Source organism: Rahnella inusitata (assembly GCF_003263515.1).
GTDB classification, from domain to species: Bacteria; Pseudomonadota; Gammaproteobacteria; order Enterobacterales; family Enterobacteriaceae; genus Rahnella; species Rahnella inusitata.
In genome coordinates this window covers 1-57671 of the sequence record NZ_JYDE01000002.1, presented here as the reverse complement: position 1 = coordinate 57671, position 57671 = coordinate 1, and the positions used below count along the sequence as shown (strand labels likewise).

The following is a 57671-nucleotide window of genomic DNA, read 5'->3' as shown; positions in this document are numbered from 1 at the left end:
GGGCTCATCAATGAAGCTTTTGATAAGGTTAATGCCCGCTGGCATGGTGCCGACTATCGCAATTCGTCGTATGTTGTATCCCATCTTACGTAAAAGACCGGATCCGACTCTGATACCTGTACGGCATAAAAAAATTCCCGCTAAAACCACAAAATACCATTGAACAAAAATATTGAAACCCAAATAAAAATCACTCAATAGTGTGATTAATCCCAACGTAACAACTAAACTGAGTGTCCAGTTTTTAGAGATCAAAATCAGCTCAGCCGATATCTTAATCCCACGCCAGGAACGGTAGAAATCTGTGATCCCACCTATCATTTGGAATGCCCCAAGAACAACCAAAGCAGTGAGCACATGCTTATAGTTAAATGGAAGTTTATTAAAAAAAATCACCACATAGAGGCTGAAGAATATTATTGATATATCAGAGAATCGCTGAACCATCGAAATCAATGATGCGTTGATGTTAGAGCGTTTGCGATGATGTGGAGTTTTCATTCTGTCTTCACTCTTCTTAGGTTTCGTTGTAACAATCAGATTTAGATAAAACATTCCACGTTCAGTCATCGCTCTTAGTCAACAAAACCATCCCTCTGTAAAAGCGCCATCTTCATAGGTGGAATTTTTATATCCCATTTATAGTTAGCAATACGTTCAACATTCCAAATTAATAAAATTTTAATTCTGTTGCTCACATGCTTGAAAAACATCTGAACAACCCCTTCTTCAAAGTATCAGTTATTCCAACCTGTAAGGCTCTCGCTATACGCGCATGACAACCTGGTACAGCCGAGACTCATTGGGTTGTTTTCAGCTACGCTACCGCCCCTGGTTTACGGCCACCAATTTGCCAAAAAAGAGTGCAATTATCCGGGCAGCAGGATCCCCTCACCTTGGGCATTCAGATGATGGCGATTCTTGCTTTAATGAATTAAAAAATTGATGCCTATTGATATTTACAGTGTCAGAAAAAAGACTGGATGAATTCCTCCTGACTGTAGGCAGACCATAATATGCCTTGCATCCCCTGGATCTGACTGCCTTTCAAATATTCCAGGTGGCGGGCGCTTTCAATGCCGCCAATAATAACGCCCTGACTGTATGGCTGAAGGTGCTCAATAATTTGTCGAAAAGATAAGGTTCCCTGGTGTTGCCAAAAAAAATGCTGACTTATTTTTATATGTTCAAACTTCTCATTCATGACCAGTGTAAGGCTGGTATTGCCTTCCCCAAAATGGTCAAGCCACAAGGGGCCATGCTCTGACAGCGCGTGCAGAACCGGGCGGTCCTGTTCGGGACTGAACTCGGGGAAAAACGCATCCAGCGTGAGTCTTATATAATTGTGCTGCTGTAACACGTTGCGCATCGCTGCGTTATTCACGATATGGCTGGCAATCTCGTAGTCGATTCGTATTGAAAGTAAAAAATTATTGTGGGTAAAGATATCGGCATTAATACAGGCCAGCGTCACCGCGTCGAAGAAGTTTTTGATTCTTTCTTCGGCAGATAAATGAAATGTCTGGCTCCCCGCGTCGTGCGGATGTTGTTTATTGGCAGCCTGATGCGCTGACTTTTTTACCAGTTCAAAACCCAGTATCCCGCCAGATACTGTCACTATCGGTTCAAAGAGATAACTGGAATCACTTCTTTTGACCGTACGCATCCCTTACCCCATGGCAAAAATAATACAAAGAGACATTATCCAAACCAGCAATAGGTGCCTGGTCTGTTAAAATTCAATCAGGTTATTCTGTTACCTACAGCATGCTTATGCAGAAAGAACAAAGCCGAACTGCTGCTGGCATCAACACCTATCTTTCTTAGAGAATTACACTTATGTACGCTGACCGTTTTAACGCTCAGTTTTAGTATGTTTGAAATACTGGTCACAGAAAGACCGGACATCATCATGACTAAAACCTTTTCTTCCATTTTTGTGATTTTATAATCAAACGACTCCTTGTTACTGGTCATGTTCTGAAGCTGAATGAACTGCTGTATTGCACTGACTATCTCTGACAGCCCTTTTTTCTTTTTAAGAAATTTGAATTGTTTTTTAAGCAGTAACCCCAGCATCAGCATGTCTACTTCTGAAGAAATTATAAGTATTCGTTCCGGATCCAGCACATTAATATTTTCGTTTAAAAACTCATAACACTTGTGAAAGCCGCCTCCCGATGGATCAATAATCAGATAATCTTTTGTATACAAGTTCACCTCATCGTCACGGTTAAAAAAAATGACACCGTTAACGTAAGGCAGTTTCTTGGAGATTATTTCTTTTATCGCCAATTTAGTAAACTGGCACTCACTCCAGATTATTACCCGAGGCATTGGGCCGCCTAATAGTGTGGTTTTTAAAAACGCTCAGACACTTCTCTAACAGAGCGGGAAGAATAGAGCACTTTCATAACGCTTAAAAAAACGAAATTATTCATCATTGCTCACCTCGTATTTATCCCTTCCCAGTGACTTCCAGTAGAATAATACGCAGCCAAAACTCTTCAAATCGTTTATCTCGCTCACTATTACACCCAACAATAGGTTTCACCGATCGATTTACGCTTTCTTATCGTTATTTACCCCACTCAGCACTAGGCGTTGTCTTAGTAATCATTCGTATTCTCAGTCGAATTGTGAGCCATGTAACGCTTTTGCATTAATAAGACTTGAAATCTAAGACCTTTCTTAATCGCAATTCACAAGGTCAGAATAATTTTACTAACACGCGATTTGGACTGTATTTTTTGATTAGTACAGGATAATGAACTTTTTTAGTCGGAATTTTAGTTTAAGTTTTTACGCAAATTAATCACAAAATTATCGATACTGGGTAACATTCTTAAAAAAGTATTTAGAATCAGAATTCATTAGCCTTTTAATGCTGTTTATGAGCACAGATGTGACATTTTTAAACAGCGGATGTTTAATAAGAGCATTCTCATTAAGCAGAGATCAGCTATTTTCGCCATTATTTCATGGCATCAGGCGAAATAAGTCGTTTCATCTGACAGTGAAAGACTAAGAGTATTCTTAAGATAAAAATTCATTTAGGGAGGAGGGTTCTGCTGTTTATTAGAATTTTCAGGATATTATAATCAAATGAATATTCTCACAGAGATAAAACCGGGGTGGCGGATTATTGAAGGGGAAAGAGAGATTACCGGGCGGGGAAAATTGGCCTGAGCCATCCTGCTGACAGTCAATAACGTGGTCAGAAGCCTGGTCACGTTATTGACTCATTGACGCCGGCGTTTACTGCCGCAATGAGAGAGGGTTCAGACGTCACTTTGCGTAATACGCGTCAGGTGGATCACCAGATACAGCAGCTCATCGTTGGACATCTCCATCTCCAGCAGATTTTTAATATAATCGCGGATCAGCAGAGCGCATCGGTAAGCGTGCGGATACTCTTTAATGACCTGTGAAAAGATAAAATCATCCTTCGAGACAACCTGCTGCTTTTCCACCATTCTTTGAATAAAGAACTGCATATGAACCAGAAAACGGGCGTAATTGAGCGACTCCGTGTCGAGCGTGTGACGAAAGTGATATTGGATAATATTGAAAATATCCTTCAGCATTTTCACCGCCAGCAGGGTGTGCTCCATGTTTTGCACATCGGTCTGACCGTTAACCAGATGAAAGGCAATATTCCCCGCCTCTTCCTGCGGGAGCTGGATATTCAGGCGCTGGTTGATGTACACCAGCGCCTGTGTGGCCACGCTAAACTCATGCGGATAAAAGCGTTTTACCTCGAACAGCAGCCGGTTCTGGATCGTGATGCCCTTGTGATAACGCTCAATGGCAAAACTGATGTGATCGACCAGCGTGAAAAAAATCTGCTCGTTGATCCGCCCCTTCAGCCCGGCGTTTGCCAGGCTTAAGATCATCTGCACAATCTCAATATGCGCTTCCGGCGTATCTTCAATCAGACGAAGATATTCACGGCCTTTCTGATTATCTTGTACTGCATAGATTTTCTCGATGCTGGCCGGGTCGAGAACGTCACCCACTTTGCTGCCAAAGCCAATACCCTTGCCCATAACGATAACTTCGTTGTTATCGTTATCCGTTGATAGCACCAGGCTATTATTGAGTACCTTAACGACCTTCATCTTCTCAGCCATAATCCTCTGTGTTAATCGCGCTGCACGCCGTTTGAGGCAATGACTCGCTGATACCAGCCAAAGCTGTTTTTTCTGATACGCCGCAGATCCATCAGGTCTTTTTCACCCCGGTTAACGTAGATAAACCCGTAGCGTTTGGCGTAACCCTGATGGGTGCTGACCACATCGATGGCCGCCCACGGACAATACCCGATAAGCGCCACGCCGTCGTTAATCGCCAGTTGCATCTGCTCAATGTGCTGACGCATAAACGTCATGCGGTAATCATCATTCACCGATCCGTCCGGCAACAAGGTGTCCGGTGCGCCAATGCCATTCTCCGTGATCAGAATGGGCAGATGGTAGCGTTCGCAGACCTTGCGTAAGGTCAGCCGCAGGCCCACCGGATCAATCACCCAGCCGTACGGCGTTTTATCCACAAACGGATTGTCAGCCGCGCGATAAACGCCCGGCTCACCGAGCATAATTTGCTGGTCGCCCGCCCGCGCGCTGATATCAGACGCATCGCCACGGCTGGCGGCAATGGTCGCGGTGGAATAGTAATTGATGGCGACGTAATCCGGTTTCCCCTGCAACAGTATGGCGGCATCTTCCGGCGCCATCACCGGCGTCAGGCCGCGATCTTCAAGATAACGCCACGCCAGCGCGTTGTAACGGCCATGCACCGCGACATCCAGAAAACTCCAGCCGCGCAGGGTTTCCCAGTTATGGGCGGCGATGGCATCCAGCGGATGGCAGGTTTCCTGATACATCGAGGTGGTGTTGATCGCCGGGCCGATTTTCGCGGCGGGGCACCGCTGATGACACAGCGCCATGACTCTGGCCTGCGCCACCATCATGTGATGATTTTGCTGGTACAACACCTGCTTCGTGGGTAACTCCCCGCCCTCCGGCAACCCGATCGCGCCCGGATGCAGAATCAGCGTATTTTGTTCATTAATGGTCAGCCAGTATTTTATTTTGCTGCCAAACGCCGTGAACAGCACGTCGGCATATTGCACAAAGGCTTCAATCGTCGCCCGGTTCGCCCATCCGCCCTGCTGTTCGAGCACATATGGAAGGTCAAAGTGATAGAGCGTGACCACCGGTTCAATGCCGTGATGGCGTAACTCGTCGATCAGTTGCTGATAAAACGCCAGCCCGGCCTGATTAACCTCGCCGGTGCCCTGCGGCAGAATGCGCGTCCAGGCCACCGAGAAGCGGTAGGCCTTCAGCCCAAGCTCAGCGAACAGCGCAACGTCTTCACGAAAACGATGGTAATGATCGCTGGCGACGGTGAAATCTGCCGTGTCAGCCGGATGCACCAGCATATCGACCACCGACGGACTTTTGCCGTCCTCGTTCCATGCGCCTTCCACCTGATAAGCCGACGTTGATGCGCCCCACAGAAAATCTTCCGGAAACCCCTGCAGCTTCTGATAAATCATGCGGTCTCCTTCGCGGTATTCAGCGTGATGATGGTTTCTCCGAAACTGACGTCACCTGGCTGGCGACACATCAGCTGCGGATAGGCTTCACTGTTCACCACCAGAACCGGCATGATGATCTCGTATCCCAGCGCGGTGATGGCAGGAATATCAAAGCGCACCAGCTCATCGCCCGTTTTCACCCGGTCCCCGACCTGAAGGGCGGAAGTAAAATGCTTACCGCCCAGACTGACGGTATCAATACCGATGTGCATCAGGATCTCGACGCCGTTATCACCACGAATACCGACCGCATGGCGGGAGGGAAGGAAAGTCACCACTTCGCCATCAACCGGCGCGCGCAAAAGCCCCTCACGCGGGATAATCGCGATGCCCTGCCCCAGAAGCCCTTGTGAGAACACATCATCACTGACCTGATCCAGCGCCACGGCTTCACCGGCCAGCGGGCTGAGGATCTGCTGCGGATCGCCGGTAAGGCGTGCCGTATCCTGCGGTTCAGTCACCTCTTCCACCGGATCATCGAAGCCTAGAATCCAGGTCAGCGCAAAGGTCACCACGATGGCGATGGCACAGGTAATCAGGGCATGAACGATGTTCATCGGGTTTTCACCGATGAACGCCGGCAACGCGGCAAGGCCCGGAGAAACGAACGCGTAGCGCACCAGCCCGCTCAGCCCGGCATAAATACCGGCACATCCGCCGCCGATCATCGCGGCGATAAGCGGCCTGCGCAGTTTTAACGTCACGCCGTATAACGAAGGTTCGGTGATCCCGAGCAGCGCGGTAAACCCGGCCGAAGAAGCTAACTGACGCAGGTTTTTGTTTTTCGTGCGAAACGCCACACACAGCGTTGCCGCGCCCTGAGCGATGTTGGAAGCCAGCATGCCGGGGCCGTTGATCATCTCAAAACCATTTTTGCTGAGCTGGCCGGTCGCAATTGGCGTCATGGCCCATGCCGTGCCGGTGATCACCAGGAATGGCTGCAACCCGCCCATCAGCATCGGGATAAGCCAGCTGGCTTTGCCATCAATCATGGCCGCGCCGCTGGCAACCACGTCGTTGAGGAAAATGCCGAACGGCCCGACCACCACCAGCGCCAGCGGTGCCGTCACCAGTAAAATGATCATCGGCTTGGTGAAGAATTTAATCATGGTCGGCGAGACTTTCTCGGCGAAGCGTTCGATATACGACATCAGCCAGACGGTGAAAATAATCGGCAATACTGAACCGGCATAATCGGCGAGACGTACCGGAATGCCGATGAAATCGATCGCCGTTCCCGCGGCCATCATCTGCGCCAGATTCGGATGTAACAGCGCCCCGGCGATGGTCATGGCGAGGATCGGGTTACATTCAAATTTGATCGACGCGCCGTAGGCCAGCAGCACCGGCAGAAAGAAAAACGCCGCGTCAGAGATGGTGTCGAGCAGATGATAGGTCGGGCTGGCGGCGCTCATGACGCCGGTGAGTTTCAAAATAGCCAGCAGAGCCTTGATCATCCCCGCACCAGTGATGGCCGGAATAACCGGCGTAAAGGTGGTGGAAATCACGCTGATGATCTGCGAAATGATCCCGCCTTTGGCTTTCTGTTTTTGCTGTCCGCCCGCCTGCTCGCTGAGATCCCCGATCTCTTTTTGCATTGCGCGAAAGGTTTGCTGCACGTTGTTACCCACCACGATCTGGAACTGGCCGCCGCGCTGAACCACGCTGATCACCCCCGGCAACGCTTCGATAGCTTGCGCATTCACCTTCGCGTCATCATTGAATTCCATCCGTAAACGCGTGGCGCAATGCGTCAGTTTACTGACGTTCTGCCTGCCGCCGACGTGCGTTAAAATTTCACTGCCCAGCTGTGTGTAATCCATAGGTTTTCCCCGGTGAAAAAAGACAAAAAAAAAGACCAAAATGAAAATGCACCTCCCCTAAGGAGAAGTGCATTCTTATTTTGGTCTTGCCTGCCTGAGCAGTGACACGCCTCAATAAAAATGCGTTGGCAACCGGCCTTAACCCGTTGCGTGGTGGAGTATCGCCATACCGCTATCCGGTCAGCAACCGCATAAATGACTTTTTGGGAGGAATATCACGAACTCTTTAAAACAGATCTCTTAACTCTGCTCCGACACCAGCACCGCCATAGTGTCCGGTTCCAGCGCGCGGAAGATATGTTCCAGGTCTGCCGGATAGGAAATATAGTCACCCGCGTTCAGCTCAACCGGCGATTCGACCAGCCCGACCAGCGCGCGGCCCTGGGTGATAATGATGTGCTCGACCGACCCCTGCGAATGCGGGCTGGAGACGCGATCAGCGCCCGGCTGGGTAGTCAGCAGATAAATGTCCCGACGTGCGCCCGGCGGACAGGTGGCGAGCAGCACCGCTTTGTAATCCGCCAGTTCCGCGACCACCGCCGGGCCCTCGCCGCGGCGGATCACCTGCATTTTATTTTGCTCAGGCTCCATCAGCCGGGCGAAAGGAATATCCAGCGCGACGCACAGCGCCCATAGCGTTTCCAGACTCGGATTGCCGTTGCCTGCTTCCAGCTGCGAAAGCGTGGATTTCGCAATCCCTGCCCGACGGGCAACTTCCGCCAGTGACAGTCCGGTCCGCTGGCGTTCGCGCACCAGACCTTTTGAAATAACGCTGATAGGTTGTGACATTGCGGTACCTTATCTTCTATAACGAACGATCGTTCGACTTGAAGAACGATTCAGATGCGTTCATTATAATGATTATTCGTTCGTTATGGGATTAAATTATGCGTCAGAAACTCTTTTCTCCGCTCGGAAATGATGTGGTGAAAGCCATCTTTCTGGTCTGTCTGGCCGACGGTCTGGTCGGTATCTCTTATGGTTCTCTGGCGGTTGCCGGGGGCTTCCCGCTGTGGGTGCCTCTCACGCTCTCTTTGCTGGTACTCGCCGGTGCCTCGGAGTTTTTGTTTATCGCCATTGTCGGTGGAGGCGGCAGCCCGTTCGCAGCGGCGGCTGCCGGATTGCTGGTGAATGCGCGACATTTGCCTTTTGGCATTGCGGTGAAAGATCTGGTCGGCCAAAAGCCCCTGAGCTGGCTCGGCTGCCATATCATGAATGATGAAAGTGTGGTGTTCGGGATTTCCCAGCCTACGCATGAAAAGCGCAAAACGGCGTACTGGCTGTGTGGTGTGGGTATCGCGCTGTTCTGGCCGGTCAGTGTCATCGCAGGCGCGTTTATCGGGCAATTTATTCCTGATATTAAAGCCATCGGGCTGGACGCGGTTTTCCCCGCCATTCTGCTGGCGCTGATATTCCCGGCGCTTAAAAATCGCAGAACGCTGATCCCGGCTACGACCGGTGCGCTTATCTCGGTAGCGGCGGTGCCGTTCGTTCCCGCCGGTATGCCGGTACTGTTTTCACTGCTGGGATTACTGACCTGGAGAAATAGAAAATGACGCAGCAAACGCTCTGGGTTGCCGGTATTACCGTGCTGGCCGTTGGCACTTTCCTGATGCGCGTGGCCGGTTACCGTCTGGGCTCGCGCCTGAATTTATCCCCTGCGACGCAGACGATGCTATCAGATTCAGCCACGACGTTATTACTGGCGGTTGCCGCCACAACCGCACTGTTTGAAGGTGCGCAGTTTGCCGGATTCGCCCGCGTGACCGGCGTCGGCGTAGCGCTGTTTTTAGCATGGCGCAAGGCGCCGCTTATCGTGATAATTATCGCTGCAGCGGTGGTGACGGCGGTCATGCGATTGGCGGGAATTGCGTAACGTGTGAAAAAAAATGGCTCCCTGCGGAGCCATTTTTACGTTATTGAGAATCAGCCTTACGCCACATCTTCATACTGCGGTACAGGATTGCGGAAACTTTTGGTGACGCAGGCCAGATAGATAAAACCCACCGCGCCCCAGATAAGCCCCAGGATCATTGAGCTTTCTTCCAGATTTACCCACAATGCGCCCACCGTTAGCGCGCCGCACATCGGCAGGAACAGATACTGGAAGTGATCCATAAAGGTCTTGTTGCGCTTCTCACGGATCCAGAACTGCGAAATCACCGACAGGTTAACGAAGGTAAACGCCACCAGCGCACCGAAGTTGATCAGCGCCGTTGCCGTGACCAGATCAAAGTTAATCGCCATCAGCGCAACCGCGCCGACCAGAATCACGTTAAAGGACGGCGTACGCCATTTCGGATGAATATAGCCGAAGAAGCGTTTCGGGAAGACGCCGTCGCGGCCCATGACGTACATCAGACGGGAAACGCCCGCGTGTGCCGCCATGCCGGAGGCCAGAACGGTGATGCTGGAGAAAACCAGCGCGCCGAACTGGAACGCCCTGCCCGCGACCTGCAACATGATCTCAGGCTGTGACGCGTCCGGATCTTTAAAGCTGGAGATGTCCGGGAAATAAAGTTGCAGGAAATAGGTCGCGGTGATGAAAATCGCGCCGCCAATTAACGCCGTCAGGAAAATCGCCCGTGGAATAACCCGCCCGGCGTCTTTGGTTTCTTCCGAAAGATTGCTGATACCGTCAAAACCGGTGAATGAAAAACACAAAATCGTCGCGCCGGTAATCAACGGCACGGTATGCGTATTCTCACCCCAGAACGGTTGGGTGCTGGTCAGCGTGCCATAACCGGTGCCGTGATTAACGCCGTAAATCACCATGCCGGTGATGACCGTTATCAGGATAATCTGCAACACCACGACCAGCGTATTAATGTTGGCAACGGTTTTGATACTGCGCAGATTCGACAGGGTCATAAAGCCGACCAGCACCACGACAAATATCCACGACGGCACCGAAGGCACCAGTGCTTCAAAATAGATTTTTGCCAGCAGGATGTTGATCATCGGCGCAAATAAATAGTCGAGCAAAGACGACCAGCCGACCATAAATCCGACCACCGGATGAATAGATTTTTGTGCGTAGGTATAGGCCGATCCCGCCGAAGGATAGCGACGCACCAGCTTGCCGTAGCTCAGCGCAGTAAAGAGCACAGCAATCAGGGCGAAAGCATAAGCCGTCGGCACATGGCCGTCGGTCAAACCAGAGACAATACCGAACGTATCGAACAGGGTCATAGGTTGCATATAGGCCAGGCCTATCATCACAACCGGAACCAGCGTAAGTGTTTTACGCAGCTCCACGCGGGAAGTGCTACCTGAGATGACGTTATCTGACATGATTTTTAATTCCCATGACGGAGAACGCCACATAAAGAGAGTGATGCACCATTTATGTTTCCTTGCGACATGACTGTCGGTATTTGAAAGTAAGTATCTATCCGGTACGAAGCCCGGCCTCTGGTTTTTTGAATGTATTCTTGTAAGAAGAATGTGTTCTTGAATGACGTCTAAACGGGTTATCCCCGTTTTGCGGGGCGCATATTTTGCCCTATTAATGACCGAAATGACAAGCCGTAGAAGGCCAAACGCAGGCAATAAATAAAATACGCAGCCAAATCTGGCACGTATTGCCAAACCCGGTTCTCTGAGGGTTTATTAAATGTATTTGGGATGTAAAACAAAAGGGACTGGCGGGTTATTAGTTTTATAAAGCGGCGACAATGGCGATCAAAAAATAACGATTAAGCCTGTTAATTAACATGTCCGCTTCACAAAAAATTCCGCCAGCACGTGACCGGACAGGCATGGGCAAAATCTTAAAATTCTGGTTCGTGTGCTCTTTTGCACGTTCAGAGTTTACAAAAACCGGTCATGTAGCAAGAATGAAAAGGATGAGATCGAAAATGAGAAATATCTGCTTTCCCGCCGCAATCCATTCAGGGGTGTTACGTGTCTCTTTCAATTTCTGAATGGACGATGGCTAACGATATTGAGTGCTCGCATCTGACCGCGAGTAACTCCTCATTCCCGCGTCACACCCACGATGAATACGTGATCAGCGCCAATCTGACCGGTACGGAAGAGATCTGGCTGCACGGTAAAACCGAGCTGGTTCGCGCCGGGCAAATCACGATTTATAACCCTGCCACGGTGCAATCCTCACTGTTTGGCGATGAGAAAGTCGAATTCCTCAGCGTGCATATTCCCCAGTCGTTGCTGCGACAGGTCTCGGTTGATCACAATCTGCGATCCGATCACTGCGCGCCGGTGCTGACCGAGGGCGTGCTCAGTAATCCGGCGCTGTTTTCCGCGCTGCGCCATTACAAACGCACCCTGAACGATGACGATCAGGAGCAAAACTTATTGTGGTTGCTGGGCGCGTTGCTGGAAGAACCGGCGAAAGAGCAGGAGCAGTCGCTGCGGCCTGTCACGCTGGCGCTGGATTTTATGCGCGATCACCTGACCCGCAAGATCCACCTCGACACGCTGGCGCAGGTCAGCGGGCTGAGTAAATTCCATTTTGTGCGGCTGTTCCGTCAGCACATCGGTATGCCGCCGTTGCAGTACCACATGCAGTTACGGCTGCTGGAAGCCCGCAATCAGCTGCGTAAAAACAACAATGCGCTGGACGTGGCCATCAGCCTCGGTTTTTACGATCAAAGCCACTTCATTAATACCTTCCGCAAAATGATGGGGATCACTCCCCATCTGTATTCGCAGTCGCTGAATGCCTGCGGTATACGCGGCCAGGCAAACTACTGACACCTATACCAAAATAAATTCGCGATAGCCGGAGATAACCACGTAAATGGCGAAATAGGAGAAGATCGCCGCCGAGGCAACGTAAGAATATCTCAGCATTTTAGTGCCCAGCATTTTCCCGCCCCAGCTGCCGACGCAGCACAACACCACCGTCCAGAATACGCCGGCAATAAAAAAGCCGGTCAGGAACCACGAGGCATTCGCCGTACCGCCCTGCCCCATACGGGAAATCAGCGCGCCACCGACCGCCGCAAACCACAGGATCGCCGTCGGTGAGGACATCGCCAGCACCACGCCGCGCCCGAAATTACGCAGTACCGAACGTGGCTGGCCGTTATCGCTGGCAGACATATTCTCTGCCGGTGCCAGCGCCGCCCGGATCATCTTGTAGGTAAACCACATCAGCATCAGGGAACCGCCTACCCACAACACCCAGCGCACGCTCTGGTATTGCAGCAAAATCGTCATGCCCGCCAGCGCCAGCACCGCGTAGATAAGATCACCAATACAGGTGCCGATCCCCAGCCAGAAACCGTGGAAATAACCACGCTGCATCGCCAGCGTGATCATCGCAATATTGGCAATCCCGATGTCCAGACACAGCGACAGACTGAGCAAAAATCCATTTGAAAACGGCATCATAGCGGGAATCTCTTGATCAGCTGGTTGTACTCGATCACGTCATTAGTGGTGCCCAGGCGCGCCATCAGGATCCCGACATCTTCAGGATTGGTGTGCGGGCAATGCTGTTGCATAAAGGCTTTGGCGCGTTCTGCATCGCCGCCCAGCAGCTCTTCGCACATCAGCCGCGTCAGGCTGGCCATCTGCGTAAAGAACAGCTCAGGGTGGAAAACGATGGTCTCTGCCGACAGCTCAATGCAGCCGTGTTCACGCAAATAATTAAACTGGATCCAGGCCGCTCCGGCGTCGGGATACCTCGATGGCCCCCGACGCAGATAGCGCAGGATCTCGAGGAAATAGATCCGCGCCAGCACGTTTCGGTCGAGCTGCAATCCGTCGGCGACCTGCGGCGTCAGGCACATCAGTAAGCCGAACTGATCGGCCAGCGCTTCCTGCACCATCATCGATCCCCAACGATCAATCTTGCTGAGCTTTGGAAATACGTTTTCATTACGCACCAGCGAATGCCCGAGATCGTGCCCGCGGAACCAGGCGATCAAATAACGCTGACAAACGCGACTTTCCGGCAATTCGTCTTCCGCCCAGCCAAGGCGTGAGGCTTCGGTACGCGAAAACATCTCGAAGAGTTGCAGGTAGGTATTGGCGAAAACCACGGTGCGCCTGACCGGGGAATACTTCAGCCCCTCATCTTCAGGGAAGAAATAGGCAAAGTGTTTCGGGTAGCTGTTGGCTTCTCCTGCAATGCCGAACAGGTTGATTATCTTGTACGCACAGCCCGGCAGCGCCAGCAGGTCGGCTGCGATTTCTTTTTGCAGAAACAGCAGGCTTTCCGGAAACAGGCTGTCCATCACATCGGAGATTTCCTGCAACATCGGCGCGGGTTCACCAAACCATGACGAGTAATAGCTTTGTTTCGATTTTCCCACCCACGTCGAGGTCTTGCCGATGCCCAGCACCAGCTGCTGCTCATCAAGACCGGCAATTTGCGGCAGCACGGTTTTGCCACAGGAATCATCCGCCAGAATTTCGGCGCGCAGGAACAGGCCGCGACGGGTATCCGGATCGTCAAACAGCGGCGCTAAGCGGAAACACTGGATCGCCATTTCTTCGCGCAGCGTATCGAGCAAACGACTTTCGCAGGCGGCTTCCAGCTGATTGATGGCCTCGGTCAGACGCAGGCAATAGTGAATGGTTTGCACCGCTTTAGGATTGATATTTTCCGGGACATCCAGATCCATCATAGAAACCTGGTATGCCGTCGCAGACGGCCAGAATGACGTAGTAAACATAATTTCAAATCCTGAGTGCGGGTAAAGAGGTGAACTCACTACATCACTCCCGCCACATCGGGTATTGGAAGAAATTGCGCACCCGCTAAGAAGTGCCAAGCCTGCGATCAACGACTACAGTTGAGTCATCCGTTCCCTCTTTGCTAAGCGCTTAACACCATGAGCTTTTCTCTCAAACATTATTTACAGGTGCGCTCCCGGTTGCTGATATCTATTCTGGCCGGGGTGGCCTGCTTTTTTCTTCTGCCCACCCATCTCGGGCTGTTACAGCGCCTGCTGATCGGCTGGAACGCGCTGGCGTGGCTGTATCTGTTTTTCCTGTGGTTTCGCATGCTGCGCACCGAGGCGAAAAATATTCCGCACATCGCCAAAACGCAGGATGAAAGCGCCACCCTGGTGCTGAGCATGGTGACGATCACCTGTCTGGTGAGCATTCTGGCGATCCTGATGGAACTCGGTTCACTCAAGGACCTGAGCGGTACGCCGCGCGCCCTGCATATTTTGTTGACCGCCACGACGCTGATCGCCTCCTGGGCGCTTCTGCCGACGTCGTTTGCCATGCACTACGCCCATCACCATTATCTGCGCCGCAGCAAAGACGTGACGCCGATGATTTTCCCAGAAAAGCCTGAGCAGCCTGGCTACTGGGATTTTCTGTATTTCTCCTTCACTATCGCCGTCGCCTCACAGACCGCCGATGTGGAAACCGGCACCACCGATATGCGCCAGATTGCGCTGTTGCAGTCGGTGATTTCGTTCGTTTTTAATCTGGCGATTTTGGGGCTGTCGATTAACGTTGGTGCGGGATTGTTAAACTAGGCGCGCAAAGTAATTCACTGTTATCCGTGGAATTTCCCGCACAGAATCCTATAAGCCATAAAACAGCGATTTTAGACTTCTATACGTCTAAAACTTAGTGTAGGTTTTTACAATATTCCCCCATTTTGGTTACGTTTAAGGAAAGATTTGCTTATGCGCACTTCGTTTGTTGCCCTGACACTCCTTGCCATCACGCTGTTTTCTGCCAGCACGCTTGCAGGCACCACGCTGGATCGCGTGACCAAAACCGGCGTCCTGCGCAATGCCATCGTTAACGATTATCCGCCATTTGGTTTTATCGATGACAACAACCAGCTGGCCGGTTTTGACGTCGACGTGGCGAAAGCCGTTGCACAGCGCATGGGCGTGAAACTCGAACTGATCGCGCCGGGCTGGGAAACCATCGTCGGTGGTAAATGGCAGGGGCGCTGGGATAGCTGTATCTGTTCGATGACGCCAAACACCGAACGCGCCAAAGTGCTGGATTTCCCGACGCCGTATTACAATTCCCCGGCGGTGCTGGTGGTGAATAAGAAAGATGACCGCATCAAATCCGCCGCTGATCTGAGCAACAAAAAGATTGGCGTCGGTATCGGTTCGACTTACGAAACTTATCTGCAAAAAACGCTGGTGATCCCCGGCAGCAAACCGATCGTCTTCCCGTTTGATAACGTGCAGGTCATTCCAAGCGATGAAGAAGTGGCGTTCCAAAATCTGGCGCTCGGGCCGGGCGTACGTCTTGATGGCGTGGTCTCGGATTTAGCCACCGCCAATGCGCGTATCAAACGTGCGCCGGTCTTCAAAATCGTCACTGAGCTTTACGCCGAACCGAACTGGGTCGCAACCGACAAAGGCGACGCCGAGTGGGATAAGAAAGTCGCTGACACCATTAAATCGTTGCGCGACGACGGGACGCTGGCCAAAATTTCCCAGCACTGGCTGGGCGAAGACATTACCCACGAGGTGCCGTAATGCCACAAATGCCGGACAGCCAGCCGAAGGTTGAAACGCCTGAACGCTGGCATCGCGCGCACGCGTTTACCTTTAAAACCGGGCTGACGTGGCTGATTTTGCTCAGTCTGCTGATCGGCACCTTCAGCAAGATGGGGCTGGACTGGAGCCTCATCAGCCAGAAATTGCCGTTCCTGCTCGGCCTTCGCCTGTCGCCGGACGGATTTATTCAGGGCGCGGCGCTGACCATTATGATCACCGCCTGCTCGATGTTTTTTTGCCTGCTGATCGGCCTGATTACCGCACTCGGGCGGATGTCGAATAACGCCCTGGCGTTCGGCTGCGCGACGTTTTACGCCTCGCTGTTTCGCGGCACGCCACTGCTGGTGCAGGTGTTAATCATCTATCTGGCGCTGCCGCAGTTCGGGATTGTGCTCGGTGCGCTCAGCTCCGGCATTATTGCGCTGTCGATGAACTATGGCGCATATCTGGCAGAAACCATCCGCAGCGGCGTGCTCTCGGTGCCGCGCGGCCAGCAGGAAGCGGCGCTGGCACTCGGCGTCTCGCGCTGGACGGTGGCCGTCCACGTCACCGCCCCGCAGGCGCTGCGCATCATTATTCCGCCCGCCGGTTCGATGTTTATTTCAATGCTGAAAGACTCCTCGCTGGTCTCGCTGATGGGGCTGTGGGAGCTCAACTTTCTGGCGCAATCGTATGGCCGCAGCACCTACCGCTACATGGAAATGCTGGCCACCGCCGCCGCGATTTACTGGATTATGTCGATTATCTTAGAGCTGTTGCAAAGTCGCCTTGAGCGCCGTTTTGCACAGGGTCATCGCCGCTAATTTCGCCACTTTTATTACGGATACGCCATGTCTTTTCCTGAAGATTTTCGTTTAATCAGCTATCTCTCACGGCTGGAACACGCCGTCCGTTTTCCGCTTTCCTCTTCCTACCCTGAATCGATGAGCATCGATACGCTGTTTGAACTGGCGGGAAAAGAACATCGCGCGCCGTTTATGCAAACGATGCTGGATTACCCGCCGCTGCGCGGTACGCCGGAATTGCTCGAAGCCATCGCCGCCACTTACCGGCAGGTCACGCCCCGGCAGGTCATCAGCTTTGCCGGAGCCGACGAAGCCATTTACGCCAGTTTCCAGATGCTGCTCGAACCTGGCGATCACGCGGTCGTCATCACGCCAAATTATCAGTCGCTGGAAAGCGTGCCGATGTCGCGCTGTGACGTGACCGGCGTGGCGCTGGATGAGAATAATGACTGGGCGCTGGATACGGCAAAAGTCCGCGCTGCGCTGCGGGCAAATACCAAGGTGCTGGTGATTAACTTCCCGCACAACCCGACTGGCGCGCTGATTTCGCGGGAGCAGCTGAACGAACTGATTGAGATATGTCGCGAACGCGGGATCTGGATTTTCTCCGACGAAGTGTATCGCCTGACCGAATTCGATCCGGCGGATCGCCTGCCGCAGCTGGCGGACGTTTACGAGCGCGGCATTTCGCTCAACGTCACCTCAAAAGCCTACGGACTGCCGGGCCTGCGCATCGGCTGGGTGGCCTGTCAGGACGACGTGTGGATGCAAAAGCTCGAACGCATGAAGCAGTATCTGTCGATCTGCAATTCCATGCCCGGCGAGTTTCTGACCACCCTTGCGCTCAACGCCCGCGCGCCGATCCTCGAACGGGTGATGGAGCGCTCGCGCAGCCAGCTCGCGGCGCTAACCGCGTTTCTGGCGCGCTATCCGGACAGGTTCAGTCTCGCCGTGCCGAAGGCCGGTGTACTGGCGTTCCCGCGTTATACCGGTCCGGAAGGCGCAGAAGTCTTCGCCACGAGGCTGGTGGAGGAAGCGGGCGTTATGGTCATTCCCTCCGTCACCTACGCCTCAGAGCTGAACCCGGTATCAGAAGATTTTCTGCGCATCGGTTTTGGCCGTGCCAATCTGGATCAGGCGCTGGCGGAAATGGGCAAATGGCTGGATAAACAGTGATCAGCACAGAACCTGTTTTTCCGTCAGAAAATCGATAAACACCCGCACCTTCGGCAGCATGTGGCGGCTGCTCGGCCAGACGACTGAGAACTTGCCGCCCTCTTTCAGGTGCGGCTCCAGCACAGAGATCAGTTCGCCGGAGGCCACATAGTTACGCACAATAAACTCCGGCACATACGCCAGCCCCAGCCCCTGCAACGCTGCCTGTAAAATGGATTCCAGATTATTGCTGCTGAGCGCCAGCGGCAGTTCCGGCGGGCTCGGGCTGTTGGTCGCCCATTCCTGCCACTGGCCGGTGCCCGGAAAACGGTACCGCAGGCAGGCGTGATGTTGCAGGTGTTGCGGTATCTGCGGTGCGGCATGTTGCGCGAAGTACAGCGGACTGCCGACAATCGCAAAGCGAAACGGCCCCAGCCGGCGTGACATCATCTGCGAACTGCTCAGCTCACCGCTGCGGATAGCGATATCAAATCCTTCATCGATCACGTCCACCATCCGGTCGCTGAAATCCAGATCCAGCTCAACCTGGGGATAACGCTGGCGGAATTCCGGCAGATGCGGCAGCAGGATCCGGTAACCGATGGCCGGTGCCGTGATGCGTAATTTGCCACGCGGGACGGCGGAGATCCGCACCAACTCCTGCTCGGCCTCTTCCAGTTGCGCCACAATATTCTGGCAACGCTCGAAAAACAGCTGGCCTTCATCGGTCAGGCTGATGCGCCGCGTGCTGCGGTTGAACAGCCGCACGCTGAGCTTTTCCTCCAGCCGCGCCACGCTTTTCCCCACCGCCGATGCCGAAATCCCCATCCGCTCCGCCGCTCCGGCGAAACTTTCATTTTGCGCCGCACGCACAAATGCCAGTAATCCGTTGAGATTATCCATTTACCCTTCTTCCTTATTCGAGCGTTTTAGTCCTGAATCATCGGACTTTCAGCCTGTTTCCGCCAGATTGCCGACATTTTATCATCAACGATATATACCACTACGGGACAAACTTATGAATACATCCTCAACGCAAACGGCAGGCAGTCTCAGGGTTCTGGTGACGGTTTGCATCGCGGCGGTGATCCTGCCGCTAAATTTTGTCAGCGGCGCGGTGGCGACGCCGGCCATTGCCCGCGAACTCGGCGGAAGCGCGCAGGCGCTAAGCTGGGTCACGAATTCCTTCATGCTGACGTTTGGCTGTTTCCTGATGGCCGCCGGTGCGCTGGCCGATGAGATTGGCCGCAAAAAAGTCTTTATCAGCGGGGTTTCACTGTTTGCACTGCTTTCCCTGTTGCAGGCGTTCAGTAGCAGTCTGCTGTGGATTGATTTGCTGCGCGCCGCACAGGGCGTCGCCGCTGCCGCCGCGCTGGCCGGAGGTGCCGCCGCACTGGCGCAGGAATTTGACGGCGCTGCCCGCACCCGCGCGTTCAGCCTGATGGGCAGCAGTTTTGGCGTCGGGCTGGCGTTCGGGCCGTTTCTCGCCGGGGCGCTGATTGCCCATTTCGGCTGGCGCTCGGTGTTCTTTTCCGCGACGGTGATTGCCGTGCTGGCGCTTATTACCGGTGCGTCCAAAATGCGCGAGACGCGTAATTCGCAGGCGTCCGGTATCGACTGGCCGGGTACGGTGTCGTTTACCGCCATGCTGGCGCTGCTGACCTGGGCGCTGATGGCCATTCCGCAATACGGTCTTCGAAGCCCGCAGGTGCTGGCGCTGCTGGTCGGCGCTGTGCTGCTGCTGGGCATTTTTGTGTGGGTCGAGCTTCGCGTGAGGCAGCCGATGCTGGATTTATCGCTGTTCCGCTACGTGCGTTTTATCGGCGTACAGGCGCTGCCGCTGGCGACCGGATTCTGCTTTGTCGTGCTGCTGGTGATTCTGCCAATGCTGTTTATCGGCGTGAAAGGACTGAGCGAGGAACGCGCCGGGCTGATGATGATGGCGCTTTCCGTACCGATGCTGGTGGTTCCGCTGCTGGCAGCATGGCTGACGCGCTGGATTTCCGCTGGCGTACTGTGTACGTCCGGGCTGGTGATTGCCGCCGCCGGGCTGGGCTGGCTGAGTCAGGCGATTCTGGCGCAAAACGTGACGGCGATGGTTGCGCCGATGCTGATCATTGGTATCGGCACCGGTCTGCCGTGGGGGCTGATGGATGGCTTATCGGTCAGCGTGGTTCCGAAAGAACGTGCGGGGATGGCGACCGGGATTTTCAGCACCACCCGCGTGGCCGGTGAAGGGATTTCGCTGGCGATTGTCGGTGCGATCCTTGCTTCAATGAGCCACAGCGCGCTGGCGGCGCATTTCACCTCAGGCGACCTCAGTCTGGCGGCGCAGCGGCTGGCAACCGGGAATCTGACGGTAGCTCAGCAACTGATCCCGCAGGCCAGCACGGCGCAGCTTCAGCAGTTATATACCGCGGCACTGCATCCGTTACTGCTCTGTCTGATGGCGATCACACTGTTTTCAGCGCTGATGGTATTGCTGGCGCTGAAAGGCAATCAGCAGGAAAGCGAGGCCGCGCCTGCCGGTCAGAACGATCTGTCGCCGTAATCGGCTTCCAGCACCGGACGCAGACGGGTATAAATTTCTTCAATCTCCGCCGGTATTTCCACGTTCGCAATAAAGCCCGCACCGCGCGGGCCGTATCCGCCAGGTGCATTGCGCAGACGCGGGATTTCACCCAGCAGCAGAGAGGCAAAACGCGGCAGCGACCACAGATGTTGATTATCACAACCGGCAAACCGCAGCCCGTCGCCGCTGCGCTCAAGCTGCGGAGTAAACACCGGCCAGCTGGTGAAAGTGATGTCAGGCCGGTCGCGCCAGACGTGACGGAAACTGGCGTCGGTACGCAGTTGCATCAGCGGATCCTGCGTCAGCAAGATATGCGTATGGACATCGCCCGCCTGCCCGAGCACACGTCGCGCCTGCACGGCATTGTCGCCACAGTTGGTGGAGCCGGTTTCCAGCAGCATTTGCTCAGGCAGCAGGCCGAAACACTGCACACCGATATCTCCCAGCACGTCGGCTTCGCTGCGGCCAGCCGTCGCAATGTGCTGATAACGCGGGTGCTGTTGCACGGCGTGATACAACAGTTCAGTCGAATGACCGATACCACCGGCGATCAGCAAACGTGAAACTTTGCCCTGTTGCAGCGCCTGAAATGCTGCTTCAGCGGTGGGTAAAATGGCGTTTCCCAGCAGGATCAGCAGCGTTGGTTCGCCCGTCGGGCCATTTCCCGAGGTCTGGTCCAGAGAGAGAAATCGCGCCAGCCGGTTCATATCGTCGATCACTGCGTCAGAAAACATCACCACCTCCGTCTGATAAAGATGACTATCATAAACCTATAACACTACTCAAAAAATGGTTAAAAAACCTCACCGGTCAGATGAGGAGCACTAATCATTAATGATAAAAATGTCATTTTATCGGGATAAAAACTTATTAATTTTGTTTTTATGGTGTTTTTATCCTTATTCGACAAAATCACGTAAAGATCTCCTTAAGGTAAATTTATTAACTTATATTTAACCTTAACGGTCGATTTCATCATGTTGTTTGGGTCAGGGATCTTTTCCAGGTTTGTGAAAAACACGAATCCCGCCTGTTTTGTCGCCGGTAATTGTTTTTTTTAGCTGTTTTGATTACTTCATGACCACCAGAGGATTTCCACATGCCGTTGCGAAAGCGATGGCATGCATGCACACCAGTGTAAGCAGGTATTGGGAGTCATCATGGGCGAAAAAAATTCTTTATTACTGGCTATTCTGGCCGCGGCAACGTTAACACTGACCGCAGGCGCACAGGCAGCCGGGACATTAACAGGGCAAGTGGGCGTTCAGCTGACTATCAGCACCGGTTGTACCGTCGGTAACGGCACCGCCACCGGCGGGACTAACCAGTGGGGTACGTTGAACTTTGGTAATTACGCCGATTTAACCAGCGTAATCAACGGAACAGTGCTCGGCGCCAACGGCACCAGCGCGGTGACCGTCACATGCAGTACCGGTTTGAGCCCGACCCTCTCACTCAACGGCGGCCTCGCCGCAGCCGGCGGTTTACGTACCATGACCTCCAGTGGCAACAGCATCCCTTACCGTCTTTATTCCGACACAGCGCGTACTACCGAAATCGCGATCAATACGCCGATCACTCTCGGTACGGGCACCACTGCGCAAAATATTCCGATTTATGGTCGCGTACTGCCTGCTGACCAGACCAGCACCACGCCAGCTGCGGGAACTTACAACGATACGGTCGTCGCCACCCTTGCCTGGTAATTCGCTGACACGTCAGGGCTGAGATGTCCTGAACGGTTGGAAAAAGGGTCAGTCAAGGAAGGAATGGTCATGGACATCAAAGTACCGTTGTTGTCAGCCCTGATTGTGCTGCTATGTCAGGCGGCTATCCCGTCTGCGTATTCTGCGACGCTTGGGATAACCGCAACGCTGTTGCCTGCCTGTACGGCGGGCACAACGGTGGGCAGCAACACGACGTTCGGTACGCTCAACTTTGGTAACTACGCCACCCTGTCCAATGCTATCAACGTCACCAGCGCCCAGCTGGCGGGGTCGATTCGTGTTAACTGCGTCAGCGGGCTGAGCTACAAAATCCTGATGGACGGTGGTACTGCGGGCAGCGTGACCGCCCGCAAGATGGCAAACACGACCAACAGCGCATTAACGGTGGCGTATAACCTCTATACCAGCGCGCCACGCACCACTATTTGGGACAACGTTACCGGCCTCAGCGGCACGGGTTCCGGCACCGATCAATGGTATCCGGTGTATGGCCGGGTGCCGATGCAAACGACACCCGCCGCCGGTGTGTATACGGACACGGTCAATGTTACCGTCAGCTGGTAGCGGGGGCCGAAAAATGTCTGAATGCGCCCTCTTCCTGCTGGCTTCGTGGTCAATCCTCTTTTCCCCTGCCTTGCTGGCAGCCGCCGCCACAAGCAGCTTTACCGTCAACGCCACCATCACCAATGGCTGCGCGTTTGGCACATCCCTTAGCAGCCCGGTCACCAGCCTCGGCACCATTAATTTTGGCTCCTTTGCCTCCGTTCCTGCCAACGTCGATGTGGTCAGCACCTCCGGCGCGGGTTCCGTTGTCGTGACCTGCACCCCCGGCGCGACGGTGGCGATTGCCATGGATTACGGCACCCACGGCGGTTCGGCGACACAGCGTTACATGGCCAACAGCGGTGCGACCGCCACGCTGGCTTATCAGCTTTATCAGGACTCAGCGCATACCAGGGTGTGGGGAACGGCTGCGCTGGCGATGACCGTCAGCAGCTTTCCGGCCACAACGCAAACTTACCCGGTCTATGCCCGGTTGTTTTCCTTCACGACGTCACCCACTGCGGGCACTTACACCGACACGGTGACCGTGACATTAACTTATTGAATCATCAGGATGTGAACCATGACTGTCACTTTTTTACGCGTTATAACCCGTCTGATTATGGTGTGTGCGCTGTGCGTGAGCGGACAGGCTTTTGCCGCCAGTTCGGTGCTGGTCTGGCCGGTGTATCAGATAATCGAGGCCGACCAGAACGGTTCCGCCCTGTGGCTGGAAAACCGGGGAGCGGATCCGGTGTCATTGCAGGTAAGGGTGATGGCATGGAAGCAGGAGAATTTTAACGAACGCTATGCCGATCAAACCCAGGTCGTCGCCAGCCCGCCGTTTGCCACCGTGGCACCCGGCCAGCGCCAGCTGATCCGCCTGATTCGCAATACGCCCGTCCCGGCCAAAACCGAAAAATCCTTTCGTATCATCATTGATGAAATCCCTTCTTCACTGAATGCCTCCCCGGATGGCCAGTCCAAAGCCGTGGTCGGCCTGCAATTACAGATGCGCTATCTGCTGCCGTTATTCCTCGATGGCGAAGGCATATGGACCAACGACCGTACCGATGTGAAACGCGATCCGGCTTCGGCCACCAGGCCGGTACTGAAATGGAGCGTGGATACCGAAGGCGGCAAAATGCTGCTCAAAGTCAGAAATACCGGCACCGTTCACGCGCGTCTGAGCAACGTATTCTGGTCGGCGAATGGCAATAACAAACAGGGCGTCAAAACCATGGTCAGCGGGTTTATGGGATACGTGCTGCCGGGGCAGGAAATGCGCTGGCCGGTGCCAGCGGGAGTGATCCCCGGTGGACAGCTCAACGCACAAATTGCGGATAACACCCAGCCCATCGTGATCCCGCGCGGCGAATAAGGCCGGGGCGTAAGCGATGTCATCACGACGCCTGAGGCTGTCTTGCAGACGATCCTTCAGCCTGTGCCTGATTTACGCAGGCAGCACCGGCATGTCCGCATTTCCGCTGCTGGCCCTGGCCGATGAGTACGGTGCGCTGCCGGATGCACCCCGCGCCGCGCCTGTCGTGATGGACGCCACCTATTATCTGACGCTGGTGGTCAACGGCCAGACCGATAATCAGGTGGTGCCTGTCATCTGGCGCAGCGGCGCCTACTTTGTGGAATCGGGCGTGCTGGCGAAAAACCATGTGCACACCAACGGCCAGCAGCAGGGGCTGGTGAACGTCTCCGCGCTGCCCGGCGTGAAAGCCAGCTACAACGCCGCCCTTCAGCAGATGATCATTCAGGTGCCGGATGACTGGTTGCCGAAGCAGGATGTCAGCGGCGATAACCTGATCGGCTACACGCCCGCACAAAGCAGCACCGGGTTACTGTTCAACTACGACGCCTATTACACCGATCCGCACGACGGGCCGCGCTCGGTCGCCACCTATCTGGAACAACGCTTATTCAGCAGCGTCGGCATTCTGACCAATACCGGCACCTGGCGTTACAACATGGATAACAGCGGGAATAACGGCGGCAGTGCGCAGGACGGTTATCTGCGCTACGACACCTACTGGCGCTATAACGACGAACAGCGGCTGATCAGTTATCAGGTCGGGGATTTCGTCAGTAACTCGCTGACCTGGAGTAATTCGGCGCGCATGGCCGGTTTACGTATCAGCCGTAACTTCAGCGTGCGGCCTGATCTGGTGACCTATCCGCTGCTGCAATACAGCGGCACGGCGGCAGTTCCGACCACGGTGGATCTGTTCCTCAACGGGTATAAAGCCAGCAGCAACAACCTAAATTCCGGGCCTTTTACGCTGACCAACGTGCCGTACATCAACGGTGCAGGGGAAGCGACCGTCGTTACCACCGACGCCCTTGGCCGTCAGGTTTCCACCAGCGTACCGTTTTATGTTTCGAACACCCTGCTGCGCGAGGGACTGAGTGATTTCGATGCGTCACTGGGGGCCGTGCGGCAAAACTACGGTATCACCAGCGGGGATTATTCCGACGCCGCGTTCAGCGGCATTTATCGCTATGGCATCAACAATTATCTGACGCTCTCCTCACACGGCGAAGCCACGCAAGGGCTGACGCTCGGCGGCATCGGTGCCGATATGGCGGTCGGGCATTGGGGAACAATCAGCGTCTCCGGCAGCCAGAGCCGCGCCAGTCGTGCGCCGACGGACAGCGGCGAACTCAATACTGATAACAACAGCACCCAGCTCAACATCAACGGCGTGCCGAACAATAACGGGATGATCAGCGCGTCGGCCAATGCTGACGGTGACACTGACCAGAAAAGCGGCAATCAGTACACGGTCGGGTATTCCTACTATTCCACACGTTTCAGCCTTTCGGCGCTGCGCTCAACCCGCAGCCCCGGCTTTCAGGATCTGACGTCTTACACCAGCGACACTCGCCTCAGCCGCCAGGCCGATCAGGTGACGTTCAGCACCTCGCCGTTCGGCCCGTCCAACGGCACGGTAGGTATCGGGTATTACGACGTCGAAGCCTACGACCGCAGCCATACGCGATTGCTCAATCTTTCCTACAGCCGCTCACTGTGGGGGCAAAGCAGTATGTTCCTGTCGGTGAACAAAACTCTGAGCGACAGCGGTTACAGCGCGCAGTTGCAGTTCATTGTGCCGCTGGATTCCGGGGCGAGTGTGACCGCCGGAATGCAGCGCGACAGTGCGGGCAATTATCAGGAGCAGCTCAGCGCCAGTAAAACCGCGCCGACTGACGGCGGGCTGGGCTGGAATCTGGCTTATACCGGCGGGCGGGATCCGTATCAGCAGGCCGATGCGACGTGGAAAACGCGCTACGCCACGCTGGAAGGCGGAATGTATGGCGAAACCGGTAAATACACTAACTGGGCAGATCTCAGCGGATCGGTGGTGTTCATGGCCAATGACGTCTTCCTGTCGGATAAAATCAACGACGCCTTTATCGTGGTGGATACCGGTCATTACGCGGGCGTGCCGGTGATGTATGAGAATCAAAAACAGGGCAATACCGACAAAAACGGCCACCTTCTGATCCCGACGGTCAGTTCCTATTATCCCGCGAAGGTGGATATCGACACTCTGCCGTTACCGGCTGACGTGGTGGCGACCCGCGTTACCGACAAAGTTTCCGTGCGCCAGAGCAGCGGCGTGGTGGTGGAGTTCCGGGTGAAAAAAGTCCTGTCCGCCAATATCACGCTGCACAACGGCCAGGGCCAGCCGCTGAAAATCGGCACGCTGGTCACTGAACAAAATAGCCAGCAAACCACCGTTATTGGCTATGGCGGTCTGGCCTATTTCAGCAATCTTGCGCCTCACAACATGTTGAGCATACGTCAGGAAGATGGCTCAGTTTGCCGGATTGGCTTTGACCTCAACGTTAACAGTCACAGCATCGAGCAGGTCGGCCCGCTGGTCTGTCGCAACGGCCCGGTATCAGGAGAGAACAATGAACAAAATCCGTAGATGGACGGTCAGAATGCTGATGTCCGGCGTGCTGCTTTTCAGCATTCAGGCCGCGCAGGCGGCGTGTACCAGCTCTTCCGGTAGCGGGACCTTTGCTTCCAATAACTCATTTACCATCGGTACGACCGCCGAACAGGTGACGGCCACCAGCGGTTTTACGTGCACCGGCAGTGCGCTTTCCTTGCTCAGCACCAACACGGTAACGGCGACCATTGCCTCGACGGCCAACGCCTCCGGCACTTCAGCACGGCTGTATAACGACACCAGCAAACAGTATCTGCCCTACATTATTTGTAAGGACAGCGCCTGCGCGACGCCGGTCAACGTCGGTTCATCGACCACCTGGAGCAGCACCACGCTGCTCGGGCTTTTGGGATTGTTTAACGCCAGTGACGGCAGTCTTCCGCTGTACCTGAAAACCTCGACCGGTTCTAACCTGCAGGCCGGAACCTACACCGATACCATCAACATCAGCTGGGCCTACCATATCTGTTTTATCGGCGTTGCCGGGCTTTGCGTGTACACCGACGGCACGGCCAATACCGCCATCGCCGTGACGCTGGCGGTCACTAACTATTGCTATATCGACAGTGCGCCCAACGTCAATTTCGGCTCGGCGGCATTCCCGGCAGGTTTCGCTTCCGTAACCTCCAACTCGTTGAGTGTGCGCTGCACATTGGGCGCGACGTACAGCGTCAACCTCAACAGCAGCAATAACAGTAACGGCTCATACCGGCAGATGTCATCAACGGTTAATTCGGTGACCAGCTATCTGCAATATCAGTTACTCAAATCCGATGCGACAGTGTGGACGACCGCCAACAATACCGCGGCAACGGGCACCGGTTTATCACAAAGCATTCCCTATACCGCGACGGTAAATGCCACGCAGGCGAACGTGCCCGCCGGAAATTACAGCGATACGGTATTGGTGACGGTGACATATTAAAGAAGGGAAAACAGAACCGGTGCGCGGGGAACGCACCGGCTGAAAGGCTTACAGGCCTTTGAGGATTTTCATGGTGGCATCGACGTCAATTTCATCTTCAGAGAACACGTGAGTGGTGTTCTGGAAGGTGGTGATCGCCAGTTTTTTCAGCGTGCGCGTGGCCGCCTTTTTCTCTTCTTCCTGCGGGCGTATGCGGTTCATCAGCAAGCCCACGGAGAGCACGGCATTCTCTTTGTCTATCTGAGAATCCGCCGGCACTTCTTCGCTGAACGCGAGGAAGGATTTGATGCTGGTGATTTTAATGCGCTCACCGGCAATAAAGATGTATTTGCTCTCTGGCTCGACTTTCACCGCAAAGGCAGACAGGCCTTTGTTGTTGGTGGTCGGCTCAAAGGTAACTACCGCGTCTTTCTTAATCAGATCCGGGTTTGCGACTTTAATCACGTGGAAATAACGGTTATCGCCGTTTTCATCTTTGATAAAACCGAAACCTTTATCTTCAAACCAGGTTGTGATTACGCCGTTCATCGCTTACCGCCTAATTATTCGTTCAAGATGTCTATTTTGCAGGGCGGCAGTGTAATGCAGAATGACGACAAAGTCCTGCGATTTACTGCCTTTTCCCTGCGTTAATGCGCCTTTCTGAAGGTCAGATTAAACCGGTAGGACCCGGTCAGGGGATGCTCTCCCGCTTTCAGCGGTAAAACGCCGTGATAGCGCAGCCGCGATGGCCCGCCCCACACCACGATATCGCCGTGCGTAAGCTGAACCCGCTGGGTTTTGTCGCTGCGCTCCATGCCGCCGAACTGAAATACCGCCGGTAATCCGAGCGAGACTGAGACAATCGGCTGCCCAAAATCATGCTCGTCTTTGTCCTGATGCAGGCTCATTTTCGCCCCCGGCTGATACCGGTTGATGAGACACGCATCGGGATCAAAATCAGGGAAACCTGCCTCTTTTGCCGCCTTCACCGCAATGGCGCGAAACAGCGCGGGCATCGGCGGCCACTGCTGCTGATTTTCCGGTGACGTTGCCTGATAGCGGTAACCGGCTTTGTCGGTCACCCAGCCAAAATCCCCGCAGTTGGTCATCGCCACCGACATCGCATAACCGCCCGGCGTCGCGCGATACTGAAACGGCACCAGCCCGGCGATCCGGTCAATTTCCGCCAGCAGCTTTACGTCATCTTCCAGCGCCGCACCGCGCAAAACCACTGCACCAGGGCAAAGATCCTCACGCCAGTTGGAATGAAAATCGGGATGATCAAAAAGATCTAAATTCATGTCAGCCTCCAGAGCGTTACTCCATTAATTATAACAGCAGGTTTGAGACAGACTCAGAATCCAGATTATTGTAGGGTTGTAACGTTTCAGCTAAGGTTCAAAGAGATCAAAAATACCCTATTAGGAGAACATCATGAGTCGGGAAATCAACAAAGACACGCAGTTATGTATGTCCCTTTCCGGTCGTCCCGGAAATTTCGGTACCCGTTTTCATAACTACCTGTATCAGGCGTTAGACCTGAACTTCGTCTACAAAGCATTCAGTACCCAGGATATCGAATCCGCAGTCAAAGGCGTGCGTGCGCTGGGGATCCGTGGCTGCGCGGTGTCCATGCCGTTTAAAGAAGCCTGCATTCCGTTTCTCGATGAACTGGATCCGTCCGCCACGGCCATTGCTTCTGTGAATACTATCGTCAACGACGACGGTTTCCTGCGCGCCTACAACACTGACTACATCGCCGTCGCCAAACTTCTCGACAGCCATAAAGTCCCGCGTGATGCGGTCTTCGCCCTGCGCGGCAGCGGCGGCATGGGTAAAGCGGTGGTGGCTGCCATCCGTGACGCCGGTTTCAAAACCGGTTATATCATCGCCCGCAACGAAGCCAACGGCCGCGCACTGGCCGAGGAATACGGTTACGAATGGAAAGCTGAAGTCGGCGATTTGGCGGTGGATATGCTCGTCAACGTCACGCCAATCGGCATGGCCGGTGGCCCGGAAGTTGATTCACTGGCGTTTGATGCAGATGTAATTGATCGCGCCAGCATTGTCTTTGACGTCGTCGCCCTGCCGGTCGAAACGCCTCTTATCCGCTATGGTCGCGAACACGGCAAGAAAGTCATCACCGGCGCAGAAGTGGCTGCATTACAGGCTGTGGAACAGTTCGTGTTGTACACCGGCAAACGGCCTTCGGATGAACTGGTAGAGGAAGCGGCTAAACACGCCCGGAGCTGATCCAGCCTCTGAACATCAACATCTGACAGTAAAAAGCCTCCAAAATCAGGAGGCTTTTTTTATTTTTATCCGCAACTGAACATCACCGCACCAGACAAGGCCGCTTCGGATCAAACGTCCAGTCAGGAACCAGGAACTGCATGCCTTGTGCGTCATCGCGTGCGCCGAGGCCCATGCCTTTGTAGAGTTCGTGGGCTTTCATCACCTGATCCATATCCAGCTCAACGCCCAGACCCGGTTGCTCCGGCACGCGCACTTTGCCGCCTTTGATCAGCAAAGGTTCTCTGGTGAGTCGCTGATTGCCCTCCTGCCAGATCCAGTGGGTGTCGATAGCAGTGATTTTGCCCGGCGCAGCGGCGGCAACATGAGTGAACATCGCCAGCGAAATATCAAAATGATTGTTGGAATGCGAGCCCCACGTCAGACCCCATTCATGGCACATCTGCGCCACGCGCACCGAGCCCTGCATGGTCCAGAAATGGGGATCCGCCAGCGGGATATCTACAGATTTTAGCTGGATGGTATGCCCCATCTGCCGCCAGTCGGTGGCAATCATATTGGTCGCGGTCGGCAGGCCGGTGGCACGACGAAATTCTGCCATCACTTCACGCCCGGAGAAGCCCTGCTCTGCGCCGCACGGATCTTCCGCATACGCCAGCACGCCGCGCAGCTGTTTGCCAAGTGCGATCGCTTCAGCCAGCGACCAGGCACCGTTCGGATCGAGCGTGATCCGCGCCTGCGGGAATCGCTGTGCCAGCGCGGTGACGGCTTCCGCTTCTTCGCTGCCCGCCAGTACGCCACCTTTAAGTTTGAAATCGTTAAAGCCGTATTTTTCATACGCGGCCTCAGCCAGACGCACCACCGACGCTGGAGTCAGCGCTTCTTCATGGCGCAGGCGATACCAGTCGCAGGCGTCGTCCGGCTGGCTTTGATAGCCGAGCGACGTTTTGTTGCGGTCGCCGATATAGAACAGGTAGCCGAGCATCTCAACTTCATCGCGTTGCTGACCGTCGCCAAGCAATGACGCCACCGTGACGCCGAGATGTTTGCCGAGCAGATCGAGCATCGCCGCTTCAATCGCGGTGACGACGTGAATAGTGGTGCGCAGATCAAAGGTTTGCAGCCCGCGGCCTGACGCATCGCGATCGGCGAATTTCTCACGTACGGCGGTCATGACGTTTTTGTATTCACCGAGCGTTTTGCCGACAACCAGCAGCGAAGAATCCTCCAGCGTCTGACGGATTTTCTCGCCACCGGGCACTTCGCCGACACCGGTGTTGCCGCTGCTGTCCTTGAGGATCAGAATATTACGGGTGAAAAACGGGGCGTGTGCGCCGCTGAGGTTAAGCAACATGCTGTCGTGTCCGGCTACCGGGATCACCTGCATGGAAACAATTTTTGGTGCAGAGTAAGAGGTCATAGAAGCTCCTTAATGAGCAAAATCCGTTAGTTTCGGCCCATCGCCGGACGCTTGCGATCAAAGCGCCAGCCGGGGATCAGGTACTGCATGGCGGCGGCGTCGTTACGCGCACCGGTCGGCAGCTTCTTGTGCAGTTCGTGGGCGCGATGGATCTGATCCATATCGATCTCCACACCAAGCCCCGGTTTTTCAGGGACTTTGATCTTGCCGTTGACGATTTGCAGCGGCTCTTTGGTCAGGCGCTGATGACCTTCCTGCCAGATCCAGTGCGTGTCGATGGCGGTCGGTTTGCCCGGTGCAGCGGCGCCCACGTGAGTAAACATCGCCAGTGAGATATCAAAATGGTTATTGGAATGACAGCCCCACGTCAGACCCCAGTCGTCGCACAGCTGGGCAACGCGCACCGCGCCCTGCATCGTCCAGAAATGCGGATCCGCCAGCGGAATATCCACCGACTGCAACATCACTGCGTGCTGCATCTCGCGCCAGTTGGTCGCAATCATGTTCGTTGCCACCGGCAGACCGGTAGCACGGCGAAATTCCGCCATCACTTCACGGCCTGAGAATCCCTGCTCTGCACCACACGGATCTTCTGCATAGCTGAGGATCCCCTGCATGTTTTTGCACAGGCCAATGGCTTCGTCCAGCAGCCACGCACCGTTGGGGTCGACGGTGATGCGCGCATCCGGGAAACGTTTTGCCAGCGCTTTGACTGTCTCGATCTCCTGTTCGCCGGGCAGTACGCCGCCTTTAAGTTTGAAATCTTTAAAACCGTAGCGATCCTGTGCCGCTTCCGCCAGTTGCACCACGGCGTCGCTGTCCATCGCCTCCTGGTGACGCAGGTGATACCACGCATGCCTGCCCGGTTCACCCGCCGCTTCTTCACCCGACAAATAGGGAAGATCGGTTTTCTGCCGGTCGCCGACGTAAAACAGATAACCCAGCACCGTCACTTCTTCGCGCTGTTTGCCCGGCCCGAGCAGTTCGCAAACCGGCACGCCAAGGAATTTTCCCATCAGATCGAGCAGTGCGGCTTCCAGCGCAGCGACGGCGTTGACGCGCAGCTCAAATGTCCACGCGCCTTTGCCGAATGAATCAAAATCCGACGACTGATTACCGGTGTGGATCTGATGCACCAGCCGGTTCATGCGCGCGACTTCCTGGCCTTTAACCTGAGAAATGGCGTCCACAAGCGTGGTGTAAATCACTTCACCTCCCGGCGCTTCGCCTACGCCAGTATTACCCGCGCTGTCGGTCAAAATCACAATATTGCGGGTGAAATACGCCCCATGCGCGCCGCCGATGTTCATCAGCATACTGTCGTGCCCTGCCACAGGAATGACCTGCATATCAGTGATGATCGGGGAAGATTGCGTATTCATCATGTTTCTCCTTTTCTGTATTTCAGAACGGACGTAACTGGATGCGTTCGATTTTGCCGACGATAAACACATAGCTGACTACCGCCAGCAGCGCGTGGATCCCGACGTAAATCAGCGCGCCGTTAAAGGAACCGGTGGTGCCGATGATGTAGCCGATGGCGATCGGCGTGACGATGCCGGAGACATTGCCAAACATGTTGAAAAGACCGCCGCTCAGCCCGCTGATTTCTTTTGGCGCGGTATCTGCCATCACCGCCCAGCCCAGCGCGCCGAGGCCTTTACCAAAGAAGGCGAAGGCCATGATGCCAACCACCATCCACTCGGTATCGACGTAGTTACAGGCAATCATCGACATCGACAGCAACATCCCGATGACGATCGGTGCTTTGCGTGAAAATGTGAGGTTATTGGTTCTGCGCATCAGCCAGTCAGAAATGATCCCGCCCAGCACGCCGCCGAGGAACCCGCAGATCGCTGGCACCGACGCCACCATCCCCGCTTTGAGGATCGACATGCCGCGCGCTTGCACCAGATATACCGGAAACCAGGTGATGAAAAAGTACGTCAACGCATTGATGCAGTACTGGCCAATATAGATACCAATCATCATGCGGGATTTCATTAATTGTTTAATCTGGAAGAGTTTTTCACCTTTGACGGCAGCTTTTTGGGTGGTCTTCTGATCCATATTGATCAGCGCCCCCCCCGCTTCCATATAATCCAGCTCTGCCTGATTCACGCCGGGATGATCTTTGGGATCGTGGATCACTTTCAGCCAGATGAAACTCAGGATGATCCCCAAACCGCCCATGAAGAAGAAGACGTGTGACCAGCCCACTTCGTGCGTCAGCCAGCCCATGATCGGCGCGAAGATTACCGTGGCGAAGTACTGCGCGGAGTTAAAAATCGACACGGCGGTGCCGCGTTCCTGCGCCGGGAACCACGCAGCGACGATTCGGCTGTTGCCCGGAAAAGACGGTGCTTCAGCCAGCCCGACCAGAAAGCGTAACGCGAACAGCGAGACCACAATGCCAAAGCCGCTGAACACATCGACAAAGCCTTGCAGCAAGGTAAATAAAGACCAGATGAAAATACTGTAGAAATAAACTTTTTTAGACCCGAATTTATCCAGCAACCAGCCGCCGGGTATTTGTCCTATTACATAGGCCCACGAGAATGCCGAGAAAATATACCCCATTCCGACGGAATCCAGGCCGATGTCTTTCGCCATTGCCGAGCCGGCAATCGATAATGTCGCACGGTCGCCGTAATTAAAGGAGGTGACGATAAATAACATCACCACTATCCAGTAGCGTGCATTCGTTCTTTTTTTCACGGCACTGGCTGATGAAACGAGAGTTTCCATGGTGTTCTCCGGAATTAATGACAATGCCTGCACCTAAAGGTGCAAGTCATTCCGTCCGCGCAACAGAACTGTAGGGTTCAGAGAGGAGGGAATGAAGCCAGTATAAGAACAACACTTGAGCAACTCATTAGGCAAAGCACCAAGCATCAGCGCGGCTTTGCATTTATCTTAAGGCGAATGCCCAGCGTCATGCGAGTCAGTTCACGAAAAATGAAACAGCTGTGATGTACGTCACGCGTATAAATAAGCGAAATAATCTGCCGCCTGAAAATATCACCGGCAGGCTTATTTTCAGGACGGAAATAATAATCAGATCTGATCATTATCTAATTGCAGGGCCACATACAGCAGCAGGCGATCGTCGAAATTACCCAGATCTAATCCGGTTAATTCGGAAATTCTGTTCAGACGATATTCCAGCGTATTTCGGTGAATATATAATGCTTTCGAGGTGGCCGTCGGCTGGACGTTATTATGGAACCAGGAGGCTAAGGTGCGGCGCAATAATCCGTTGCTGTCGGTGGCTTTTAAACGCGCCAACGGCCGCACCAGTTCGTCGGCCTGCCAGCCGCCGCGCAGACTGTCGAGCAGCACGGGCAGGATCAGATCCTGATAGAAATAGCAGCGCTGTTCGGGCATTCGCTGTTTGCCGACGGTCATGGTGGTACGCGCCGTGCGGTAAGAACGGGCGATGCTGCCGGGGCCGGTGAAGAAGTTGCCGAGGGAAATACGCACGCGCAGACGGCCAGTTTCGGTCATGCGCGAAAGCAGGTGATCGATGCGCTGACGGTGGCCGTCGGGATCCCAGCGATCGTAGCTGTTAAGCGCCGGTTTCAGCACCACCATTTCGGTCAGGGAAACAATGGCGATGAGGTTATCGCGCTCAGGCGTAGTGAGCAGCGTTTGCAACTGTTGCAGCTCGGCCATGGCGGAATCCACGCCGAGCTGGCCGCTGTCCACTTCCACCACCGCCGCCACGCGCGGACGGTTCAGATCAATGCCCAGCCGCTGCGCCCACTCCTTCAGTGCCGGAGAGAGCTCGTCCACACGGATAAGATTAAGCACCAGTTCTTCACGCAGACGGCTGTCCTGCGCCAGCATGTGCAGCAGCCGCGCTTGTTCAAGCATCATTTCAGCAGTCATGCATACCAGTTCACCGTACTGGCGCAGTTGTAATGGATTACCGGTCAGGCCGATGACGCCGACGATCTGGCCGTCAATGCGCAGCGGCAAGTTGATGCCCGGACGCACCCCGTGCAAATGCCGTGCGACGCCTTCATCAATATCAACGATACGCTCTTGTGAAATCGCCAGCAGCGCGCCTTCATGCAATTCGCCAAGGCGCTGGTCGTCGCCGCTGCCAATGATTTTCCCACGGCCATCCATGACATTCACATTACTATCAATAATTTGCATGGTGCGGGCAACAATTTGCTGCGCCAGCTTTGCATCGAGATGGTACGCCGACATGGGTTCCCTGCCTTGCTGTTTTTCTTATTCAGACCAGCATACTCAGTCGCCGTCAGCCAGACATTATGCAAATGCCCAAAGAGCGGGAGAACCCGTTGAAGTTGCGGGTAAAGTCACAGTTTTAAGCAAATGCACAGAAACGTTCAGGAGGATGCGTAAATAGCAGGCAAAAGAAAGGCACGCCGGAGCGTGCCTTGTGGAAGTGCTGTCAGAATTATTGCGCTAACAGGTAGATTGAACTGTCACCGCGAAGAATATCCAGCGCCAGCACCGATGGTTTGGTGTCGAGGATTTTACGCAGTTCGCCCAGGTTGGCGACTTTCTGCTGGTTCACGCCGAGGATCACGTCGCCTTTTTTCAGGCCGATACGTGCTGCGGTAGAACCCGGTTTCACTTCATCGACTTTCACGCCTTTCTTATCGGCAGCGGCATTGTTGCTCAGTTCAGCGCCTTCGATACCGGTGTAAATATTGCCAGAATCGACTTTCGCGGTCTGAGTACTCTGCTCAATAGTCACGTCCACGTTCACCGGTTTGCCGTCGCGCAGCAGGCCGAGGGTCACTTTAGTGCCGATTGGCATAGTGCCGATGTCCGCACGGAACGACGCAAAGCTGGTGATCGGTTTACCGTTCATGCTGAGTATCACGTCACCGGCCTTGATGCCCGCTTTCTCTGCGGCAGATTTCGGCATGACCTGGCTGATGAATGCGCCGCGCTGTGCGTCAACTTTCATGGCTTTCGCCAGCTCAGAGTTCAGCTCGGTACCCATGATGCCGAGTTCGCCACGTTTCACCTGACCATATTCGATCATCTGTTTGGACAGGTTCTGCACCATGTTGCTTGGGATCGCAAAACCGATACCGATGTTGCCGCCGTCCGGTGCCAGAATCGCAGTGTTCAGGCCGATCAGTTCACCGTTAAGGTTCACCAGCGCACCGCCTGAGTTACCACGGTTGATCGCCGCATCCGTCTGGATGAAGTTCTCGTAGTTCTCGATATTCAGGCCGGAACGACCCAGCGCAGACACGATACCGGAGGTCACGGTTTCACCCAGACCATACGGGTTACCGATAGCTACCGTGTAATCACCGACGCGCAGCTGACCGGAATCGGCCATCTTAATCGCCGTCAGGTTTTTCGCGTCCTGCAACTGAATAACCGCGATATCAGAACGCGGATCTTTGCCGATCACTTTGGCGTCAAATTTACGGCCATCGTTCAGCTGTACGCTGATTTTGGTGGCGTTATCCACCACGTGGTTGTTAGTGACCACATAGCCTTTCGCAGCATCAATGATGACGCCGGAACCCAGCGCGCGGAAATCTTCTTTCTGCTCAGGAGCTTGCGGCTGGCCATCCTGACCGCCCCCCTGACAAACCGGTGAGCCCTGGAACGGCGAACCGTCCTGGCACAGCGGCGAATTCTGACCAAAGAACTGCTGGAACTGCTGGCCCATACGCGGCGTTTTAGCCGGGGCGCTGCCTTCAACGTTCACGCTCACCACGGATGGCATGACTTTTTCCAGCATTGGCGCCAGACTTGGAAGCTGTGTCGTACTTGAAGAGGCTGTTTCAGCAGCCAGTGCAGAAGAAACCGGGGCCATTGCCATACCGATACTTAGCGCTAAGGCGCTCAGGAATAAACTCGATTTTTTCATTTTCAGGATCTCTTAAAATTATTGTGGCAACCAAAATAGTCGCATTGCTTGGTAGTTGTGATACTGAGATATAATTAATAGCGTGAAGTTCATCAGGGTCGATCGGTTAATAGTAAAAAAATATTGTCGATATTTACAAAAGCCGCTTTTTCGGACAGATTCGTAAAGAAAATAAAAGACGTCTACATTTGTTCTGAAAACGATAACTATTCAGCCGCCATTAAGCGTCGATATTCGTCATAAGCATATAAATCAGTCATACCACTGATATAATCTTGCAACATTCTCGCCCGATAATAAAACTCCTGCACCGCAAAAGCTTTCTCAGGTATCCCTTCCAGACCCACGACCGCATTGGTATAGGCTAAACGATGTTTCGCCGAAATCTTATGTAAAAGCCGGGTTTCAATCGGATAGGCGCGGTGCGTATCTTCCTGATCAAGTTGGGTAAAATCTTTCAAAGACATATCCAGCAGCGGGCTGTAAATATCCAGTAAACCGCTGATTACGCGATAACCCTGTAATTCCAGCTCTTCGACTTCCGGATGATTGAAAACCTGTTTGAACGCCACGCGTTTATAAATTTCCAGCAAGCGATTAGCCTGACTGTCATCTTCCAGCAGAGCATGATTAAAGGTGCCGTCATAAATTTCCTGCACATTATCAATGAATCTGCGCGCCGCGTGCGGTACCAGTTGCTTGACCGTTTGCACCCGTAATTCCATAAAGAAATAATCCACCGGATTGCGGAAGGTTTTGGCTTTATCCATCTTTTCATACGCGGTGCGAACGACTTTATCAAAGAAATCGCCCTTTTCGATCTCGCCCCATTCGCGCCAGAGATAGCTGTACAGTTGCCCGACGCTGAAAATGTTTTTCTCAACCGCATCTTCTAAATCGGCGATGCAGTAAGAAATGTCGTCTGCCGCTTCCATAATGTAGGTGAGTGGAAAACGGTTGAACTGGCCCAGCCCGAGTTCACTGCGCAGGCGCCGAATAAACGGCTCCTCGGCCAGATAAAAACCGGGCTTTTTCATCAGGTAATCATGCGAAGGCAATTTTTCGGTGGAATACGCCGGACGCGTATATTTCAGAATACAAGCGGTCTGGCTGTAGGTCAGATTGAGTTTAAGCAGCGTAAACACCAGACGGATCGCCTGCGCATTGCCTTCAAAATTTGACAGATCGTAGCGGATTTTACTGCGCAACTCGTTGAGCGGTTCGGCGCTTTTCTCCAGCCGCAAACAGGCGATGGTACAGGCATCCGTCACCTGATATTCCCGACCGCAGCTGGCGGTATCCATGCGTTTTCCAAACCAGTTGTTGATCGCCGACTCACCAAAATGCCCGAAGGGAGGGTTGCCGATGTCATGCATCAGGCAGGCCATTTCCACCACGCTTTCAAAGGGATCGGTGACATCGGTCAGGCCGTAGGTGTCGAGCTTGCCCTGACGGCGCAGGCGATGCAGCACCTCTTTGGCGATGTGACGGCCTACCTGCTGCACTTCCATTGAGTGCGTCAGGCGGCTGCGGACGGCGGCGTTTTTTTCCAGCGGAAAAACCTGCGTTTTTTGTTGCAGGCGGCGGATGGCGGCGGAGTTGATGATACGGCCACGATCGCTTTCAAACTGCCGTACCACATCGTACTCATCACGCGCCTCAATGGGCGAACTGAAAGGACGCTGAAAATTGAATTTCGTTTTAAAATCGATCCCGGACATGAATTCCCACCTTTTCAGCCACTCACACGCCCGGCAGAGGCGAACTCTGCATCCCAAACGCATTATCTCTTACCTTTAGCCATGATAGACTATCGCGCATTGTTTTCGGTATTAATGCCGATATTAAAGCGTCAATTCCGCCTCTGCTGCGGCCAATTTCACCCACATCTGCGAGTATTCATATGAAAGTAGGCATCATCGGCGCTATGGAGCAGGAAGTGACTCTGCTGCGCGACAAAATCATCAACCGTCAGACCATTGAACGCGCGGGCTGCGAAATCTACATCGGCCAGCTGCACGGCGTTGACGTGGCATTGCTGAAATCCGGCATCGGTAAAGTCTCGGCGGCGATGGGCACCACGCTGTTGCTGGAACACTGCCAGCCTGACGTAGTGATCAACACCGGCTCAGCCGGAGGGCTGGCGAAAACGCTGAAAGTCGGCGATATCGTGGTTTCTGATGAAGTGCGTTATCACGACGCCGACGTCACCGCGTTCGGTTATGAGCCAGGCCAGATGGCGGGTTGTCCGGCGGCGTTTACCGCTGATCCGATGCTCATCGAGCTGGCTGAAACCTGTATCCGTCAGTTAGATCTCAACGCGGTACGCGGCCTGGTGTGCAGCGGCGACGCTTTCATCAACGGTGCAGCGCCACTGGCACGCATCCGTGCCACTTTCCCGAACGTCGCGGCAGTTGAAATGGAAGCGGCGGCTATTGGTCACGTTTGCCACCTGTTCGGAACGCCGTTTGTCGTTGTTCGCGCGATTTCAGACGTGGCCGACGGCGAATCCCACCTGAGCTTCGAAGAGTTCCTGGCTGTTGCAGCACAGCAATCCACCCTGATGGTGGATGCGATGCTCAAAGCGCTGGCTGATTCAGAAGAGTGATGGTGCGCCGGTTTTGTCTCATGCTGAGCGTGCTGTTGCTGCCCTGGGTGGCAACAGCAGCACCCGCGCAGCGGGTGATCAGTCTGGCACCCAATCTGACAGAACTGGCGTTTGCCGCCGGGCTGGGGGATAAACTCGTCGGAGTGAGTGCTTACTCTGATTATCCTCCGCAGGCGGCCAAAATCGAGCAGATAGCGAACTGGCAGGGAATTAACACCGAACGTATCGTGACGCTGAAACCCGATCTGGTGCTCGCCTGGCGCGGCGGCAATCCGCAGCGTCCGCTCGATCAGCTGACGTCGCTTGGCATCCATGTGGTGTATCTCGACCCAAAAAATGCCGGGCAAATCGCACAGGCGCTGGAAACGCTTTCTGAGTACAGCCCTGTTCCCGCCACCGCAAAGCGCGCAGCGGCAGATTTCCGCCAGCAATGGCAGGCGCTGAAGCTGAAATATCACCGCGATAATCCGGTTCCTGCCTTTATTCAGTTCGGTACACAGCCGCTGTTTACCGCCTCTGCGGCGACAATGCAAAGTGAAGTGCTGGAACTGTGTGGTGCAAAAAATATTTTCGCCGACAGCCGTGTTCCGTGGCCTCAGGTCAGCCGGGAGCAGGTTTTAAGCCGTCATCCGCAGATTATCGTTATTGCAGGCGGAAAATCGCAGAAACAGGTGATTGAGGATTACTGGCGTTCGCTACTCAGCGTGCCGGTTATTACGCTCGAGTCTGACTGGTTTAGCCGTGCGGGACCGCGTATATTGCTGGCCGCCCGACAGCTGTGTCCGCAGCTCGCTGACTTACCTCAGAGGTAAATACTCACTCACATTTTTGGTGCAGGAACTTTCCTGCCGCCCTGTAGCACTTTTCTGAATCGGTGATTTATTAATCAAAATCAATGAATCGACGCTGGCATCTGTTAACATGTCCGGCGTAAAATTCTTCGTACTTTGATTGTCACCGCTTTAAAATTATCTCTTTGTTTAACCAACGAAATAATAAAAAAACCGGCATCTGATACGACAAAAGCGCGGCTAAAAATTCATAACGAATTAAAGACCGCCAAAATTAGACCGATAACCCTTTTCAGCCACGCTGACTTATTGCTCTATTTACATTGATCTACACCAGCAGGAAAATTTAAATGAAAGCTTTATTACTCAGCGTGTTGCTCACCCTGAGCCCGTTGGTTGCGGATGCGGGCATGACCAGTGGTGATATCAACATCAGCCTGACTATTTTACCGACGTGTCAGGTGAACGCCGCGCACACCGGGACGTCAGTGACCTGCGCCAGTCGCACAATGAGCCTGCCGCACATCAGCGAAAAACTGCTGACTTCCGTGCCCGGCATCAGCGTTGGCTCAAAACTGGTCACCGTTGAATGGTGATCATTGGGGTAAGCACTTACTTACCGGTAAGCCCTTATCAACTGAAAATCCCATTAAAAAAGCCCGTCTGCATCAGCAAACGGGCTTTTTGTTTTATACGTTCAGAACACTCAAATACTGAAGGACGAACCGCAACCACAGGTTGTTTTGGCATTCGGATTGGTCACGATAAAACGTGAACCTTCCAGACCTTCGGTGTAATCAACGGAGCCACCGACCAGATATTGCAGGCTCATCGGGTCAACCACCAACGCCACTCCGGCTTTCTCGATGGTCATGTCACCGTCATTGATTTTATCATCGAAGGTAAAACCGTACTGGAACCCGCTGCAACCGCCACCGGTGATATAAACACGCAGTTTCAGGTTCGGATTTTCTTCATCAGAAATCAGGTTCTGCACCTTACGCGCCGCGGCCTCAGTAAACTGTAACGGCAACGCGGTTGTTTCATTCATCAACGCTTCACTCATAATTTCTCACTCCCAATCCGCATCTGTTCAGGCCGCCAGATTGACTGTCTGAATAATGAACTCATTATCTTATACCTGAGTTAATGCTTCAAGTATGGGCATTTTTCACGGCGCTGTCCTGCTTATTGGTGCTCTCGTCGGCAGTTTCTGCCTGCGTTTTTTCAGCATTCTCACGTTCCTGCTTCTGTAACGTGCGGGTCAGGATCGCTGAATACAAGGGCTTACCGCCTAAAAACTGCGCCAGCAGGGTCGCACCCAGGCAGGTGACGATCATCGGCAAAATTAGCTGATAGTTGTCAGTCATCTCCAGCACCAGCACAATCCCGGTCAGCGGAGCGCGGACGCTGGCGGCAAATAACGCGCCCATTCCGGCAATCGCGAAGGTCGCCGGTTCAATGCCGTATTGCGGGAACCACGACAGTGCGGCAGTGCCGAAGGCCGTGCCCAGCAAGGTGCCAAGCGCTAACATCGGTGCGAAAATTCCGCCCGGCGCGCCGGAGGCAAAGCACAGCAGCGTGGTCGCAACGCGCACAATAAAGATGAACAGCAGCATCAACAGACTGTATTTTCCCGCTGCTGCCAGTGGGATCAGTGCAAAGCCGCCGCCCGCCGCTTCCGGCTGAACCAGCCCGAGTAAACCGCAAAACCCACCCAGCACGCCACCGATAATCAAAATCTTACGCATATTGCCGCCGTGCAGCCGGGCGAACATATCCTGCGTGCGGAAGATAAGCGCGTTGAAACAGACGCCGACCACGCCAAACACCATCCCTAACACCAGATACAACCACAGCGTGTTAAGCGGGGCATTGGCCAGTTTGCCGACTTCAATGACCGCCACGTCGCCATTGAAAATACGGAAAACGATGCTCGACATAATCACGCCGATAAACACCGCTTTTATCGAAATCAGGCTGTAGCGAAATTGCAGCCGCATCTCTTCGAGGATAAACAGGATACCGGCCAGTGGCGCGTTGAAAGCGGCTGAAAGCCCCGCCGCCGCGCCGGTTGCCAGCAGAGAGTGGCGCGCTTCGGCGCTGCGTAGCCGGAAGATATCCACCATCATTTTGCCGACGTTGGCGCCCATCTGCACCGTAGGCCCTTCCCTGCCCAGCACCATGCCCGCGCCGAGCGTACCCATGCCGCCAAAGAATTTCACCGGGATCACCCGCCACCAGCGCACCGGCCGCAACTCTTCCAGGGCGCCCTCGATTTCCGGAATGCCCGAGCCGCCCGCCTCCGGCGCGAAACGCCGCACGAGGTAATAACCGCACATCGCCAGCATGGCCGAAAAAACAAAGGTCAGCGGCCACAGTAAAATCCAGTAATCGCTGAAAATTCCCAGCCCGGAAAGTCTCACGGCCATCACCCAGTTCACCGCTTTTTCGAACGCGACACCGAGTAAACCGGCGACGGTTCCCACCACGGCGGCGACAATCAAAATAGCGACCGGCGTTTTGTCGCGACGCAGGAACATGCGCAGCACTTCACTGCGTTTACGCGGGCCCTGGGCGAGTGCCGCCTCAGGCATTTGGGGAGTTGATTCATTCATCGGCGATGGAGAAATACAGAAAATGTAATGGAAGATGAATGAATTTAATCACACAAAATCGAGTCCCGACAGGACTCAGGACAAAACGCCGCACGGTTTACGATTTGATAACGTCGCTCAGTTCACTAGAATGGGCGCATTGTTATCCCTTATGTCTTAAAGCATCAAAAAACCAGGAGCCGAATAATGAGTAAGTCAGAAAGTCTGTTCACGCAGGCGCAAACGCTAATCCCGGGCGGGGTGAATTCGCCGGTACGTGCCTTCTCCGGCGTCGGCGGCGTCCCGTTATTCATCGAGCGTGCTGACGGTGCCTTTTTGTTTGATGCCGATGGCAAAGCCTATATCGACTACGTCGGTTCCTGGGGCCCGATGGTGCTCGGCCACAATAATGCGGAAATCCGCAACGCGGTGATCGAAGCGGCGCAGCGCGGTTTAAGCTTTGGCGCGCCGACCGAAATGGAAGTGAAAATGGCCGAACTGGTCACCGGACTGGTGCCAAGCATGGACATGGTGCGCATGGTGAACTCCGGCACCGAAGCCACGATGAGCGCCATCCGTCTGGCGCGCGGCTTTACCCATCGCGATAAAATCGTCAAGTTCGAAGGCTGTTATCACGGCCACGCAGACTGCCTGCTGGTGAAAGCCGGTTCCGGCGCGCTGACCCTCGGCCAGCCCAACTCTCCGGGTGTCCCGGCGGATTTCGCCAAACATACCCTGACCTGCACCTATAACGATCTGGATTCCGTTCGCGCCGCGTTCGAACAGTTCCCTGACGATATCGCCTGTATTATCGTTGAGCCGGTGGCCGGCAACATGAACTGCGTACCGCCTCTGCCGGAATTCCTGCCGGGTCTGCGCGCGATTTGTGACGAGTTCGGCGCGCTGCTGATCATCGACGAAGTGATGACCGGTTTCCGCGTCGCGCTGGGCGGTGCTCAGGAGTATTACGACGTCGTGCCGGATCTGACTTGTCTTGGCAAAATCATCGGCGGCGGTATGCCGGTAGGTGCATTCGGTGGCCGTCGTGAAGTCATGGATGCGCTGGCACCGACCGGTCCGGTCTATCAGGCGGGCACGCTTTCCGGTAACCCGATTGCCATGGCCGCCGGTATCGCCTGCCTGACCCAGGTCGCTCAACCGGGCGTCCATCAGACCCTGACCGACCGTACCACCCAGCTGGCAGAAGGTTTGCTGCACGCGGCGAAAGCAGAGAATATCCCGTTCGTCGTTAACCACGTCGGCGGCATGTTTGGCCTGTTCTTCACCGATTCAGACACCGTGACCTGCTATCAGGACGTGATGAAGTGCAACGTTGAGCGCTTCAAAAAGTTCTTCCACCTGATGCTGGAAGAAGGCGTCTATCTGGCTCCTTCCGCGTTCGAAGCCGGATTTATGTCTCTGGCGCACAGCAAAGAAGATATCCAGCGCACCATCGACGCCGCGCGTCGTTGTTTCGCGAAGCTGTAAACCGGCATTCGGTAATCAGCAGACAGCAAAAAGGGGCCATCTGGCCCCTTTTTTATTGCATCAATTCCGGCCTTATTTCGCCTGCTTTCTCAGCAGATAGATAAAGTACGGCGCGCCGATGAAGGTGGCGAGCAGACCGGCGGGGATCTGATTCGGGAACAGGAACATTCGGCCACACCAGTCGGCAAACACCATCAGCAGTCCGCCGAGAATACTGGCGACCATCCACTGCGGCATCGCGCGGCGAAAGCCCATCATACGCGCCATGTGCGGTGCCATCAGGCCAATAAAGCTCAGGGGTCCGACCGTCAGCGTCGCTGCGGCGGTCATGATCGCGGCCAGCATCAAAATCGCCATACGGCTTGGCGTCAGCGCCATGCCGACGGATTTTGCGGTCACGCTGCCAAGCGGCAGGATGTTGATCCAGCGGCGCAGGAACGGCACCAGCAGCATCAGAATTGCCGCCAGCCCCAGCGTGCGCCATGCAGCATCAGCGGTGACGGAATAGGTAGAACCCGAAATCCAGGTCAGCAGGCCGCCCATGCGCGGATCGCCACTGGCCAGCAGAAGCGTCAGCAAGGTGCTGAATGCGGTACTCAGCGCGATACCGGTCAGCAACATCCGTTCGGCGGAGAAGCTGCGTATTCCGGAGGCCACCATGATCACCAGCAAGGTGACAGCCGCACCGGCACTGCCCGCGGGCAACAGCCAGACAAAGGCATCGCCCGGCACGATAAACATCATCAGCACCACGCCAAACGCCGCGCCGGAGCTGATACCCAGCACTTCCGGGCTCGCCATGGCGTTGCCGGTCAGTTTCTGGATCAGCACGCCTGATGACGCCAGCATAATGCCCGCCGCCAGCGCCGCCATCACGCGCGGCATTCGCCACGGCAGCAGCGCCTGCAAATCGGCACCCGTCGACCAGCTCCAGCCGGTGGCGTTGCGACCGGCCATCAGCGCGACGGCCAGCCCCACCAGCAGCACCAGTAATGCCAGTGACACCCAACGCACCAGGTGCTGACGCTCATCCGGCACCTTGTCACCCTGATCCATCGGCGGCGGCGTCATGCTGTTACGCAGACGCGGCAGCAGCCACAGCAGAAGCGGCGCACCCACCAGCGCGGTAGCGGCACCGGTCGGGATTTCCATCCAGTATCGGGTCAGGAATTGCATCACCTGATCGGTGAACCACAGCAACAATGCGCCGATAAGCGGTGCCATCACCAGCCGCGCAAACAGGCGGCGTGCGCCGAGCATTTTCGCCAGTAACGGGGCGAACAGGCCGATAAAGCCAATCATGCCAACGGCGTTAACCAGCTGGGCACTCATCAGAATGGCCAGCGCCAGCACCGCAAGGCGCGCAGCCGATAATCCCAGACCGAGATTTTTCGCCACGCCGTCGTCCAACCCCAGCAAGGTCATCGGACGTTGCAACAGGAACGCCAGCAGCCAGACGATAATCACGCGCGGCAGCAGGAACGAGGCGATATTCCAGTCCTGCTGATTTAGCGCCCCGCTGCTCCACATGTATAAATTTTGCAGGCGCTGATAGTTGAACAGCCCGAGCAGGCCGTTGACCGCGCCGCAGTACAGGCCGAGCACCAGACCCGCGAGGATCAGCGTCACCGGTGAAAGTCGTTTACCCCATGCGATGCCGAAAACTAAAACACCGATCACCACCGCACCCAGCATGGCCGCAAACTGCTGGGTGACCAGTCCCCCCGGCAGCGCCCACAACGTGGCGATAGTCAGGCCGAGCTGCGCCCCGGCTGACACGCCGAGCGTCGCCGGTTCCGCCAGCGGATTGCGTAAGACCTGCTGAAAAAGTAAGCCCACCAGCCCGAGACCGGCACCCGCCAGCAGCGCCACGGCGATACGTGGCAGCGAGCTGTAGTGGAACAGCATCTGCTGAACATCATCAATATTGGGCTGCCAAAGCGCGTGGTGCCACAGGGAGTAAGGCAGTTGCTGATGCAGGTTATAAACGCTAAGCGTCCCGGCCACCAGCGTCATCAGAATCAGTAAAATCAGCGAAACGCTGAGTGCGCGGCGGTTCATACCGGTTTCCCCAGAGTGCTGTTAAGAATGCGGCAGAAATGCATCGCGCTGTAGGTCGCGCCGTAGAACCAAACCGCAGGCACCACGGTGAACTGATTGTTGCGAACGAAAGGCATAGATTTCCATAACGGGGTGGGCGCCACGGCGTCCATGATGTCAGCGCTGCCGTGATCGAAGCACAGCACGCGGGCATTTTTGATGCTCGCCAGGCGTTCTATTCCGACCGACACACTGCCCCAGAAACTGCCTTCACCCTGCCAGGCATTGGTCAGCCCGACGTCGCCCATGACTTCCTGGAACAGACTGCCCTCGCCGAATACCAGCACATGCCGGGTGTCGATAAAGGTGATCAACAGAACGGGTTGTTGCGCGACGGGTTTCATCAGCTCGCGGGTTTTTGCCAGTTGCTGGTGATAAAGCTGCAAATGCTGTTCCGCGTGAGCCTGTAAACCAAGGTAATCCGCCAGTTTGTGCAGGGATTTGATCGCCAGCTGCAACGGCTTCGCGGTGCCGTCGTTGGCTTTCACGTCGATGACCGGTGCAATCGATTCCAGCTGTGCCGTTTTCGGGCCATAGCCCTGCGTCACCAGCAGCAATGAAGGTTTAAGCTGCTGAATAAGTTCCATATTCGGTTCGGTGCGCTGACCGACGTCAATCACCGACGGGCCGAGTTTTGGCTCTTCCACCCAGAGTTCGTAATTGGGAATGTCGGCGATGGCCATCGGCATCACGCCCAGCGCAATCAGCAGCTCGGCGGGCAGCCATTCGAGGGCAATAATACGGCTGAGATCCGGTCTGGATCCGGCGAATGTCGGCATGGAAGCCAGCAGCGGGGATAACGCCATCGCTTGTAACAGACGGCGACGCGTGAGCCCTGAAAAAGGAGGAAAATCAGACATATCAGTATACGAAGCTCACCGGAGCACCGCCCGCCGGATGCGGAAGGATGCCCATTGGAATACCATAAATTTGTTCGAGAACGTCGCCGCGCATCATCTCTTCCGGTGCGCCCTGGGCTATCATTTCGCCGCCACGTAACGCCATCAGCTGGTCGCAATAACGCGCCGCCATGTTCAGGTCATGCAGGACGGCGATCACCGTTAAGCCTTTCTCGCGGCTCAGGCGCTGGATCAGCGCCAGCACGTCTTTCTGATGCGCGATATCCAGCGCAGACGTCGGCTCATCAAGCAGCAGGCAGCGGCTGTCCTGCGCCACCATCATCGCCAGCCACGCGCGCTGACGCTCGCCGCCTGAGAGACTGTCCACCAGACGATGGGCAAAGGGTTTCAGACCAACCAGCGTGATAGCTTCTTCGACTTTTTCTTTATCCTGATGCTTAAAACGACCGAGCGCGCCGTGCCACGGATAGCGGCCAATCGCCACCAGTTCCTGCACCGTCATGCCTTCTGCCGCCGGAAGCTGCTGGGGCAGATACGCCACCTGACGCGCAAAGGCTTTGCTGTCCCACTGCGAAAGCGGAGTGTCGTTGAGGAAAATCGTGCCAGCCGTGGCGGACTGATGCCGTCCGAGCATTTTTAACAACGTCGACTTACCGGAGCCGTTGTGACCAATCAGGCCACAGACTTTTCCCTGCGGGAACGTCAGCGACAGCGGCGCCAGCAGCGTGCGTCCGGGCACTGAAAAACTGACGTCTTGCAGGCGGAATACGCTTTCTGGCAGCGATGTGGACGAGTGTACGTTGTTATCAGCCATAAGATTTTCTTCGTTTACATCCGGATTTGACGATGAGTTGAATAGGAAACGGGCACGACCAGCGTGCCCGGATTTCACAGCGTTAATGCAAACTAACTATTAAAATCTGAATGTTGCTGTGGCGACCACCTGACGCTCCGCGCCCCAGTAGCAGGCATAATCGCGGTAGCAGCTCGCCACGTATTCGCGATCCAGCAGGTTATTGACGTTCACGCCAACGGAAGAGCCCGGCAGACCAAAGCGCGCGAGATCGTATTTGATCGTCGCATCCACCAGCGTGTAACCGGCAACGTTAAAGGCTTCGTTAGTCTTGTCGCCCGTCGTGTAGAAGCTGGAGCTGGAACCGAAGTAACGCACACCAGAACCGACGGTCAGGCCGCTCAGTGCGGTTTCGTGGAAGGTGTAATCCGCCCACAGAGACGCCATGTTGGCCGGCACTTCAGCAGGACGTTTGCCTTCATAGGCCGTGTCATGGGTGTATTTCGCATTGGTATAGGTGTAAGACGCGGTCATGTTGATGTTGGCGTTGAGCGCAGCTTTCGCTTCCAGTTCCACACCACGCGAACGAATCTCGCCAGACTGAACGCTGAAACTGGAATCAGAAGGATCTGCCGTCAGGTTTTTGTCTTTAGTCAGCTGATAGACCGCAGCCGTCAGGCTGATCGGACGATCGTTTGGAATGTATTTCACACCTGCTTCGTACTGTTTGCCCATCGAAGGATCAAACGGCTGACCGGCTTTACTGGCTCCGGCTGTCGGTTCAAAGGATTCGCTGTAGCTGAAGTACGGGGAGATGCCGTTATCAAACAGGTAGTTCAGACCGCCGCGCCAGGTGAACTGCTCATCATTGATCTGCGAAGCGCTGTTTGAAGTGCGGGTAAACGTCGAGCTTTTGGCAAAATCATAACGACCGCCAACGGTCAGGATCCATTTGTTCCATTCCGCCTGATCCTGCGCGTACAGACCGGTTTGCTCCTGACGGTTCAGGATTTCATACGGGAAGTACAGGGAGACATTGCTGTTGCCGTATTGCGGATTGCTCATGCTCAGATTGCTGGCGGAACCATAATCGGCATCAATGTCGTTACGCATACGCATGTAATCCACGCCCATCAGCAGGGTGTGATCGACATCAGCGGTAGCAAATTTAGCCTGCGCCTGCGTATCCACGTCGAAGTTAGCCAGTTTCTCTTTTGACTGCACGTACGCGCGGCTCATCACGCCATTCCCGACATAACCAGTACCGTAAACGCCTTTGTACTGGGTATCGAGTTTGGTGTAACGCAGGTTCTGACGCACGGTCCAGGTGTCGTTAAAGCCGTGTTCGAAGCTGTAACCGACCATTTTCTGGTTGCGGGACATCTTGTTGCTTTCTTCGCCTTCGTTGAAGTCAGTCGGCAACTTATGCGCTTTCCCGTTAGCGTCGTAATACGGCACCACGGTGCCCTGACGCGGTAACCAGCCGTAGAAACCGGCATCCGGCTCATTCTGGAAGTTGCTCAGGAAGGTGAAGTTGGTTTTGTCATCAGGACGCCAGGTGAAAGACGGCGCGATACCGTAGCGTTTTTCTTTCGCCATCTCCTGCTGAGTATCCTGGCTGCGCGCCACGCCGGTCAGACGGTAGGAATACACGCCGTCGTCATCAATTGCATCGCTGAAATCAAAACCGGTCTGGAACAGATTATCTGTCCCCATTTTGAACTGCACTTCTTTCAGCGGTTCAGTGGTCGGACGCTTGCTGACCATGCTGACCACGCCGCCAGGGTTGCTCTTGCCGTATAACACGGAAGACGGCCCGCGCAGCACTTCAACACGCTCAAGGAAATACGGATCCATCGACACTTCAGAGTAGTTGTCACCCTGAAGTTTGATGCCATCGAGATACTGGTTGGTGTTCACGGAAGTGAAACCACGAATAGCGATCGCATCATAAGTGGAGGAACTGCCACGGCTGGCGAAAACGCCCGGCGTGTAGCCCAGCGCTTCTTTTACGGAAGCAGGCTGCTTCATGTCCATTTCTTCACGGGTCACGACGGAAATTGACTGCGGGGTTTTCACCAGTGGCGTATCGGTTTTCGTCCCGGTTGCACTGTGTTTTGCGGCGATCGTTGCCGCAGGGCCCCACGCAGATTCCGGTGCTGCTTCAGCAGCGGCTGAACTGGTGACATTGATGGTGTCTTCTTTTGCCGGAGCGGTTGCCGCGCCTGCGTAAAGAGACGTTGAGCTCAATGCCGCCGTAATCGTTAAAGCCAGTGTGCGACGCGTAAAGACGTCTTTGGGTGAAGAAAGGGAGCGCTGGAAAGCCATTGCGTTATCTCTGGAGTGTTTATTAATGGGAATGTAAACGATAATTATTATTATGAACATCGCATAATATGCGCAATGCTTGCGCATCTGCAAGCGTATTTACCTCATACATTGGCTGAGTGAATAAAAAGTATCCCCATGTTAAATATGGGTAAAAGTGCCTATAAATTAAACGGGAATGGATGTAGCCGGTTTGAAGAGAATGTAAAACAGCGTGAGTCAATTTTGGTTAAGGATAACAAATAAAAAAGGGCACGATTTTCATCGCGCCCTTTTTAGCTTATTGAATCAGACGGTTGTTAATTCGAACCAAACATATCCTTGATCCAACCCGCCACGCCGTTGCTGTCTTTTTTCTCATCCTGAGACTGCGGCGTCTGCCCCTGAGACGGCTGCTGCTGTTGTTGCTGTTGCTGCTGCATCTGCTGCTGCTGTTGCTGCTGAACCGCACTGACGGAAGCCTGACACATCGCATCCGGTGAATCGGTCCAGACCGGGATGGAGCGCGTTGCCCCGCCACCGCTCAGCATACCTGAGCCACCGCCGCCGCAGACAAAGTTGCCGCTGCCGTCGATATTCATGGTGCTGATGCCTTCCGGCATTTGCAGATTCAGCGGCTGTGGCGTGCCGTTTTCCAGATAACGTCCGTACAGCACCAGCGCACCGGTCGAGCCCCAGAGTTTAGACGGGCCATTGTTATCACGCCCAACCCAGGTGATCGCCACCTGATTGCCATCGATACCGGCGAACCAGCTGTCACGCAGTTCGTTCGAAGTCCCGGTTTTCGCCGCCAGATGCAGTTTCGGGAACTTGTTCGCCAGCGCGCGCGAAGTCCCTTCCTGCACAACCTGTTGCATCGCATACAGCGTCAGATAGGCCGCCTGCGCCGGGATCACGCGGATCGCCTGCGGGAAGCTCTGATACAGCACGGTGCCGTCTTCGGCAATCACCGAACGCACCGCCGACAGTGGCGCTTTGTTACCGCCGCTGGCAATGGTCTGGTATTCCTGCGCCACTTCCATCGGCGTCAGCGCAATCGCACCAAGCAGCATCGACGGCGTCTGGTTGAGGGATTCTTTTGGAATGCCCAAATCAATCAGCGTTTTAGTGATGTTATCGAGGCCCACCGCCATGCCGAGGTTTACCGTCGGTACGTTCATGGAACGCGCCAGCGCATCCACCAGCAGAACCTGACCACGGAACTGATGGTCATCATTTTTCGGTGACCAGATCTGACCGTTCGCCAGTTTCAGGTTGAGCGGCTGATCGGCAAGGATCGTATTCAGGCGGTATTTGTCCGGCTGCGACAGTGCAGTCAGATAGGTCGCTGGCTTAGCCAGAGAACCGACCTGGCGACGTGCCTGCATCGCACGGTTAAAACCGGCAAACTGCGTTTCCGCGCCGCCGACCATACCGCGCACTTCGCCGGTATAACGGTCAACGATCACCATCGCGGTTTCGATATCATTCAGGCCGCTTTTCTTACGCAGTAACGGAATGCCCTCTTCGACCGCTTTTTCCGCCGCATCCTGTGAAATCGGATCCAGCGTGGTGAAGATTTTCACCCCGGACATGTCCTGCACTTTGTCACCGAGCTTGGCCTGCAGCTCCTGACGCACCATCTGCATAAACGCCGGTTGAGGTGAAATCACGCCGCCTTTCGGCTGGACGCCGAGCGGACGCGCGCTGAGCATGTCATACAGTTCCTGATCGATAACTTTTTGATCGACCAGCAAACGCAGCACCAGATTACGGCGCTGCAATGCCATGTTCGGGTTGCGCCACGGGTTGTACAGCGACGCACCTTTCACCATGCCGACCAGCAATGCCTGCTGATCCAGACTCAGCTCGTTTACCGGACGGCCAAAGTAATACAGGCTCGCCAGCGGGAAACCACGGATCTGATCGGAGCCACTCTGGCCGAGATACACTTCGTTCAGGTACAGCTCGAGAATGCGATCCTTACTGTAATCAGCATCCAGCAGCACGGCCATGACCGCTTCGCGCGCTTTACGGCTCAGGGAACGTTCGTTGGTCAGGAACAGGTTTTTCACCAGCTGCTGCGTCAGCGTCGACCCCCCCTGTACCGCATGACCGGCAGTCAGGTTCGCCAGCACCGCACGGCCAATGGAGTAAAAGTTGATCCCATCGTGTTCATAGAAATGACGGTCTTCGGTCGCCAGCAGCGTATCCACCAGCAAGTCCGGGAACCCGGCGCGCGGCACGAACAGACGCTGTTCGCCGTTGGCGTTGGATGCCTGCAACATGGTGATCAGACGCGGATCGAGGCGGAACAGCCCGAAATCACGCTGATTATCCAGATTTTTAATTTCTGACAGGCTGTTACCGTCAAACATCAGACGAGCGTTCACCTGCCCTTCTTTGCCTTCCGGGAAATCAAACGGACGGCGCAACATATCGATGTAGTTGGCATGAACCGTAAATTCGCCGGGACGGGTGATGCGCGTCACTTCGCGATACTGCGTGCCTTCCAGCAGGCCGACCATTTCGGCCTTGCTGATCGCCATATCGGGCTCAAGATTTACCTGACGACCATACACCGCCGCTGGCAGTTGCCAGACTTTCCCGCCGTCAATGCGGCTGTGAATTTCACGGTTGAGATACACCGCGTAAATCCCCAGCAGGATCAGGAAGACGACAAACAGTTTGACCAGCAACCAGAACAGACGACGCTTGAAGCTTTTCTTACCGCCCTTACCGCCTTTTTTCGCCTTGCGTGGCGCGGCCTTGCGGCTCATGCGCGACTCCCGCTCTTGTTCATAATCATCGTCATCCTCAACGTCATCATCCATTTCTTCTTCATAATCATCGTAATCGTCATCCCGACGGTTACGGCGGACAGGGCGCTCCTGCGAAGGCTTGCGCCCGGCAGGTTTACCTTTACGGCCAATCGGCTCGCGATCATCGCCAGACATCAGTGAATCTCCCAACGTGCTGCTGTGTTCGTCATAATGATTCTGCTTTGCTGAGTCATTTTCATGTTTATATAAAATATTTTAAAAGGATTTCAAAAGGATACGGAAAATGGCCTGAAATCGTGGCCGCAAGGCGCTTACTCTGTGCCCCGCCCTGAGTTTCGCCCAGAAGAAATGTCTGAAAATTTGTTTCTTTTCTACACATTTCATCAGGGTGCAGAATACTTTTTGGTGCGCCGCGTCGGCAGCGCCTCTGCCGGATTGCCCGGCCACGGATGTTTCGGGTAGCGGCCTTTCATCTCTTTCTGCACTTCGCGGTAGGAACCCTGCCAGAACGCCGCCAGATCGGCGGTGATCTGCAACGGGCGCTGCGCCGGTGACAGAAGTTCCAGCACCACATTCACCCGTCCTTCAGCAATCATCGGGCTGCGCTGTTCGCCAAACATCTCCTGCATACGCACTGAAAGCGCCGGTGGCTGGTCAGCATGATAGCGGATCGGCAGACGACTGCCAGTCGGGACGGTGTAATGGGTCGGTAATGCGCTGTCCAGACGCTGCCGCTGCTGCCAGTCTGGCAGGCGTAACAGGGCTTCGTGCAGATCGGTTTGTTGCAGGGATTTTAACGAGCGCACACCTTTAAGCGAGGGCAGCAACCAGTTTTCCAGCCCGTCAAGTAATGACTGATCGTCCATTGCAGGCCACCGGACTTCCGGCATCCATTTCGCGGCGCAGGTCAGCCGCAACCGTAGCTGCTCCGCCGCCACCGACCAGTTGAGCGCCTGCAATCCCTGCGTGCGGATCCAGTCGATCAGCGCCTGTTGCAGTTCTTCATCATCGGGCTTCGCCAGCGGACTGGCCTTCAGCACCAGCCGTCCGATCTGCCAGCGCCGCCATGCGCGCAGCGTGCCCTTTTCTTCGTCCCATTCGACGGCAGTCTGTTCTTTGACCACGTCAGGCAAGCGTGCGGGCAATTGGGTGATATCCAGAGAAATCGCCAGCAGAATCCGGGCATCCGGGCTGTTGTTGCCCTGTAATAATTGCGGCGCAACCAGCCACGGTGCGCGGGTCAGCCCGTCGTCCTGCGGCAACGACGCGCCCAATCCGTTCGCCAGCAGATAACGTCCATCTTCACCACGCCGCTGGGCGATGCGGTCACTGAACGCCCGCGCCAGCAGCCAGGGTGCCAGCGAGGCGTCCGCATTCCCGCTTTTACCACCGGTGCGCTGTGCCAGCTGTTTTGCACGCCGCAGCCAGTTCCCCTGCGGGCGGCTGAACCAGTAATCGATATCCGGCATACCGCCACGCGGCGGCTCTTCCAGCATCGCGGCCAGCAAGGCGGCGGTGGCGAGTGCGTCCGGGCTTTGCGCTGCGGCAGAAATTAGCATGGCCGACAGACGGGGATCGCAGCCGAGCTGCGCCATGCGCTGGCCTGAGGACGTCAGCCTACCCTGCGCATCGGTGGCGCCCAGCTGATGCAGGAGATGTTTCGCGGCGGACAGCGCGACCACAGGCGGCGTGTCCAGCCATTGGAGCTGTGTGACATCCTGACAACCCCACTGCAAAAGCTCCAGCCAGAAGCCGCTGAGATCGCTTTGCAGGATTTCGGCTTCGGCCTGTGCGCTGGCGCGCTCCGCCTGCTCTTTGCTGAACAGATGCCAGCACAGACCCGGTTCGAGACGCCCTGCGCGTCCGGCACGCTGGGTCATCGACGCCTGACTGATGCGCTGCGTCACCAGCCGGGTCAGGCCGCTGCGCGGATCAAACTGCGCGCTGCGTTCCAGCCCGCTGTCCACCACCAGACGGATGCCTTCGATGGTCAGACTGGTTTCGGCAATGTTGGTCGCCAGCACGATTTTACGGCGTCCGGCCAGTGATGGCTGAATGGCTTTCTGTTGCTGATCGAGCGATAACGCGCCGTAAAGCGGGCAGAGATCGACATCATCTGCCAGCCTGCCGGTGAGTAAATTTTGTACGCGGGTGATTTCGGCCACGCCCGGCAGGAACAGCAGCATCGAGCCGTGATTTTCACTCATCAGGCGACTGACCGCGCGCGCCACGCCCTCGTCGAGACGTTCGTGGGTGGCGAGCGAAAGATACTGACGATCCACCGGAAAGCTGCGACCTTCGGAGGTGATCACCGGCGCATCCGGCAGCAGCGGTGAGAGCCGCAGATTATCGAGCGTCGCAGACATAATCAGCAGTTTTAAATCATCACGCAGCGCGTTCTGCACATCGAGCAACAGCGCCAGCGCCAGATCGGCCTGCAAGCTGCGCTCATGAAATTCATCGAGGATCACAAGCGACACGCCGGTCAGTTCAGGGTCAGCCTGCACCATACGGGTGAGAATGCCTTCGGTCACTACCTCAAGACGCGTCGCCGCACTGGTTTTGCTTTCGGCGCGCATACGATAGCCGACGGTTTGTCCCGGCGCTTCGCCAAGCTGTTGCGCCAGACGGTAAGCGACGTTTTTCGCCGCCAGACGACGCGGTTCCAGCAACAGAATCTTCCCCGGCAGATTAGCCTGTTTCAGCAACTGTAACGGCAGCCAGGTGGATTTTCCTGCACCGGTGGGCGCGAGTAATAGCACCTGCGGAGCCTGTTGCAGGGCGGCTAAAAGCGGTTCGAGTACGGCGCTGACCGGCAAAGAAGACAATGAATGCTCCATGAGAGTTAACTTTAAACGGCGGGCATTGTAGCATTTAGCCTCACATCCGGCATGCTGCCATGGATAGTCAGGAATTAACGCCACAGGAATGCCTATGTCTGCCGAACGCCGCTTGTTTTTCGCTTTATCACTGCCCGCAAAGCTGCAAAAGCAGGTGATAAAGTGGCGCGCAGAGTGTTTTCCGCAGGATACTGGCCGCCCTGTCGCGGCGGCAAACCTGCACATTACACTGGCATTTTTAGGCGAAATCAGCGAGCTAAAGGCCGAGGCGCTGATCCGCGTCGCCGGGCGTATTCAGGCGCAAAAGTTCAGCATGCACCTCGACGATATCGGGCACTGGCCGGGCTCCGGCGTGGTGTGGATAGGCGCAAAGCGTGCACCTAACGCGCTATTGCAGCTGGCGTCGGTGCTGCGCTCCCACGCCGCGCGCAACGGATGTCATCAAAGCGCGCTGCCGTTTCATCCGCACGTTTCACTGTACCGCAGCGCCACGCGCCCGGTCGCCATTCCCCCTGCGACGCCACAATGGCTGCTGGAGGCCGACGCATTCAGCCTTTATGAATCCACGTATGAACGAGGGCGTACGCGCTATCGCTGCCTGCGCACCTGGCCATTGGCTGATGCCTCTGCCCTTTAATTCACTTTCACCGGAAACTGTCATGCACTTCGAGCCTGCGCTTCAACCTGCCACGCTGATAAAACGTTACAAACGTTTTCTCGCTGACGTCATCACGCCCGATGGCCGCGAACTCACACTGCACTGCGCCAATACCGGTGCGATGACCGGCTGCGCCACGCCGGGGGACACCGTCTGGTATTCCACCTCTGATAATCTGAAACGCAAATACGCCCACAGCTGGGAACTGACCGAAACGCAGCAGCATCATTGGATCTGCGTGAACACGCTACGCGCCAACCAATTGGTGCGCGAAGCCATCACGCAGGGGCGCATCCCAGAATTATCCGGTTACAGTAAACTGACTTCAGAAGTAAAATATGGCGCGGAAAACAGCCGTATAGACTTGATGTTACAGGCAGAAAATCAACCTGACTGCTATATTGAAGTAAAATCTGTCACGTTGCTGCACGAAGGGCAGGGATTTTTCCCAGATGCAGTCACACTGCGCGGTCAGAAGCATCTGCGCGAGTTACAGTCGATGGCAGAACAGGGGCAGCGAGCGGTTCTTTTCTTCGCTGTTTTACATTCAGGCATTGAAAGCGTGTCCGCTGCACACCATATTGATCCGCGTTACTCAGAATTACTGAAACACGTTGAGAGTAATGGTGTAGAAGTGATGTGCTACGGTGCTGCACTTTCTGCTGAGGGTATCCGCCTCACAGAACGATTACCGCTGGTCACGAAATAATAAACGGATAAACCCTGTTATCAGCCGTCGGCAGCATAAAAA

Annotated in this window: 49 protein-coding genes (1 of these 49 running past the window's edge); 21 read left to right on the top strand and 28 right to left on the bottom strand. The window is 55.0% G+C overall.

Features of this window, described 5'->3' with window-relative positions; genetic code table 11:
* The 7 genes from wcaJ to TU92_RS01045 all read right to left on the bottom strand — a co-directional run.
* On the bottom strand, window positions 1-501 hold the 5' portion of the coding sequence (gene wcaJ / locus TU92_RS01075) for an undecaprenyl-phosphate glucose phosphotransferase (protein ID WP_112164327.1). 897 nt of this gene lie to the left of the window's left edge; only the first 501 of its 1398 coding nucleotides appear in the window; it begins with the start codon at window positions 499-501; its stop codon lies off the left edge, out of view.
* Window positions 502-967: 466 nt separating this feature from the next.
* Window positions 968-1666: an EAL domain-containing protein gene (locus tag TU92_RS01070; RefSeq protein ID WP_112164132.1), complete on the bottom strand. Its 699-nt coding sequence runs from the start codon at window positions 1664-1666 to the stop codon at window positions 968-970.
* 77 nt (window positions 1667-1743) lie between these two features.
* A complete protein-coding gene (locus TU92_RS01065; protein ID WP_112164131.1) occupies window positions 1744-2337 on the bottom strand; it encodes a helix-turn-helix domain-containing protein in 594 nt (197 codons plus the stop codon).
* Window positions 2338-3281: 944 nt separating this feature from the next.
* On the bottom strand, window positions 3282-4121 hold the full coding sequence (licT, locus tag TU92_RS01060; RefSeq protein ID WP_112164326.1) for a BglG family transcription antiterminator LicT: 840 nt from the start codon (window positions 4119-4121) through the stop codon (window positions 3282-3284).
* A gap of 23 nt (window positions 4122-4144) precedes the next feature.
* Window positions 4145-5560: a glycoside hydrolase family 1 protein gene (locus TU92_RS01055; RefSeq protein ID WP_112164130.1), complete on the bottom strand. Its 1416-nt coding sequence runs from the start codon at window positions 5558-5560 to the stop codon at window positions 4145-4147.
* Window positions 5557-7425, bottom strand: a complete 1869-nt coding sequence (locus TU92_RS01050) for a beta-glucoside-specific PTS transporter subunit IIABC (RefSeq protein WP_112164129.1) — start codon at window positions 7423-7425, stop codon at window positions 5557-5559. Before TU92_RS01050 ends, TU92_RS01055 begins: the two co-directional genes overlap by 4 nt.
* Window positions 7426-7665: 240 nt before the next feature.
* Entirely contained in the window at window positions 7666-8214 is a 549-nt protein-coding gene (locus TU92_RS01045) for a helix-turn-helix domain-containing protein (RefSeq protein WP_112164128.1), read from the bottom strand.
* A 98-nt stretch (window positions 8215-8312) separates the two neighbouring features.
* On the opposite strand from TU92_RS01045, the gene TU92_RS01040 reads away from it, so the two are divergent.
* Together TU92_RS01040 and TU92_RS01035 are read left to right on the top strand one after the other, a co-directional pair.
* Window positions 8313-8981 carry an AzlC family ABC transporter permease gene (locus tag TU92_RS01040; RefSeq protein ID WP_112164127.1) on the top strand — a complete coding sequence of 223 codons (669 nt, stop codon included), beginning with the start codon at window positions 8313-8315 and terminating at the stop codon, window positions 8979-8981.
* Window positions 8978-9301, top strand: a complete 324-nt coding sequence (locus TU92_RS01035) for an AzlD domain-containing protein (RefSeq protein WP_112164126.1) — start codon at window positions 8978-8980, stop codon at window positions 9299-9301. Before TU92_RS01040 ends, TU92_RS01035 begins: the two co-directional genes overlap by 4 nt.
* Before the next feature lie 56 nt (window positions 9302-9357).
* Here the strand turns inward: TU92_RS01035 and TU92_RS01030 are convergent, their stop codons facing one another.
* Window positions 9358-10719: an APC family permease gene (locus tag TU92_RS01030; protein ID WP_112164325.1), complete on the bottom strand. Its 1362-nt coding sequence runs from the start codon at window positions 10717-10719 to the stop codon at window positions 9358-9360.
* 612 nt (window positions 10720-11331) lie between these two features.
* On the opposite strand from TU92_RS01030, the gene TU92_RS01025 reads away from it, so the two are divergent.
* On the top strand, window positions 11332-12144 hold the full coding sequence (locus TU92_RS01025) for a helix-turn-helix transcriptional regulator (protein ID WP_112164125.1): 813 nt from the start codon (window positions 11332-11334) through the stop codon (window positions 12142-12144).
* Window positions 12145-12147: 3 nt separating this feature from the next.
* On the opposite strand, the gene TU92_RS01020 is transcribed toward TU92_RS01025, so the two are convergent.
* Window positions 12148-12786 carry a LysE family transporter gene (locus TU92_RS01020; protein ID WP_112164124.1) on the bottom strand — a complete coding sequence of 213 codons (639 nt, stop codon included), beginning with the start codon at window positions 12784-12786 and terminating at the stop codon, window positions 12148-12150.
* A complete protein-coding gene (locus TU92_RS01015; protein ID WP_112164123.1) occupies window positions 12783-14075 on the bottom strand; it encodes a hypothetical protein in 1293 nt (430 codons plus the stop codon). Before TU92_RS01015 ends, TU92_RS01020 begins: the two co-directional genes overlap by 4 nt.
* 159 nt (window positions 14076-14234) lie before the next feature.
* Between TU92_RS01015 and TU92_RS01010 the strand changes: the two genes are divergently transcribed.
* The 4 genes from TU92_RS01010 (at window position 14235) to TU92_RS00995 (ending at window position 17848) form a co-directional block, all read left to right on the top strand.
* Window positions 14235-14894: a DUF1345 domain-containing protein gene (locus TU92_RS01010; RefSeq protein WP_112164122.1), complete on the top strand. Its 660-nt coding sequence runs from the start codon at window positions 14235-14237 to the stop codon at window positions 14892-14894.
* A 153-nt stretch (window positions 14895-15047) separates the two neighbouring features.
* Window positions 15048-15866: a transporter substrate-binding domain-containing protein gene (locus TU92_RS01005; RefSeq protein ID WP_112164121.1), complete on the top strand. Its 819-nt coding sequence runs from the start codon at window positions 15048-15050 to the stop codon at window positions 15864-15866.
* Window positions 15866-16690: an amino acid ABC transporter permease gene (locus TU92_RS01000; RefSeq protein ID WP_112164120.1), complete on the top strand. Its 825-nt coding sequence runs from the start codon at window positions 15866-15868 to the stop codon at window positions 16688-16690. The genes TU92_RS01005 and TU92_RS01000 overlap by 1 nt, the downstream gene beginning before the upstream one ends.
* A gap of 27 nt (window positions 16691-16717) precedes the next feature.
* A complete protein-coding gene (locus TU92_RS00995) occupies window positions 16718-17848 on the top strand; it encodes an aminotransferase class I/II-fold pyridoxal phosphate-dependent enzyme (RefSeq protein WP_112164119.1) in 1131 nt (376 codons plus the stop codon).
* Here the strand turns inward: TU92_RS00995 and TU92_RS00990 are convergent, their stop codons facing one another.
* Window positions 17849-18730 (bottom strand): LysR substrate-binding domain-containing protein, encoded by an 882-nt coding sequence (locus TU92_RS00990; protein ID WP_112164118.1) that lies wholly within the window; start codon window positions 18728-18730, stop codon window positions 17849-17851.
* Between the two features lie 115 nt (window positions 18731-18845).
* Here TU92_RS00990 and TU92_RS00985 point away from each other — a divergent pair, with 115 nt between their 5' ends.
* Window positions 18846-20378: an MFS transporter gene (locus TU92_RS00985; RefSeq protein WP_112164117.1), complete on the top strand. Its 1533-nt coding sequence runs from the start codon at window positions 18846-18848 to the stop codon at window positions 20376-20378.
* On the opposite strand, the gene TU92_RS00980 is transcribed toward TU92_RS00985, so the two are convergent.
* Window positions 20357-21133, bottom strand: a complete 777-nt coding sequence (locus TU92_RS00980) for a YdcF family protein (protein ID WP_112164116.1) — start codon at window positions 21131-21133, stop codon at window positions 20357-20359. The two genes, TU92_RS00985 and TU92_RS00980, sit on opposite strands and share 22 nt — an antisense overlap.
* A 426-nt stretch (window positions 21134-21559) precedes the next feature.
* On the opposite strand from TU92_RS00980, the gene TU92_RS00975 reads away from it, so the two are divergent.
* The 6 genes from TU92_RS00975 to TU92_RS00950 all read left to right on the top strand — a co-directional run bounded on the left by TU92_RS00975 (window position 21560) and on the right by TU92_RS00950 (window position 27565).
* Window positions 21560-22105, top strand: coding sequence for a Csu type fimbrial protein (locus tag TU92_RS00975; RefSeq protein WP_112164115.1), 546 nt, complete (start codon window positions 21560-21562; stop codon window positions 22103-22105).
* A 69-nt stretch (window positions 22106-22174) separates the two neighbouring features.
* Window positions 22175-22690, top strand: a complete 516-nt coding sequence (locus TU92_RS00970; protein WP_112164114.1) for a Csu type fimbrial protein — start codon at window positions 22175-22177, stop codon at window positions 22688-22690.
* 13 nt (window positions 22691-22703) lie between these two features.
* Entirely contained in the window at window positions 22704-23234 is a 531-nt protein-coding gene (locus TU92_RS00965) for a Csu type fimbrial protein (protein ID WP_112164113.1), read from the top strand.
* Between the two features lie 18 nt (window positions 23235-23252).
* Window positions 23253-24050, top strand: coding sequence for a fimbrial biogenesis chaperone (locus TU92_RS00960; protein WP_112164112.1), 798 nt, complete (start codon window positions 23253-23255; stop codon window positions 24048-24050).
* Window positions 24051-24141: 91 nt separating this feature from the next.
* Window positions 24142-26616, top strand: a complete 2475-nt coding sequence (locus TU92_RS00955) for a fimbria/pilus outer membrane usher protein (protein ID WP_112164111.1) — start codon at window positions 24142-24144, stop codon at window positions 26614-26616.
* Complete coding sequence (locus TU92_RS00950; protein ID WP_112164110.1) at window positions 26600-27565, top strand: Csu type fimbrial protein; 966 nt, start codon at window positions 26600-26602, stop codon at window positions 27563-27565. Before TU92_RS00955 ends, TU92_RS00950 begins: the two co-directional genes overlap by 17 nt.
* Window positions 27566-27613: 48 nt before the next feature.
* On the opposite strand, the gene TU92_RS00945 is transcribed toward TU92_RS00950, so the two are convergent.
* Together TU92_RS00945 and alkB are read right to left on the bottom strand one after the other, a co-directional pair.
* Window positions 27614-28093: a cold shock domain-containing protein gene (locus TU92_RS00945; RefSeq protein WP_112164109.1), complete on the bottom strand. Its 480-nt coding sequence runs from the start codon at window positions 28091-28093 to the stop codon at window positions 27614-27616.
* A gap of 101 nt (window positions 28094-28194) precedes the next feature.
* Window positions 28195-28848: a DNA oxidative demethylase AlkB gene (alkB, locus tag TU92_RS00940; protein WP_112164108.1), complete on the bottom strand. Its 654-nt coding sequence runs from the start codon at window positions 28846-28848 to the stop codon at window positions 28195-28197.
* A gap of 133 nt (window positions 28849-28981) precedes the next feature.
* On the opposite strand from alkB, the gene TU92_RS00935 reads away from it, so the two are divergent.
* A complete protein-coding gene (locus tag TU92_RS00935; RefSeq protein WP_112164107.1) occupies window positions 28982-29800 on the top strand; it encodes a shikimate 5-dehydrogenase in 819 nt (272 codons plus the stop codon).
* A gap of 82 nt (window positions 29801-29882) precedes the next feature.
* Here TU92_RS00935 and gudD read toward each other — a convergent pair whose 3' ends face one another.
* From gudD to dgt, 6 genes are all read right to left on the bottom strand, one after another.
* Entirely contained in the window at window positions 29883-31220 is a 1338-nt protein-coding gene (gudD, locus tag TU92_RS00930; RefSeq protein ID WP_112164106.1) for a glucarate dehydratase, read from the bottom strand.
* Window positions 31221-31246: 26 nt separating this feature from the next.
* Window positions 31247-32605, bottom strand: a complete 1359-nt coding sequence (locus TU92_RS00925) for an enolase C-terminal domain-like protein (RefSeq protein WP_208640445.1) — start codon at window positions 32603-32605, stop codon at window positions 31247-31249.
* Window positions 32606-32624: 19 nt separating this feature from the next.
* Window positions 32625-33968 carry an MFS transporter gene (locus TU92_RS00920; protein ID WP_112164104.1) on the bottom strand — a complete coding sequence of 448 codons (1344 nt, stop codon included), beginning with the start codon at window positions 33966-33968 and terminating at the stop codon, window positions 32625-32627.
* Window positions 33969-34277: 309 nt separating this feature from the next.
* Window positions 34278-35438, bottom strand: coding sequence for a CdaR family transcriptional regulator (locus tag TU92_RS00915; protein WP_056774812.1), 1161 nt, complete (start codon window positions 35436-35438; stop codon window positions 34278-34280).
* 214 nt (window positions 35439-35652) lie between these two features.
* A complete protein-coding gene (gene degP, locus TU92_RS00910) occupies window positions 35653-37095 on the bottom strand; it encodes a serine endoprotease DegP (RefSeq protein WP_112164103.1) in 1443 nt (480 codons plus the stop codon).
* 206 nt (window positions 37096-37301) lie between these two features.
* Complete coding sequence (gene dgt, locus TU92_RS00905; protein ID WP_112164102.1) at window positions 37302-38816, bottom strand: dGTPase; 1515 nt, start codon at window positions 38814-38816, stop codon at window positions 37302-37304.
* Window positions 38817-38998: 182 nt separating this feature from the next.
* Here dgt and mtnN point away from each other — a divergent pair, with 182 nt between their 5' ends.
* The 3 genes from mtnN (at window position 38999) to TU92_RS00890 (ending at window position 41090) form a co-directional block, all read left to right on the top strand.
* Complete coding sequence (gene mtnN, locus TU92_RS00900) at window positions 38999-39703, top strand: 5'-methylthioadenosine/S-adenosylhomocysteine nucleosidase (RefSeq protein ID WP_112164101.1); 705 nt, start codon at window positions 38999-39001, stop codon at window positions 39701-39703.
* A complete protein-coding gene (gene btuF / locus TU92_RS00895) occupies window positions 39703-40515 on the top strand; it encodes a vitamin B12 ABC transporter substrate-binding protein BtuF (RefSeq protein WP_112164100.1) in 813 nt (270 codons plus the stop codon). Before mtnN ends, btuF begins: the two co-directional genes overlap by 1 nt.
* Before the next feature lie 329 nt (window positions 40516-40844).
* Complete coding sequence (locus tag TU92_RS00890; RefSeq protein ID WP_112164099.1) at window positions 40845-41090, top strand: hypothetical protein; 246 nt, start codon at window positions 40845-40847, stop codon at window positions 41088-41090.
* Between the two features lie 110 nt (window positions 41091-41200).
* Here TU92_RS00890 and erpA read toward each other — a convergent pair whose 3' ends face one another.
* Entirely contained in the window at window positions 41201-41545 is a 345-nt protein-coding gene (erpA, locus tag TU92_RS00885) for an iron-sulfur cluster insertion protein ErpA (protein ID WP_056774928.1), read from the bottom strand.
* 103 nt (window positions 41546-41648) lie between these two features.
* The gene (gene clcA, locus TU92_RS00880) at window positions 41649-43091 is read right to left on the bottom strand and encodes a H(+)/Cl(-) exchange transporter ClcA (RefSeq protein ID WP_244207759.1); all 1443 of its coding nucleotides are present in this window, start codon (window positions 43089-43091) and stop codon (window positions 41649-41651) included.
* Between the two features lie 207 nt (window positions 43092-43298).
* Here clcA and hemL point away from each other — a divergent pair, with 207 nt between their 5' ends.
* Window positions 43299-44579 (top strand): glutamate-1-semialdehyde 2,1-aminomutase, encoded by a 1281-nt coding sequence (gene hemL / locus TU92_RS00875; protein ID WP_112164097.1) that lies wholly within the window; start codon window positions 43299-43301, stop codon window positions 44577-44579.
* A 72-nt stretch (window positions 44580-44651) separates the two neighbouring features.
* Here the strand turns inward: hemL and fhuB are convergent, their stop codons facing one another.
* The 6 genes from fhuB to hrpB form a co-directional block, all read right to left on the bottom strand.
* Window positions 44652-46640, bottom strand: coding sequence for a Fe(3+)-hydroxamate ABC transporter permease FhuB (fhuB, locus tag TU92_RS00870; protein ID WP_112164096.1), 1989 nt, complete (start codon window positions 46638-46640; stop codon window positions 44652-44654).
* Window positions 46637-47539: a Fe(3+)-hydroxamate ABC transporter substrate-binding protein FhuD gene (gene fhuD, locus TU92_RS00865; RefSeq protein ID WP_112164095.1), complete on the bottom strand. Its 903-nt coding sequence runs from the start codon at window positions 47537-47539 to the stop codon at window positions 46637-46639. Before fhuD ends, fhuB begins: the two co-directional genes overlap by 4 nt.
* Before the next feature lies 1 nt (window position 47540).
* The gene (fhuC, locus tag TU92_RS00860) at window positions 47541-48353 is read right to left on the bottom strand and encodes a Fe3+-hydroxamate ABC transporter ATP-binding protein FhuC (RefSeq protein ID WP_112164094.1); all 813 of its coding nucleotides are present in this window, start codon (window positions 48351-48353) and stop codon (window positions 47541-47543) included.
* Between the two features lie 99 nt (window positions 48354-48452).
* Window positions 48453-50660, bottom strand: a complete 2208-nt coding sequence (fhuA, locus tag TU92_RS00855; protein ID WP_112164093.1) for a ferrichrome porin FhuA — start codon at window positions 50658-50660, stop codon at window positions 48453-48455.
* Window positions 50661-50959: 299 nt separating this feature from the next.
* Window positions 50960-53596, bottom strand: a complete 2637-nt coding sequence (gene mrcB / locus TU92_RS00850) for a bifunctional glycosyl transferase/transpeptidase (RefSeq protein ID WP_112164092.1) — start codon at window positions 53594-53596, stop codon at window positions 50960-50962.
* A gap of 209 nt (window positions 53597-53805) precedes the next feature.
* Window positions 53806-56250, bottom strand: coding sequence for an ATP-dependent helicase HrpB (gene hrpB / locus TU92_RS00845; RefSeq protein ID WP_112164091.1), 2445 nt, complete (start codon window positions 56248-56250; stop codon window positions 53806-53808).
* A 106-nt stretch (window positions 56251-56356) separates the two neighbouring features.
* Between hrpB and thpR the strand changes: the two genes are divergently transcribed.
* Window positions 56357-56899, top strand: coding sequence for an RNA 2',3'-cyclic phosphodiesterase (gene thpR / locus TU92_RS00840; protein ID WP_112164090.1), 543 nt, complete (start codon window positions 56357-56359; stop codon window positions 56897-56899).
* A 22-nt stretch (window positions 56900-56921) separates the two neighbouring features.
* Complete coding sequence (gene sfsA, locus TU92_RS00835; RefSeq protein WP_112164089.1) at window positions 56922-57629, top strand: DNA/RNA nuclease SfsA; 708 nt, start codon at window positions 56922-56924, stop codon at window positions 57627-57629.
* Window positions 57630-57671: the final 42 nt, after the last annotated feature.

Excerpts from the sequence above, each read along its gene's own strand:
- mrcB (WP_112164092.1), bottom strand. The coding sequence starts at position 53,596 with ATGTCTGGCGATGATCGCGAGCCGATTGGCCGTAAAGGTAAACCTGCC.
- TU92_RS01010 (WP_112164122.1), top strand. The coding sequence starts at position 14,235 with ATGAGCTTTTCTCTCAAACATTATTTACAGGTGCGCTCCCGGTTGCTG.
- TU92_RS01040 (WP_112164127.1), top strand. The coding sequence starts at position 8,313 with ATGCGTCAGAAACTCTTTTCTCCGCTCGGAAATGATGTGGTGAAAGCC.
- fhuD (WP_112164095.1), bottom strand. The coding sequence starts at position 47,539 with ATGTCTGATTTTCCTCCTTTTTCAGGGCTCACGCGTCGCCGTCTGTTA.
- TU92_RS00955 (WP_112164111.1), top strand. The coding sequence starts at position 24,142 with ATGTCCGCATTTCCGCTGCTGGCCCTGGCCGATGAGTACGGTGCGCTG.
- TU92_RS01015 (WP_112164123.1), bottom strand. The coding sequence starts at position 14,075 with ATGTTTACTACGTCATTCTGGCCGTCTGCGACGGCATACCAGGTTTCT.
- alkB (WP_112164108.1), bottom strand. The coding sequence starts at position 28,848 with ATGAATTTAGATCTTTTTGATCATCCCGATTTTCATTCCAACTGGCGT.
- TU92_RS01045 (WP_112164128.1), bottom strand. The coding sequence starts at position 8,214 with ATGTCACAACCTATCAGCGTTATTTCAAAAGGTCTGGTGCGCGAACGC.
- dgt (WP_112164102.1), bottom strand. The coding sequence starts at position 38,816 with ATGTCCGGGATCGATTTTAAAACGAAATTCAATTTTCAGCGTCCTTTC.
- TU92_RS00990 (WP_112164118.1), bottom strand. The coding sequence starts at position 18,730 with ATGGATAATCTCAACGGATTACTGGCATTTGTGCGTGCGGCGCAAAAT.
- TU92_RS01005 (WP_112164121.1), top strand. The coding sequence starts at position 15,048 with ATGCGCACTTCGTTTGTTGCCCTGACACTCCTTGCCATCACGCTGTTT.
- fhuB (WP_112164096.1), bottom strand. The coding sequence starts at position 46,640 with ATGAACCGCCGCGCACTCAGCGTTTCGCTGATTTTACTGATTCTGATG.
- licT (WP_112164326.1), bottom strand. The coding sequence starts at position 4,121 with ATGAAGGTCGTTAAGGTACTCAATAATAGCCTGGTGCTATCAACGGAT.
- TU92_RS00945 (WP_112164109.1), bottom strand. The coding sequence starts at position 28,093 with ATGAACGGCGTAATCACAACCTGGTTTGAAGATAAAGGTTTCGGTTTT.
- fhuA (WP_112164093.1), bottom strand. The coding sequence starts at position 50,660 with ATGGCTTTCCAGCGCTCCCTTTCTTCACCCAAAGACGTCTTTACGCGT.
- btuF (WP_112164100.1), top strand. The coding sequence starts at position 39,703 with ATGGTGCGCCGGTTTTGTCTCATGCTGAGCGTGCTGTTGCTGCCCTGG.
- degP (WP_112164103.1), bottom strand. The coding sequence starts at position 37,095 with ATGAAAAAATCGAGTTTATTCCTGAGCGCCTTAGCGCTAAGTATCGGT.
- TU92_RS00890 (WP_112164099.1), top strand. The coding sequence starts at position 40,845 with ATGAAAGCTTTATTACTCAGCGTGTTGCTCACCCTGAGCCCGTTGGTT.
- erpA (WP_056774928.1), bottom strand. The coding sequence starts at position 41,545 with ATGAATGAAACAACCGCGTTGCCGTTACAGTTTACTGAGGCCGCGGCG.
- TU92_RS01020 (WP_112164124.1), bottom strand. The coding sequence starts at position 12,786 with ATGATGCCGTTTTCAAATGGATTTTTGCTCAGTCTGTCGCTGTGTCTG.
- sfsA (WP_112164089.1), top strand. The coding sequence starts at position 56,922 with ATGCACTTCGAGCCTGCGCTTCAACCTGCCACGCTGATAAAACGTTAC.
- TU92_RS01070 (WP_112164132.1), bottom strand. The coding sequence starts at position 1,666 with ATGCGTACGGTCAAAAGAAGTGATTCCAGTTATCTCTTTGAACCGATA.
- TU92_RS00950 (WP_112164110.1), top strand. The coding sequence starts at position 26,600 with ATGAACAAAATCCGTAGATGGACGGTCAGAATGCTGATGTCCGGCGTG.
- gudD (WP_112164106.1), bottom strand. The coding sequence starts at position 31,220 with ATGACCTCTTACTCTGCACCAAAAATTGTTTCCATGCAGGTGATCCCG.
- TU92_RS01035 (WP_112164126.1), top strand. The coding sequence starts at position 8,978 with ATGACGCAGCAAACGCTCTGGGTTGCCGGTATTACCGTGCTGGCCGTT.
- TU92_RS01055 (WP_112164130.1), bottom strand. The coding sequence starts at position 5,560 with ATGATTTATCAGAAGCTGCAGGGGTTTCCGGAAGATTTTCTGTGGGGC.
- fhuC (WP_112164094.1), bottom strand. The coding sequence starts at position 48,353 with ATGGCTGATAACAACGTACACTCGTCCACATCGCTGCCAGAAAGCGTA.
- TU92_RS00915 (WP_056774812.1), bottom strand. The coding sequence starts at position 35,438 with ATGTCGGCGTACCATCTCGATGCAAAGCTGGCGCAGCAAATTGTTGCC.
- TU92_RS00970 (WP_112164114.1), top strand. The coding sequence starts at position 22,175 with ATGGACATCAAAGTACCGTTGTTGTCAGCCCTGATTGTGCTGCTATGT.
- TU92_RS00980 (WP_112164116.1), bottom strand. The coding sequence starts at position 21,133 with ATGTTTTCTGACGCAGTGATCGACGATATGAACCGGCTGGCGCGATTT.
- hemL (WP_112164097.1), top strand. The coding sequence starts at position 43,299 with ATGAGTAAGTCAGAAAGTCTGTTCACGCAGGCGCAAACGCTAATCCCG.
- TU92_RS01050 (WP_112164129.1), bottom strand. The coding sequence starts at position 7,425 with ATGGATTACACACAGCTGGGCAGTGAAATTTTAACGCACGTCGGCGGC.
- TU92_RS01030 (WP_112164325.1), bottom strand. The coding sequence starts at position 10,719 with ATGTCAGATAACGTCATCTCAGGTAGCACTTCCCGCGTGGAGCTGCGT.
- TU92_RS01065 (WP_112164131.1), bottom strand. The coding sequence starts at position 2,337 with ATGCCTCGGGTAATAATCTGGAGTGAGTGCCAGTTTACTAAATTGGCG.
- clcA (WP_244207759.1), bottom strand. The coding sequence starts at position 43,091 with ATGCCTGAGGCGGCACTCGCCCAGGGCCCGCGTAAACGCAGTGAAGTG.
- TU92_RS00985 (WP_112164117.1), top strand. The coding sequence starts at position 18,846 with ATGAATACATCCTCAACGCAAACGGCAGGCAGTCTCAGGGTTCTGGTG.
- mtnN (WP_112164101.1), top strand. The coding sequence starts at position 38,999 with ATGAAAGTAGGCATCATCGGCGCTATGGAGCAGGAAGTGACTCTGCTG.
- TU92_RS00975 (WP_112164115.1), top strand. The coding sequence starts at position 21,560 with ATGGGCGAAAAAAATTCTTTATTACTGGCTATTCTGGCCGCGGCAACG.
- TU92_RS01000 (WP_112164120.1), top strand. The coding sequence starts at position 15,866 with ATGCCACAAATGCCGGACAGCCAGCCGAAGGTTGAAACGCCTGAACGC.
- TU92_RS00925 (WP_208640445.1), bottom strand. The coding sequence starts at position 32,605 with ATGATGAATACGCAATCTTCCCCGATCATCACTGATATGCAGGTCATT.
- TU92_RS00935 (WP_112164107.1), top strand. The coding sequence starts at position 28,982 with ATGAGTCGGGAAATCAACAAAGACACGCAGTTATGTATGTCCCTTTCC.
- TU92_RS00960 (WP_112164112.1), top strand. The coding sequence starts at position 23,253 with ATGACTGTCACTTTTTTACGCGTTATAACCCGTCTGATTATGGTGTGT.
- TU92_RS00920 (WP_112164104.1), bottom strand. The coding sequence starts at position 33,968 with ATGGAAACTCTCGTTTCATCAGCCAGTGCCGTGAAAAAAAGAACGAAT.
- thpR (WP_112164090.1), top strand. The coding sequence starts at position 56,357 with ATGTCTGCCGAACGCCGCTTGTTTTTCGCTTTATCACTGCCCGCAAAG.
- TU92_RS00995 (WP_112164119.1), top strand. The coding sequence starts at position 16,718 with ATGTCTTTTCCTGAAGATTTTCGTTTAATCAGCTATCTCTCACGGCTG.
- TU92_RS00965 (WP_112164113.1), top strand. The coding sequence starts at position 22,704 with ATGTCTGAATGCGCCCTCTTCCTGCTGGCTTCGTGGTCAATCCTCTTT.